Consider the following 57,671-nt stretch of genomic DNA (forward strand, 5'->3'; position numbering starts at 1 on the left):
TGCGCAACATCGCCGACGTGACCACCGCGGTGGCGAACGGCGACTTGTCGAAGAAGATTACCGTGGACGTGCGCGGCGAAATTCTTCAGTTGAAGGACACCATCAACACCATGGTGGATCAACTGCGATCCTTCGCCTCGGAAGTGACCCGTGTGGCGCGCGAAGTGGGTACCGAAGGCCGCCTCGGCGGCCAGGCGAACGTGCCGGGGGCGTCCGGTACGTGGAAGGATTTGACCGACAACGTGAACTTCATGGCCTCGAACCTGACCGGCCAGGTGCGCAACATCGCGGAAGTGACGACGGCGGTGGCGCGCGGCGACCTGTCCAAGAAGATCACGGTGGACGTGAAGGGTGAAATTCTTGAACTGAAGAACACCATCAACGTGATGGTGGACCAGTTGTCGTCGTTTGCCTCGGAAGTAACGCGCGTGGCGCGTGAAGTGGGTACTGAGGGCAAGCTGGGCGGCCAGGCGCAGGTGGAAGGCGCGGCCGGTACGTGGAAGGATTTGACCGACAACGTGAACTTCATGGCGGCGAACCTGACCGCGCAGGTGCGGGGTATCGCGGGCGTGGTGACGGCGGTGGCGAATGGTGACCTCAAGAAGAAATTGACGGTGGCGGCGCGCGGCGAGATCGCGGCGCTGGCCAACACCATCAACGAAATGACCGACACGCTGGCGGTGTTCGCCGACCAGGCGACGACGGTGGCGCGCGAAGTGGGCGTGGAAGGCAAGCTGGGTGGACAGGCCTCGGTGCCGGGCGCGGCGGGTACCTGGAAGGACCTGACCGAGAACCTGAACCAGATGGCGGCGACCCTGACCACGCAGGTGCGCGCGATTGCGGAAGTGGCAACGGCGGTGACGCGCGGCGACCTGTCACGCTCGATCCAGGTGGAAGCGCGCGGCGAAGTGTCCTACCTCAAGGACAACATCAACGAGATGATCCGCAACCTGAAGGAGACGACGCAGAAGAACGCGCAGCAGGACTGGCTCAAGACCAACCTGGCGCGCTTCACCCGCCTGCTGCAGGGTCAGCGCGACCTGGAAGCGGTTTCCGCGCTGATCCTGTCCGAACTGGCCCCGCTGGTCTATGCACACCATGGCGTGTTCTACCGGATGGAAGCCGTGCAGGACGATCCCTGCCTGCGCGCCGTCTCCACCTATGGCTATCGCTCTGCCGAAGAACTGACCCGCACTTTCCGTCCGGGCCAGGGACTCGTGGGACAGTGCGCGCTGGAAAAGCAGCGCGTGTGGCTGACCAACGTGCCGCGCGACTACGTCCCGATCACATCGGGTCTCGGCGCCGCGCCGCCGACCAACATCGTCGTGCTGCCTATCCTGTTCGAACAGCAGGTCATGGCCGTGATCGAGATCGCGTCGCTTGAGCGTTTCACCGAAACCCACCTGTCCTTCCTCGACCAATTGATGGAATCGATTGGCGTGGTGCTCAACACCATCGAAGCCAACAGCCGTACCGAATCGCTGCTGACGCAGTCGCAGTCGCTGGCGCAGGAACTGCAGCAGACCAACCTCGAACTGGCCGAAAAGGCCCGCCTACTGTCCGAGCAGAACATCGAGGTGGAACGCAAGAACCGCGAAGTGGAACAGGCAAAGTTTGCACTGGAAGAAAAGGCGAGCCAGCTCGTCCTGTCCTCCAAGTACAAGTCCGAGTTCCTGGCCAACATGTCGCACGAACTGCGCACCCCGCTGAACAGCCTGCTGATCCTGGCGCAGCAGCTGTCGGACAACCCGGAAGGCAATCTGACGCCATCGCAAGTCGAATTCGCCAAAACGATCTACGGCTCCGGTAGCGACCTGCTGACGCTGATCAACGACATCCTCGACCTGTCGAAGATCGAGTCCGGCACCGTCACGCTGGAGGTCAGCGAGTACCGCTTCGACACCTTGCGCTCCTATGTGGAGCGCACCTTCCGTCACATGGCGGATGCAAGGAAGATCGATTTCACGATTGAACTCGCTGCCAACCTGCCGCCTTCCATGCGTACCGACACCACGCGCCTGCAGCAGATCCTCAAGAACCTGCTCTCCAATGCGTTCAAGTTCACACCCCACGGCCAGGTTGCGCTGCGCATCGGCCGCGCGTTGTCGGGCTGGTCGAACGATCACCCTGTACTGTCCGGTGCGCACGCCGTACTGGCATTCTCCGTCGCGGACACGGGGGTCGGCATTTCGCAGGACAAGCTGCAGCTGATCTTCGAAGCATTCCAGCAGGCGGACGGCAGTACCGCGCGCAAATACGGCGGCACCGGACTCGGCCTGTCCATCAGCCGCGAACTGGCCCGCCTGCTGAATGGTGAAATCAGGGTGGAAAGCGAACTCGGACTCGGCAGCACGTTCACGCTCTACCTCCCCTATCATCAGGACGGCATCGTTGAGTACGACTATCCGCAGATCGAGGAAAAAAGCATTGCCGAGGCCCGCCTCGCACTCCCATACGAGTCCGGGCATTCCGAGCAGCACGCATTGTCGGCCGACGTCCAGGAGGAAGACGAAGATACGCCAACCGACGACCGTGCGACAGTCCACCCCGGCGAACCGGCCGTCCTGATCGTCGATGACGACGAAGCCGATGCCATGGCGCTCCTGGGGCAGGCGCGCGAGCGCAACTTCAAGGGCATTGTCGCGCTGCAGGCCGATTCCGCGTTGGCACTCACCCGCGACTACCGTCCGGCCGCGATCCTGCTCGATATCGACCGTGACGATGCGGAAGGAATGACTGTGCTCGACCGTCTCAAGCGCGATCCCGGCACGCGGCACATTCCGGTGCACGTGATGTCAGACGCCGACGCGCGTGAACGGGCGCTGCGCCATGGCGCCATCTCCTACCTGCAAAAGCCGGTCAGCGTGGCCCGCATGCAGGAAGAGTTGTCGCGTATCCAGCAATTCGTGACCAGCGAAAAGCGGCACCTGCTCGTCGTTGAGGACGATCCGGTCCAGCGTGACGCGATCGTCCGCCTGATCGGGGACGACAGCATGCACATCGATGCAGTTGCGAGCGGGGAGGAAGCCCTGCGCCAGCTCAGGCGCACGCCCTTCGATTGCGTCGTGCTGGACCTTACCTTGCCGGACATCGACGGCCTCGACCTGCTTGAACAGATCGCCGCCGATTATTCGCTGCGCGATGTTCCCATCGTCGTCTATACCGCGGCCGAACTGAAGCCCGAGGAGACGGAAAAGCTGCAGCGCATCGCCAAGACAGTCGTCCTCAAGGACGCACGCTCGCCGGAGCGGCTCGTGGCCGAAACCGCCCTCTTCCTGCATCGTCCGCACGAGAGTCTTCCCGAGACCCAGCGGCGCATGCTGGACGAGGCGCAAGCTGCGGATGTCAGCCTCGCCGGCCGCAAAGTGCTGATCGTCGACGACGACCTGCGCAACATTTTCGCGCTGAGTTCGGTGCTCGAGCGCCAGCACATGAAGGTGCTGTACGCCGAGAACGGTCGCGACGGCATCGAAGTGCTGCAATCGGATCCCTCCATCGACATTGTGCTGATGGACATCATGATGCCCGGCATGGATGGCTACGACACCATGCGCGCGATCCGCAAAAATCCGAAGTTCAAGTCGCTTCCGATCATCACCCTGACGGCAAAGGCGATGAAGGGCGACCGCGACAAATGCATTGCCGCCGGCGCGTCGGATTACATCACCAAGCCGGTGGATGCGGGGCAGTTGCAGTCGCTGATGCGGGTCTGGATAAGCAAGTAGGCGGATGCGTTGCGCGTTCGGCCGGCATCTTGCGCATGGTGATGACGCCGGCCGAAGGGAGTGGATCTTCTAGAAAATATAGAGAAGATTGATGCCGACATGGTTGCCGCTGTAGGCCTCCGCCCCACTGACGTCGGCAGTGAATGCGCCCCGGCTATAGGTATCGGGCTTGTATTTTTCCGATACGTAGCGGACATTCAGCCAGGTGCGCGGAGCAATTGCGTAGCCGGTCTCGAGGACCAGGCCCGTTGCATCCTTGAACCGTACGGACTCGCCTGGCTGTCCGTCAACCCGGGCCTTGTACTCCGCGGAAGTCACCATCCGCACACCGGCGCCGAAACGCCATTGCTTCACGCCGGTGTAGTAAACGAGAGCCTCGATGGGCACCCGATCGAAGTCGATCTTTCCGTTGCGCGCCGCGCTGGTGTCGTCCACGTGATACTTGACGGTTCCCTGGACAGCGATTGGCAACGAGGGCATTTCCCAGATCAGGCCGGCGCCGAACTCGACCAGCCCGCCCGACTTGATGTTCTCACTGCTTCCATTCGTGAATTGCGCGGTGGCGATGGTATCCCCACCGCCAGTCAATCCTGCCGTTGCGACAAACCTCAGCGTCGAGGCCGCTTCCTGTGCCTGGGAGGATGTGGCGCAAAGCAGCAGTGCCGCGGCAGCGGCTGCATGCCAGTTGTACTTCTTCATTTCAGTTTCCTTGCTGGGCGTTGAATAGGAACGTGCGTGCGGCAACGCCTCCAACCGCACGTCGAATTGCTGTTCGAACGTCTTCACCTGGCGCCGCACTCGCCGCTCGGCGCCGCCGTATGGACAAGCGCGAGTCCGACCCGGTTGTATGACACTTCCCGATACGGCAGCGAAAAGCATTTTTCGCTTTCAATGTCGAAATCCAGGAAGTACCGCTCGCCTGCCATCGGAATGAAACTCGAGCGCGCACTGCACGACGCGTTCCCCCCGTAGAAACTGGTTCCGACCGTGATTCGCTCTCCCGCCGGAATGGCGGCGTAGCCCTTTTCATCCGGCTGCAGGACCTTGCGCGCGCCGTCCCGGCAGATCCAGCGTTGCCAGTCCCCTTTGATATTCAGCAATGCGCTGCCCTGGCCTGTTTCGAGCTGCAGTTCGTAAGGCGTTGCGCATCCCGCCAGCAGCGAAGCTGCGGCGGCGAGCATGGTCAAGGTGATCTTCATGTCTTCGGTACCTCTTTCTGCCTGGCTTCCATGTCGAACCTTTCGAGAATTTCGCTTGCGTTCAGCAATCCAGATCCGTCCTTATCAAAAGTCAGGATGTAGACGTGCGCGTTGGGTTTTCCGATGATCGTCGTCGTGACTTTGCGTGCGCTCCGCTTATCCTGGACCGCGTCCGGCAGGTTCTTGTACAAGGCAAAGTATTCCTTGCCCGATTTCTTGGTCAGCTCCGCGCAGCGGCGGAGCAGGAAATCGCTGACCTTGTCCCGCTCGATATAGCTGTTGCCGCTGAATCCCACCTTGATCAGCTCGCCCGGCCCGGGGAGATCCCAGTAACCGCCGGCCATGCCGAGAAAGGGGTTGCGCGCATCCTGATAGGTCGTGGCGCAACCGCCGAGGACTGCTGCCGCTAGCGCAGCGATGAGAACACACTGGTGCATTCGTGACTCCTGAAAATTGAAGTAGTGCGATGGAAACGATGCGTTATCGACGCACGGCGCTCATTCGAACTTCATGGTCACGGAGATCGGTTCCTGCCAGCTCACGCCAAGGTTTGTTGCCGTCAATATGACGTTGCAGGTAAAGGTTCCGGGGGTCGTCGGTGACCCGGTGATCATCCCTGTCCCGCCATGCAACGTCATGCCAGGCATGCAGTCCGGCTGTGAGGACGGCGCATACGCGTATTGATAGCTCGTGAAGTCGAGCGAGACGCCGACTTTCGGATAGATCCTGGGGACAAGCGCCGAGTATGCCCCTACCGCACGGCTGACCGGCTCTTCGTAACGAATGGCGGCAAACGGCGTATCCACGCTGATCGTCAGGTTGATTCCGACGGCGTAATCGCTGCCTGCCACCCGGGCGGTGATGGGAACCGTCAGGGGTGCGGCGAGCGCGGCGGGCCTTCCCGAGATCGTGCCGGTCGCGTTGTCGAGACTAAGGCCCGCCGGCAACGAAACGGAACCGAGTCGGTAGTCGTTGAGCGTCGGCGTCGAGGAGGAACCCGTTGTTCCCCGCACCAGCGGTACGAGATTGACGAAGTGGCCGACATGCGTCGTGGTGTATCCGACTTCGTAATTCGTTGGATACTCGGCGGCAGGCGCACCAATAGTCATGAAAACCGTGGCCGGTTCCCGAGGGGTATAGGATCCTGCTGGTGCGCTGAGCGTGCCGCTCACCTTTGCCGCAAACGTGCCGGCAGCATTGATCACGCCGCTGATGTTTCCGGTTGCGGGATCCAGTGTGAGGCCGGCAGGAAGTGCGCCCTCTACGATGCTGAATGTCCAGCGCCCTGTACCGCTCCCGGTGATCGGCCAGTTGAAAATCGACATGCGCTTGTCGACCGGACTCCCGAGGTTCTTCGCTTCGGTGAAGGCATAGACCAAGGTGGGCGCGTTCACGGTAATCGTACCCGCGGAGTCGATGCTCCCTTTCGCGCCCTCCGCGCCGACTCTTACCGAATACGAGTAGGTTCCGGGCGCGGTTGGCGCACCTGTCACCGAGCAGTCGCTGTTGAGTTGCATTCCGGGTGGAAGGGTTCCGCCGGCGAGGGAGCAGGCAGGGCTGTGTCCCTCGAATCCACTTGTGGTCGGCGTGATTGTGCCGGGCTGGAGAAGTCCAACAGTGGACAGCGGATACACGACGTTGACGTAAAGCGTCTCTGCGTCCCCGCCGACAGCGCCGCCGCCACCGCACCCCGAGGCAACCGTCGACGCAAGCACCAGGCTTGCGACGCGCAGGACTCGACCCGTTGCAACGGATCCTGCCCGTTGCAGCATTTTGTTTTGAAGCATTTTTCCCCATCCCTGAGATTAGCGTTGATCCACCGCAGTAGCCGGTATCGAAATCAAGATGCAGGGAGGGGAATGTTCGGGAGAGTCTCCCGATGTCTCGGTATGTACTTGGTCCGCGCGGCGCGCGAACTGGTCCTTCTGTTACCTGACAGTGCAATGATTAACCGAACGTCGAATACGTACACCTACGAACACTCGGTACTGCAGAATACATGGCGAGTATAGCGAGCCAAGCCCCTTTGCAGTCGCGTTCATCAATATTTCCTGCATGTCCGTTTCTCCCACGCGACAGCCGTTATGAAATGAGCTAATGAATACGACAATGTCGGTGCGAAGATTGAATGCCCGGGCACGCCGGGGCGTAAAAGGCCGCTGCGTTAGAATGCCAGTCGCCCTGAACGACAACCTTCCAGTCCCACGCACCTCCCGGATACGACATGCATGCCTCACCTCCCGCACCGCGCCGCACAGCCGCCGAACAGGCCCGCCTCGAAAACATGTTGCGTGAAATCTTCGAGCAGCATGTACGATTTAACGAGGTTGTCGGCCTGCGCGTCGTTTCCCTAGCGCCGGAGGGACCGCAGATGGCGTTCGACATGCGCCCCGAGCTGATCGGACACTATCTGCATGGTCGCCTGCACGGCGGCGTGATTACCACCACGCTGGACACCACGGCCGGACTGGCGGTGATGGTGGGGATCGCCGAGAAGTTTGGCAGTGAAACAACCGAACAGATCGCTCATCGCTTCGGCCGCATCGGAACGATCGACCTTCGCACGGATTTCCTTCAGCAAGGCATTGGCAAGCGCTTTACCGCCACCGGGCGACTCGTGCGTCTCGGTGGACGCATTGCGACTGTCCAGATGACGCTCGAAAGCGACACCGGCCTGCTGGTCGCAACCGGGACGGCCTCATATGTCGTGAGCTGACAGGACCAGGAAGTGGTCTCGGTCGCAGCGCATTGCCGCTAGCTTGCGGCCGACTCCCGATTCGGGGACCTTCCGCTCGCCGCGCCTCAGTAGCTCTGCCCCCGCGGGGTCCGCGCGGAAAACTCCCGAAGCCTGTTTTCGCGCCACCACGCCAGGAACGGCCCGAACTCCCCGCCGAACTTGTGCTTCTTCAAACGTTCGTAGATCTCGCTGCAACCGGCAGCGACGTCGAGGCTGATCTGCCCATGGGTCGCGGCATATTCGCAGTCCCAATAGGCCTTTTCCATCTCGACACCCGGTGCATCCATCAAGGCGGTCGAGGAGGCAACAAAAATTGTGGCAAGTGCGGATGGCATGGCAGCCTCCGGCGAGAAAGCGGGATTTCAGTGTAGGAGCGCAGAAGCCGATGTCATTGACCGTGCGTCAACGACGCATGATATGGATCAGCTTGCACGCACTCGCCGGCATTGACTGTCGCATCGTCAACAATGCGGAAACAATGTATCAACGGCCAGGCGCTTTATCCGTACGCTGCGAAGGCATACAGTGTGCCTGTGGGGCGCCGCATGCGCAGCCGAATGACGCCGCCCCGTCGACTGATCAAGGAGAAACGCCATGACCCGCCTGCCCACGCTGTTTGTCTCGCACGGATCGCCGATGCTTGCTGTCGAGGACAGCCCGGCACGCCGTTTCCTGCAGGGATTGGGCGCGGACTTGCCCAGGCCGCGCGCCATCCTCGTCGCCTCGGCCCATTGGGAATCCATGCGCGAGCCGGCAGTCAGCCTCGCTTCACAGCCGGAAACCATCCATGATTTCGGCGGCTTTCCGCAGGTGCTGTACGACCTCGACTATCCTGCTCCCGGTGCACCGCAACTTGCGGAAAAGGCGGCGTTGATGCTGGAGCAAGCCGGCCATACCGTGGGACGCAGTCCGCATCGCGGCCTCGACCATGGCGCATGGGTGCCGTTGAAGCTGATGTATCCGGACGCGGACCTTCCCGTCTCGCAGCTGTCGATCCTGCGCGGCGCCTCCCCCGCCAATCACGAACGACTGGGCCATGCTCTTGCCGGCCTGCGCGACGAAGGCGTCCTGGTGATCGGCTCCGGCTCGCTGACACACAACTTGTACGAATTTCGCGGTGGCCCGATTGACGCGCCCGTACCGGATTGGGTAAGCGAGTTCGGCGGATGGATGGTGGACAAGCTGCAAGCGGGCGACCACGAGGCGCTGCGCAGCTATCGCTCGCTGGCGCCGTCGGCGGCGCGCAACCATCCGACGGAAGAACACCTGCTGCCGCTGTTCGTCGCGATGGGAGCCGCCGGAGAAGGCGCCGTCGCCAAGCGCCTGCACACCAGCCATGAATATGGCGTGCTGGCGATGGACGTCTACGCTTTCGGCGAATAGACGTGCTAGGCGCCGGGTTGCGGCCGGTGCGCATCCCCCGGTCCCGACTGCTGCATGTCGCCGGTGTCGAGCGTCGCTGCTTCCAGTGCCGTGGCGGCCGGACCATGCAGCACTTCGCCGTCGATGGCGAATCGCGAACCATGGCAGGGGCAGTCCCAGGACCGCTCGGCGGAGTTCCAGTGCACCACGCAACCGAGGTGGGTGCATTTCGCCGAGACGGCATGCAGCGCCCCCTGCTCGTCTCGGAACACGGCCAGCTTGCGCGCGCCGTCACGCACGATTGCGCCATCGCCAGCGGCGATTTCCTGGGCCGAGTCGACCTCGCCGCCAGTCACCCATTCGCCGAATTTGGACAGCGTGTTCGCCTGCTCCGCGATAAAGTCCGTCATGCCGTGCTTGACCTTGCGTGCCGGGTCGTACACCGATTGCCAGGGATTTTCGCGTCCCATGATCAGGTCGGTCACCAGCATCGCACCGATGGTCGCATGCGTCATTCCGTTGCCGGAATCGCCCGTGATGACATACACGTTGCGGTCGTCCATCGGGTTGCGGCCGAGGTAGGCGGGCCCGTCAGACGGCTCCATGACTTCACCTGACCAGCGGTATTCGACCGCTTGCGCCATCGGGAAGCGCTCCCGCACCCAGCGTTCGATCTCGTCGTACCGATGTTCCGGATGCGTGTCCTGGCCAACCTTGTGGTCGGCGCCACCCACCACCAGGATGTCGTAGTCAGCGGCGGGATCGGGCGTCTCCAGCCGGATGTAGTAGTACGGATCCCCGGTGTCCCAGAGCAGGATGCGCGGCACCGAATTCTTCGGCACGCGCAGGGCGACGACGTAAGTGCGGTAGCCCGCTTGTTTCGTATGCATCACGACGCGGTCATTGAACGGCGTATTGGTCGCGATGACCACGGCCTTGGCGCGCACCTTTCCGTTCGTCGTTGTGATTTCCTGCAGGTCATTGTTGCCTGATACGTCGAGCGCCCGTGTCCCGCCATAAATCCTGCCGCCAGCACGCGTAATGGCCTCGGCGAGTCCGGACAGGTATTTCAACGGATGGAATTGCGCTTGGTTGCGGTAATGGACACAGGGGCCGGTATCGAAGCTCAATCCCGGGACGCGATCAATCAGCTCCACGTCGGCTCCCGCCCGCAATGCCGCGTCGAACTCCTTGTGCACGTCCTTGAAGCCGTTGTCGGGAAGTGCGTACAGGTAGCCGCTCAGCCGCTCGAATTCGCAATCGATTTTCTCCAGCCCGATGATGGATTCAACCTGGGCAATTGCCTGCGAAAAACTGTCCGCGATGCGCTTTGCGGTCTGCTCTCCGAAACCGTCCTCGATGTCGACGTACCATTCGTCGGGAGGAAAGAAATGCGCCGTCGTCCTTCCTGTTTCACCTGCGCCGACGCCCATTGCGTCGATCACCGTCACGCTGCGCCCTTGCCTTGTCAGGAGGTAAGCCGTCGTCAGGCCGGCAATGCCGGCCCCGACGACGCATACATCCGTCTCCACGTCGGCCGCAAGCGGGGGAAATTCGGGAACGGTGGCAGTCGCCATCCAGATTGAAGAAGACACGCCGTTCGTTGATCCGATCATGATTCGCCCTTTCTGTCCGTGTTGTCCAAACTGCGCGCTCGCCCGGGGACGCGCGTTTGCAGGTAGACAGGAAGGGGGTAGATAGGTTTATCCTGGATCGCCGCGTTTATTGCGGCTCATCAAGGGCGGCTGCGTGACGTTGACCACGGAGAAGCCGAAGGCGGATGTCGTGAAGCGCTCCGCGAAAAGGGAGCGCCGGCGCATCAGGCCGGCGCTTTTTCGAGCGTCAGCCGTGCAGGCGCAGCGCGGCTTTCCTGACGTCGCCGATGGGCAGGACCTGGGCGCCGCCCTCCTTCTCCTTGCGCGGGGCCTTGGGCTCATCAATCCGGACGATCTCCGCCGGACGAAGCACGCCCGCCGATGCACTGAGATCGAAGGCCGCCACCGTCTGGCCCAAGGCGGCCGCACGGATTTCCATGGATGCTGCGGCAGCTGCGGCCTGCTCGACCAACGCTGCATTCTGCTGCGTCATCTCATCCATCGTTGAGATCGCCCGGTTGATCTCCTCGATGCCGCGACTCTGTTCCTGGCTCGCTTCGGTGATCTCGTTCATGATGTCGGCCACGTGCTTGACGGCCGCAACGATCTCGTCCATCTGCTTGCCGGCATCATCGACAAGCGCATTGCCGCTCTCGACCTTCTTTACCGAATCGCTGATCAGGTCCTTGATTTCTTTCGCCGCCTGGGCGGAGCGTTGGGCGAGCGTGCGCACCTCGGCAGCGACGACCGCGAAGCCGCGTCCCTGCTCGCCGGCACGCGCGGCTTCCACCGCCGCGTTGAGCGCGAGGATATTGGTCTGGAATGCGATACCGTCGATCACACCGATGATATCCACGATCTTGCGCGAGCTGTCCTTGATCGAACCCATGGTGTCGACCACCTGGCTGACCACCTCGCCGCCCTTCACCGCGGAGTCGGAAGCCGAACGCACCAGGTGATTGGCCTGCTGCGCATTGTCGGCATTGTGCTTGACGGTCGAGGTGAGCTGTTCCATCGAGGATGCCGTCTGCTGCAGCGCGCTGGCCTGCGATTCGGTACGCGCGGACAGGTTGGAATTACCGGCGGAGATTTCATTGGACGCCGTGCCGATCTCATCTGTGCCGGCACGCACCTGGCTGACGATTTTCGACAGGCTCTCGTCCATTTCCTTGAGCGCGCGCAGCAGTTCGCTGGTCTCATCCTTGCCGACCACCTGGATCTCCGCGCCCAGCTTGCCGGCGGCGACACGCTTGGCGACGCCGACGGCATCCTGCAGCGGATGGGTAATGCTGCGCGTCGTGACGAATGACAGGACGCTGCCCGTGACGACGGTAATAAGACCCATCATCAGCAGCAGGGTCGTGAGCCGCTGGCCGGCATCTTCCGACCCGAGGATCAGGCCGTCGACCGCCTTCTGCTGCATGTCGACGAGCTTGTCGATTTCGGCGATGGCCTGCTGGTTGAGCGGTTCGATGCGCGACGAGATCAGCTTGCCGGCCGACTCATTGGCGTATTCCTTGACCTTCTCGATGGCTTCCTTGAAGGGTTCTTCCGTCTTCTTGTTGAGCGCGGCGATATTGGCGACGATGGCCTTCTCTTCGGCGGACAGTCCCAGCGCGAGCATCTTGTCCTGGGCGTCCTGGAAGCGCTTGCGCTGTACGAGCGCCTTGGCTTCTTCCTTCTGCATTTCCGGCGTGCTGTATTGCAGGCCGACGTTGCGCATCGCGATGCCGCCCTCCAGCACGGCGCTGCGCATGGCGCTGGCGACCGCCACCTTGCCGGTCGCCACCTTCAAGCCTTCGTTTTGCACGCGCCGGCTGTTGGCGCTGATGACGACGTCTGCAAGCAGCACGCAGACCACCATGACAAGAATGATGCCGAAGCCGATACCCAGCCGCGTACCAATCCTTACCGTACGTAGATTCATAGCATTGTCTCCCCCGAACGAATTGTGCGGAGCAACGAGAGTCAGCCTGCCGGATTGCATTGCATCCGATCGAATGTTTTAGTGGACTGAGTTCCGCTGCGATACAACGTCAAGCGTGCAGAAAGCACACCCCAGCGGGGCCAGTGTAAAGGAGTGAATCGTGATTTTCCACCTTGCAACCGTGTGGATATTTTCCGACCAGCAGCGAAGTGTCTGCTTATCAGACACTCGCTTGATGGCGCAGGAAAAGTGGAGAAGGAAAAGGGGGTGACGCAAGCCGAAGCGTTGGGTCGAACGTGTTACAAAATCAGAGTTTCCGGGCGGAAAACAGTATTTCCACTAGACGTATGGAAAACAGACACAGTCGCACTGTATGCTTTCCATACACCAAGAGTATGTTGTTACAGGGCAACAACTCGTAGTCAAATTTCCACGCTCAACTTCCCTGCTTCGGCTCGCCGGCGCAGGTTTTCAGGATGCGCTGGCTCTGCTTCATGTCGGTCGGGAGCGCGATGCCATCCTTCCGCGCGGGCAGCAGCCCGGCCCAGTCCTGCGTGCCATAGCCGTACATCGAGACGACGCCATCCAGAAGCTCCTCTTCCTTGATGCCGACGCGAACGAGGTCGGAGCGGCAGACATAGATTTCGGCACCGCGCTCCTTCGCGGTCTTCACCATGCTCCGGATGTCCGGGTCCGATCGCGTTTTCGTCAGCAGGCCGGCGTCGGTGCCGGAAACGACAACCCAGAACGGTTTGTCGGACTTCTTCGGATTGTCCGCAAGCGCCTGGCCGAGGGCTTGTCCCAAGGGGACGCCCTCGCCCGCCACATAGACGCCACCGGCGACGGCAACCGCCGGCGCGGCAATGGCAAGCCCGATCACGATCAGCGCGCGCAGCAAAGGGTGGCGATGCACGGCAAGGCGCTCTGCCCGCGCCTCATGGCGATTGGTGTGAAACAACAGGGACATCGATACTCCGTTTTCTAAATCAGGTGGAACGGTCCGATGCCTGGCGAATGCGTTCCGCAGCCAGGCGAATCGTGACCGGATTGATATTTGCCCCGTCGAGATCCAGCGCAAAGGCAAGCGCCGTATCCATCGTGGACAGATGGAACAGGAACCATTGCGGAAGGAGCTCCGCCGCTTCTCGCCCCAAGGCGATATCGCCGCTCATGACATGCGGCGCAACGTGGTGAAGCGCGCCGAGCACGCGCGCGTGCTGCTCGCGATGTCCCTGCAGGCCCGGATAATCGATCTCTTCCATGAGGGCTTCCTCTTCCTGGAAGTCCTTTTCGACCTTGCCGATCATCTGCATGAAGGCCGGGGCAAATCCCTCGTCGTCCATGGTCAGCAGCGTGGTCAGATCCTCGAAAAACTCCTTGTGCGCCTCGTCCATGTCCTTTACGCCCAGCGACATGTCTGAGGACCATTTGATCGATTGCATCACTGCCTCCTTGGATTGATCAGCGGAAGACCATCACGGGAATGGTCGTACTTGCCAGCACCTTCTGTGTCTCGCTGCCGACGAACAGGCGCTGCAGGCCCTTGCGCCCGTGCGATGCCATGAAGATGGCGTCGCAGCCCATCGTTTCGGCGGTTTTCACGATTTCGTCACTCGGACTGAACGACTGTGCCACCACAGCCTTGCATGGCACGTCCACCACATGCGCCGCCGCTGCCAGTTTCCGTACGTATTCCTGAGCGATATCCTGCGCCCGTTCTTCATACAGGCGGCGCTCGTCGGAATAGGTACTGCCGGACAGCGGGGTGAACGGATAGGGTTCCGCGACAGACAGGCCGACCAGACTTGCGCCCGTCTCTTTCGCAAACTGTACCGCGGCATTGATGGCACGCTCGGACAACGGCGAACCGTCGGTTGGCACGAGTATCGTCTTGAACATGATTGCTTCCTTTCGATATCTCCGCCAGCCTTCATGACCTTTTTGTTCTTGAGGTCATTCTAGAAGAATTTCAAAGCCCTTCAAGCCCGAAACCTTTCATCGACGGTTCAGGTGGAAGGACTCGATTGATCTGGATCAATGAAAGCAGAATCAGGCCAGGAACGTATCCAGCCGAGAACGAAGCTTGTCGGCGGTCATCCCCGTCGTGTCGACCGCGCATACCCGCGGCTCCTCCGTACTGGAGAACGGGTCGTGGCAGGCCAGTTGCCGGTCGAGGATCGCTACACCGGCATCCGATGCGTCCGCCTGCGCGCTTTCGCGCAGCATGAGCCGGCGCCGCATCTCGTTTTCCGTGGCCGTCGCGGAAAGGATGATGAAGCGCACGCCCAACTCCTCGGCCAGCGCGGCAAACGGCGATCGCTGTTCGCGCTGGAGGAAGGTCGCATCGACTACGGCTGTCCATCCTGCGCGCACGATTGATCGTGCAGTCTCAAGCAGGTGACGATAGACACGGCGCGTCATCTCCTCCGCATAAAGCGCCGCTCCTCCGCGCTGCAAGGCCGGTATGCCCGCCAAGCGCTTGCGTTCGATGTCGGCCCGTATCTGGATGGCATCAAGGGCTTCCACTGCCATGCGGGCCAATGTCGTCTTTCCGCTACCGGAGAATCCGTGCATGATCACAAGCGCAGGCGCCGGCCGCTTCACCCGCTGTACGGCGAAGGCCAGGTAATCCGAGGCGTCACGCCGTGCCCGTGCCTCCCCCTGCGCGGCGGCGAGCAATGCGACCTTGCAGCGGATGAGCGCCCGATGGACTTCGTAATACGCGAACACCGGAAGTCCCGCATAGTCGCCGGTATGCTCCAGCCAGGCATTGAGCAGGCGCGACGCACAATGGCTGCTTCCCCGGAAACGCAGGTCCATGCAAGTGAACGCGATGTCGTTCATCACATCGATCCAGCGCAGGGACTCGCTGAATTCGATGCAGTCAAAGGCTTCCACCTTGCCGTCCACTGTGAGGATATTCGCGCAGTGGAGGTCACCGTGGCATTCGCGGATAAACCCACCGGCCTTGCGCGCAAGGAACTGCGCGCGCAGATCGGCCCGCTGCTGCGCTTCCCAGTCCCGCAGCATCCGTGCATCATGCCGTTCGGCCGATTCCGGCAAGTGCGCGGAGAGCAGATCAAGGGTCTCGTCGGCGATCGCCTGCAAGGCGGATGGTGTGCACCAGGGGCTCTCCGCGGGGGCGCGCGCTGCCGCTTCATGGAGGGTCGCAAGGCGTGTCGCCCACGTATCGATGTCGGCAACCGTCAGGCGTCCGTCGGCAATGCGCGCGCTCCAGAGCGCAGCCTGGTCGAATGCGCGCATCTTCACAGCGTAGTCGAGGGGCGGACCATTTCCGCCGAGGACCGGATGGACGCTGTCGCCTGTCACCGCTACGACGCCAAGATACAGTTCAGGTGCATACATCCTGTTCAAGCGCAGCTCTTCCTCGCAGTAGAAGCGTCGCTTGTCGAGCGTGGAAAAATCGAGGAAGTCGAAACGCAGCGCCTTCTTGAACTTCCATGCCAATCCGCCGGCGACCAGTACCACGGAAATATGCGTCTCATGCCTGACGCAGGATGACCCCAGCGAGGCGGCCACCCTGTCGATCAGCGCCCGCTGACGCGACAGCGCATCCGATTCGGGCATGCCAGCCTCCCTTGATTAGTCGAGCGCCGCGTACACGAGACTGCGGAATAGCTGTCGGTAGTGGGTGCGCTGCTCCGGCGCCTGCATCAGGAAAATGGCGAGCAGGTCCTCGGTCGGATCAACCCAGAAGTAGGTGCCGGCAAGTCCGCTCCAGGTGTAATCGCCAATCGATCCCGGGATTACCGCGCCGCCTTCGTGCGTGCGCACCGAGAACCCGAGCCCGAAACCATAGCCGGGCCCCGGCGTGTAATTCAACCCGGTGCGGGCAAGCGGCATGCCGACGAGATGGTCGCTGGCCATGAGGGCGAGCGTCTTGCGCGACAGGATCCGCACACCCTCAAGTTCGCCTCCGTTGGCAAGCATCTGCGCGAAGCGGAAATAGTCGTGCAGCGTCGACATCATCCCACCCCCGCCGCCCAGGAAATTCGGTTTGCGGCGCGGCTGGTTCAGCTTCACGGCTGCCCCGGTCACGGGATCCTTGGCAAAGGCTTCGGCGATCCGGTGATGTTTACCCTCCTCCACCCAAAAACCGGAATCGCGCATGCCGAGCGGCTTCAGGATGCGCTCGGACAGCAGCGCGTCGAGCGGCATTCCGGAGACACGCTCCAGCAGCACGCCCAGCACGTCGGTGGCGTGGCTATACTCCCAGACCGTCCCCGGCTGGTACAGGAGCGGAAGCTGGCCGAGCATGCGGATGAATTCATCGCTCGTCGCGCGCGGATTGCCGATGCCGGCCTTGCGGTACTCTTCCTTGACCAGCGAGTCGCCGAAGATGCCGTAGGTGAAGCCGGCGGTGTGGCGGAGCAGGTCCTGCACGGTTGCCGGCTGCAGGGCATCCTCCAGCTGCAGGATGCGGTTGCCCTGGGGATCGGCCTTTTCGACGCCGACCTTGAGGTTACCCAGCTCGGGCAGGTAGCCGGAGATCGGATCGCTCAACAACAACCTGCCCTGCTCCACCAGCATCATGGCGGCGACGGATACGATCGGCTTGGTCATCGAATAGATGCGGAAGATCGTGTCCAGCGACATCGGCGCGCCGGTGTCGGGGTCCTGCGTGCCCAGCGCCGCTTCGTACACGACCTTGCCGCCGCGCGCGACCAGCATGGCCGCGCCGGGAATGAGCCGTCCGTCGATGTCTGCCTGAATGCGCCGCGTCAGCGCCTGCAGGCGCTCCGCCGAAAAACCGTCTGTGCCGCTTGCTGCGGCAAGGCCTTTGTCCATGTGTCTCATCCTTGTTCATCCACGCCGATCGTAAGCGAACGGTCGTCTGGATTTTATAGGAGGTTGGACAAGCCTGCCTCGCCCTTGCGGCCGTCAGGCCATGATGTGGTAACCGGCGTCGATGTACTCCACATTGCCTGTCAGGGAGCGGGCGCCATCGCTTGCCAGGAATGCGGCGACGTTGCCGACATCCTCGATCGTGGCCAGCATGCGCTCCGGAGAACGCTCCTTGGCGCGCGCAAGCAGCGCGTCGAAATGGCCGATGCCGGACGCCGCGCGTGTCATCAGCGGTCCTGGCGACAGCGCATGCACGCGAATGCCTTTCGTCCCCAGTTCCGACGCGAGGTAACGCACCGAACTTTCGAGCGCCGCCTTCACCGGGCCCATCATGTTGTAGTGCTCCACCACACGTTCCGAGCCGAAGAACGTGACCGTCTGCAGGCACCCGCCTTCCTTCATCAACGGCTCGGCCAGTCGCGCCATGCGGATGAAGGAGTGGCACGATACCTCCATCGCCATGCCGAAGCCCTCCCGCGAACAGTCGACCAGGCGGCCCTGCAAATCATCCTTGGGCGCAAAGGCGATGGAATGCAGCACGAAATCCAGCTTGCCCCATTCCTTGGTGATGCGTTCGAACATCGCTTCCACCTGGCCTTCCTCGCGCACATCGCAAGGCATCAGGATGGTGCTGTCGAGGGATTCGGCAAGCGGGCGCACGTACGGCTCGGCCTTGGCGTTCAGGAAGGTGATGGCCAGTTCCGCTCCAGCGGCGCGGAACGCGCGGGCGCATCCGTAGGCAATGCTGTTGTCATTCGCGATGCCGACAACCAGCCCTTTTTTATTGGCGAGTGTCATTCTCGAGTTGCTCCATGTGCAGCGGACGACCGGAAAACCGGCGTCCCGATCCAGGTCCCGTATCCATTGCGACCGTGCAGCCGGGAACCATAACCGCCGGGCCATGAAGCTCTTTGGATAGCGGACCGTGAATCTCAATCGCATCGATCCTTTGATCTGCGACAAACAAAAAGGCATTTCTCGTGCACTGCAACAATGGCGAAGACGGCGAAAACACGGCATTTGGATGCGGTTGACATGGATCAACAAAATTTCGGACCGATCCCTTTACGGTGTGCGCATCAGCGTTGCAAGAATTGAATCATGCTCGTGTCGATGCCGGAACCCACCGTGCGCCATGCCGTGTTTACCCTTCGCGATGTCGCCAAGACATACACGATGGGCGAGGTCCGCGTGTCCGCGTTGCGAGACGTCAACCTCGAATTGTTCGAGGGCGAATTCGTCGTCCTCCTCGGCGCGTCCGGAAGCGGGAAGTCGACCTTGCTCAACATCCTCGGCGGCCTCGATACGCCGACCACCGGCACGCTGCACTATCTCGATCACGACCTGACCCATGCCAGCGATGCGGCCCTGACGGCGTTCAGGCGCGAACATGTCGGCTTCGTCTTTCAGTTCTACAACCTGATTCCCAGCCTCACCGCACTCGAAAACGTGCAGCTCGTGACCGAGATCAGTCCGCATCCGATGGATCCGAGGGAAGCCCTGCGACTCGTCGGACTGGAGGAACGGATGCATCACTTCCCCGCGCAGCTTTCCGGCGGCGAACAGCAGCGCGTAGCCATCGCCCGCGCCATTGCCAAGCAACCGGACATGCTCCTGTGCGACGAACCGACCGGCGCACTCGACTTCCGCACCGGCAAGCTGGTCCTGGAGGTGCTCGACCGGATCAATCGCGAACTCGGTACAACGACCGCCGTCATTACGCACAATGCAGCCATCGCCGGCATGGCGCATCGGGTGATCCACATCAGTAGCGGATGCATCACCCGGATCGACACCAACACGCACCGGATCTCACCCGGTGAAATCCAGTGGTAACCCTGCGCCTCCACCCCGCCGACATCAAGCTGCTGCGCGACCTGTGGCGCATGCGCGGCCAGGCGCTGGCAATTGCGATGGTGGCGATGTGCGGGATCGCGACGCTGGTCACGATGCGCGGCGGCTATGAGGCGCTGGTCGAGGCGCAGCACACGTATTACGAACGCTACCGGTTCGCCGATGTCTTCGCCCATGTCAAGAACGCGCCGCTCACGCTGCTCGAACGCATACGCGAGGTTCCCGGCGTCAGCGATGCCGATGGGCGCGTGGTGTTCGATGCATCGCTGGACGTACCTGGCCTGGATGAACCGGCGAGCGGGCGGCTCGTATCGCTGCCGGTGACGCCAGGCACGGGACTGAACCGTATCCACCTGCGCAGCGGTCGCCTGCCGGAGGCGGGAAACAGGCTGGAGGTGCTGGTCAGCGAAGCCTTCTCCGCCGCCAATCGTCTGCGTCCGGGCGACAGCCTGTTCGGTATCATCAACGGCCGCAAGGAAAGGCTGCATATCGTCGGCATCGGCATCTCGCCGGAGTATGTCAACGAAATCAAGGGGAACAGTTTTCCCGACAACCGGCGCTTCGGGGTGCTGTGGATGGCACGTGACGCGCTGGCCGCGGCACTCAACATTCGTGACAGTTTCAATGACGTCGCCGTCATGCTCGCGCCGCATGCCAGCGAGCAGCGCGTCATCGAGCAGCTCGACATCCTGCTCGCGCCCTACGGCTCGCTCGGCGCCTACGGGCGCAAGGAGCAGGTTTCACACAGTTTCATCGAGAACGAGCTTTCCTCCAATCGCGTCAGCGGCACGATCATCCCGGCCATCTTCCTCGGTGTGACGGCGTTCCTGATCCACAACGTGCTCCTGCGCATCATCACCTTGCAGCGGGCGCAGATCGCGCTGCTCAAGAGCTTCGGCTACAGCAGTTTTTCGGTGGCCGGGCATTACCTCAAGTTCGCGCTGCTGACGGTCATGGCCGGCGGCATGCTCGGCGTGGCGCTCGGCACCTGGCTCGGGCAGGGACTGGCGAAGCTGTACGCGGACTTCTATCATTTTCCGAGCATGGAATTCCGGCTCTCCGGTTTTTCGATTGCACTTTCGCTGCTGGTCGCCGCCTTCTCCGCGGTCTTCGGGGCATGGCTGGCCGCCGCGCGGGTACTGCGCCTCGCGCCTGCCGAAGCCATGCGCCCGGAAGCGCCCGCCCATTTCCGGCCCGGGCCCCTGGAACGGCTGGGCCTGCAACGCTACATGCCGCTTCCCGTCAGGATGGTCCTGCGCAATATGGAACGCAATGCGGCCAAGTCCTTGCTCTCCATCGTCGGCCTGGCGCTGGCGGTCGCGCTCATGATCACCGGCCAGTACACCTTCGATGCGCTCAACGAGATCATCCGCCTGCAGTTCCGTACCGCCCAGCGCGACGATGTGACGCTGTCGTTCAACGAGGCGCGGGACCTTTCCGTCGTCCACAACCTCGCCGCCCTGCCCGGCGTGTTGCGTGTTGAGCCCTTCCGCAGCCTGCCCGTCAAGATGCGCTTCCGCCACCGGATGAAGAAGACGGCCATCATGGGCATGCCTCCCGCGCGCGAACTGCGCATGATCCTCGACAACAGGGAGCGCCCGGTCGAGTTGCCCCAGGAAGGCATCGTGATGACGAAGAAGCTGGCGGAGATCCTGGCCGTTTCCGCGGGCGACACGTTGACCGTCGAGACGCTGGAGGGCAAGCGCAAGACCGCCGCCGTTCCGGTGACCGCCATCATCGACGAGCCGATCGGCACCTTCGCCTACATGTCCAACACCGCCCTCGCCCGCGCAATGTCGGAACCGGAAACGGCCTCCGGCGCATTCCTTGCCGTCGATCCCGCGCGCCAGGCCGAGCTGTACCGCGCCCTCAAGTCCGTCCCGGCCGTCGGCAGCGTGAACCTGCGGGAAGCGACACTGCAAAGTTTCCTGTCGACGGTGGCGGAGAACATGCGCATCAATACCATGGTGCTGGTCGCTTTTGCCTGCGTGATTGCCGTCGGCGTGGTGTACAACTCGGCGCGTATCGCCCTGTCGGAGCATGCTGTCGAACTGGCCAGCCTGCGCATCCTCGGCTTTACCCGCGGCGAGGTGGGACGGATGCTTCTTGGCGAACAGAGCCTGCTGACCCTCGCCGCGCTGCCGGTCGGCTGCCTGCTCGGCTACGCGCTGTCGGCGCTGCTCTCGGACCTGTTGAGCCAGGAATTGTTCCGCATCCCGCTGGTCGTCAGCGGACGCACCTTTGCGCTGTCCATCGGCGTGGTGCTCCTCTCGGCCGCGATCTCCGGCTACCTTGTCTGGCGCAAGGTGCAAAAGCTCGACCTGATTGAAGTTCTCAAGACACGCGAATGATGAATACCGTCACAGACACCACGCTCGCAACCCGCGCCGCGACCGGCGGCAAGCGTCCACGCCCGAAAACGCTGATGGCGGCTGTGCTTGCCGCCGTCGCTGGCGGTGCCCTGCTCTGGATTCTCTTCTCTCCGGATCCGGTCACGGTGGAGCTGGCCAGGGTCAGCGAAGGCCCGATGCAGGTCACCGTCAACAACCAGGGACAGGTTCGCCTGCACGACAAATACATCGTCGCGGCGCCCGTTGCAGCGGAGCTGCAGCGCATCGAATGGCACGACGGCGACCAGGTCAAGCGTGGCGACGTCGTCGCGATCCTGAGCCCGCTCCCCATGGATGCCCGCCAGCGGCAGGAGGCAGCCGCCCGCCTCGATGCGGCCAAAGCGCTGGCACGCGAAGCAGGACAACGCGCGGACCGTGCGATGACCGACATGGAGCTTGCCGCGAGCGAACGCAGGCGGATCGAGCGCCTCGTAAGCAACGAATACATGTCGCCGCAAGCGGCGGAAAAAGCCATGGCAGCGGAAAAGAACAGCCGCATGGAGTGGGACGCCGCCAGGTCCCGTCAGCAGGCGGCGCAGGCAGACGTACGCGCCGCGGAAGCAGCGCTGCTCGCCAGCGACAGCACGGGCAGGCGCCAGATTACGCTGAACGCCCCGGTCGACAGTTACGTCCTGAAAGTCCATGAACGCAGCGCACGCACTGTCGCCGCCGGCGCACCCCTGGTCACGCTCGGCGACCGTGCGCGCTCGGAGATCGTGGTCGACGTCCTGTCCAGCGACGCGGTCAGGATCAGCCCGGGAAACCTCGTCCTGCTCGAAGGCTGGGGCGGCGGAAAAGTGCTGCGCGCGAAAGTGCGGATGGTCGAGCCGGTTGCCTTTACCAAGGTGTCCGCGCTCGGCGTCGAAGAACAACGCGTCAATGTCATTGCCGATCCCGTCGATGACCTCGGCCCGCTCGGCGATGGCTATCGCATCGAAGCCAGGATTGTCATCTGGTCCGCCGAAAAGGTCACGAAGGTGGCAGGCAGCAGCCTGTTCCGCGTCGGTGACGCGTGGCATGTTTTTACCGTGGAGGATGGGCGCGCCCGCGAGACGACGGTCGGCATCGGACAGCGTAACCAGGACGAGGCGCACGTGCTGTCAGGACTGGCGCCGGGGGCGACGGTGGTTCGCTTCCCGAGCAACGAACTTGCGGATGGCGCCAGGGTCGCTGCCCCCGCGAAGTAGCCCTGTTTGAGCTCACACAACATCCGCGCGCACATTCCCTGCGCTTGGCGAACTTCCCTTCCTCCGCGTCGGTCATCATTGGGCAAAGGCAGGATTGCCGTTACGGCACGACTCAAGACCCGAGGCAGCATGGAATCCGGAAACACCACAATTTCCCTGTACGAAAACGCCGTTCCCTCGTTCGTTGAACCGCAACTCGATGCCTTGTACGGGCATGTCTTCTCGTCGCTGGCGCAGTTTCGCGTGTATGACGGTATCGACGGCAATACGCATACCTACGTGGCGCAGTCGGGCAGCGCGGCCAGCGCGATCCTCCTGTTCAAGGTCAGCGACAAGCATCTGCATGTCCTCAATGAGCAGATCGCCATGGAGCCCGCCGAGATCAACCGGTTTGCCCGTTACGCATTCAGCACCTGGCCGAATGTGGATGTCATCCGCTTCCCGGCCATCCTTGCCGACGGCAGCGCGCTTGCTTTTCCTCACCAGCAGTTCTACCGCACGGAAGATATCGTGCTGACGCTGCCGCCGACGCCGGAGGACTATCTCAATGCACTCGGCAAGGCGACGCGGAAAAACTTCAAGTACCACGGCAACCGGCTCAAGCGCAATTTCCCCACGCTCAAGTTCGACGTCTGGATCGACGGCGCGATTCCCGAATCGCATGTGCGCGACATCATCGAACTCAACCGCGCGCGAATGGCGACCAAGAACAAGGAATCGGAAATCGATGCCGAAGAGACACATCGCCTGACGCGCCTCGTGCAGCAGGCGGGACTGGTAAGCACGATGATCCTTGATGGCCGCGTGGTGGCCGGCACGGTATGCAGCCGCGTCGGTCAGAATTACTTCATGCACATCAATGCCCACGATCCGGCCTACGACGACGCTCGCCTGGGCAAGTTGTGCTGCTACATGACCATCTGCGACTGCATCGAGCGCGGCGGAAAGGAATTCCACTTCATGTGGGGCCGTTTCGAGTACAAATACCTGCTGCTGGGCGTGCAGCGGGACTATGACGAGCTGACGGTCTACCGCTCGCACGCGCGCATGCTGCTGCACGGCGCGTCGGCATTCCGCATCGCGTACAGCGGGTATTCGCGGGAGTGGAAGTTCCGGTTGCTGGATTTGGCGAACAAGCCGGATGAAAGCAGCCTGCTGTTGCGGACGGCGGCGCGGTCACTGAATTTTGTGCGACATCTGAAGCAGTCGGGACTGCGTGGGGCGGTGATGCGGCATTGAAAGGCAGCGGAGCGTGCCTGCGGGCGACTACCACTCTGGCAAGCCACCTCTACCCCCGTCATTCCCGCCCAGGCGGGAATGACGGGGACAGGAATTGCGATAAATTCAGCGAATCCCACCCGCCCACGACCAAATAAAAAAGGACCCAACGGGTCCTTTTTTATCCTTCCTGCGCAACAGACTCAAACCGTCTTGCGCTTTTTCTTGCCCTTTTCGTGCTTGGCCTTGGCAAGCATGAGTCCACCCCTGGACGGCTTGGCTCTGCTGGCAACCGTCCGCTTGGACGGTGCGGCTGCCCTCGCCATGATGAACGGCTCGCCGGTCACCAGTCGCTGGACGTTCTGGGCATCCATCAGGCGCGCCGCGCTTTCCTTCGCGTTCAGCAGCACCATGATGACGTTCTTGCCAGCCGCCTGGAAGCGCATCACCAGGCATTTTCCTGCTTCACGCGTGTAACCCGTCTTGGACAGCAGGATGTCCCAGCCTTCGCGGCCAACCAGGCGGTTGGTGTTGCGGTACTGGACCAGCTGGCCGTTCATGTCGATCAGGTCTTCGGCACCCGTCGACAGGCGGCTGATCTCCGGATACTGCGAAGCGGCACTGACCATTTTGACAAGGTCAGCGGCCGTGGAGCGGTTGTACGGCGACAGGCCGGTCGGCTCGCTGATGCTGGAATGACGCATGTCCAGTGCAACCAGCTTTTCGCGGACGGCCTGCGCAAATGCCGGAAGACCGCCCGGATAGGTGCGCGCCAACGCGTGGGCGGCGCGATTATCCGAGGACATCAGGGCCAGTTCCAGCACGGCGCCGCGCGAGAGGACGGCACCGACGGGTACGCGCGAGGAACTGAACTTCAGCGTGTCGACATCGCTCTCATCGATGACGATCTGCTGGTTCATGTCGAGCTTCGCATCCAGCACCACCATGGCGGTCATCAGCTTGGTGAGCGACGCGATCGGCACGACCTCATTCGCATTCTTTTCGAGCAGTACCGCGCCACTTGCCTCGTCAATGACGACGGCATGCTGGGAGCTCAGTGGTACGGCAAACACGGACGTTGCTGCGCTCAACAGCAACGCCAGTACGGTTTTCTTGAACATTTTCTTGGCGAAATCTAAGTTGCACTACGGCATTAATCATAGCGTGTTAATGCCGCGCAAGGCTTGCTTTCGCTCATTAATTTTGAGAAATTTTTTGGTGTGTTGCGCGCGAGTCCTGCCGTATCGCAAACTTCGCGCATTCCCCTGCCCGGCGCGCTTTTCCCGGTGCCTATAAAATCAGTCGTCAATCGACTGCCACCAGGAAGGAAATCACCGTGCCCGGATCATCGCCAACCCGCATACTCATCATTGGCGCAGGCGCCATCGGCGCGTTCTATGGCGCCGCCTTGCAAGCGGCGGGTGCCGAGGTGTCCGTCGTATGCCGGAGCGAGTTCGAGTCGGTGCGCGAGCACGGCTTTTTCATTGAGAGTCAGCGGTTGGGCAACCGGACGTTGATGCCGGTGCAGACAGTGCGCACACCGCGCGATTACCAGGGCGGCCCGCCGGACTACGCACTCGTGTGCGTCAAGGTGGTGGAAGGAACGGACCGGGCGGCGCTGATCCGGGATGCGGTCGGCCCCGGAACGGCCATCGTGCTGATCGAGAACGGCGTCGAAATCGAGGGTGAAATCGCCGACGCCTTCCCCGGCAATGAACTCATCAGCGCCCTTGCCTTTGTCCAGGTGAGCCGCACGGCACCGGGCAAGGTAAAGCATTTCGCCTTCGGCGATCTCCACTTCGGCAACTATCCGTCGGGCCTGACCGATAGCACACGCCGCTTCGCCGCGCTGCTCGACGCCGGCGGCATCGGGTGCAAGCTGACTGAAGACGTGGTCACCGCCCGTTGGCAGAAATGCCTCTGGAATGCGGTGTTCAACCCGATCTCGGTCATGGGTGGCGTGCTCGACACCGGCCATATCCTTGGAACTCCGGAGGGAGAGGCCCTGGTGCGGCGCGCCATGGCAGAAATAGGCGCGATCGCCGCCGCAACAGGCCACCCGCTCGACGCCTCGCTGGCCGGACAATTCATTGAAGGCACGCGCAAGGCGCCGGCCTACAAGACAAGCATGGCGCTGGATTACGAGAACGGGCGGCCGATGGAGACAGAGGTCATCCTCGGCAACGCCGTCCGGGCCGGACGGCGGGAGAATGTTGCCATTCCTTCACTGGAGGCGCTGTATGCGCTGATGAAGATGGTGGAGCGGAAGACGCGCGCCTGAGCGGTCCCGGTCATGCCACGAGGGGCAACATCGAACCGGTGCTTCGGCAGCGGGTATGCCATGCGAGGGCTTCTTCCAGTACATGCGGCGTATGTCCGCCGCGCTTGTTTGCGGCCGCGACGTATTCACGCAGCATCTGCCGGTACGGCTCGGCCACGCAGTTGCCGATGATGACTTCGGCCCTCTCCCGCGGCGCCAGCCCCCGCAGATCTGCGAGGCCGAGTTCGGTGACGATGATGTCGACATCGTGCTCCGTATGATCGACATGCGACACCATCGGGAGGATGCTCGAAATCTTCCCTCCCTTGGCAACCGATTTGGTCGCGAAGATGGACAAGTAGGCATTTCGTGCAAAATCGCCTGACCCGCCGATGCCGTTCATCATTTGCGTGCCAAGGACATGTGTTGAATTCACATTGCCGTAGATGTCCGCCTCCAGCGCCGTGTTCAGGGCGATGATTCCCAAGCGGCGGATCACTTCCGGATGATTGCTCACCTCCTGCGGACGCAGCACAAGCCGCTCCTTGTAACGGCCGATGTTGCCGAATACTTCTCTTGCGCGCTGGGGAGACAGCGTAATCGACGACCCGGATGCGAAGTCGAGTTTGCCGGCATCGAACAGGTCGAAGGTGGAGTCTTGCAGCACTTCGGAATACATCGTCAGGCCGGAAAACGGGCTGTCGATGAAACCGGACATGACCGCATTGGCAATTGTGCCAATCCCTGCCTGCAGCGGCAGCAGCTGCTCCGTCAGCCTGCCCGCCTTGACCTCGCGTTCGAAAAACCCGACCAGGTGGCGCGCGATCGCTGCCGTTTCATCGTCCGGCGGCTGGATCGGCGACGAGCTGTCGCTCTTTTCCGTGATGACAATGGCGACGATTTTCTCCGGCGGAATGGTGATGGCACTGTGTCCGACGCGGTCGCGGGCGGACACGATCGGAATCGGTTCGCGGTGCGGGCGGCGCCGAGGAATGAAGATGTCGTGCAGTCCTTCCAGGTCCGCCGATTGCGTCAGGTTGATTTCGACGATCACCTTGTCTGCCAGGATGGCAAAACTTGCACTGTTGCCCACCGACGTCGTCGGCACGATCGCGCCGGTTTCCGTGATGGCGACGGCCTCGACAACCGCGACATCGATCGGGGCGATCTGCCGGGTGCGCAGCAGCTCCACCGTCTCCGAGAGATGGTGATCGACATACATCACGTCGCCGCGATTGATCGCGGCACGCAGGGTGGCATCGGCCTGAAACGGAATGCGACGGGCGAGCACGCCGGCTTCCGTCAATGTCTTGTCAATATCGCTTCCCAGGGACGCGCCGGTCATCAGCGTTATCTTCAGCCGCTCGCGGCGCGCACGTTCCGCCAACGCCAGCGGCACCACCTTGGCATCCCCGGCCCGGGTGAACCCGCTCATGCCGACCGTCATGCCGTCGCGAATCCACTCCGCTGCCGCGGCCGCCGTCGTGACCCGCCCCAGGAGAGAATCCAGGCGGATGCGGTTTCGGTAATGTTCAGGCATGGTTCCACTCCAATCGGGTTATGAAAGACAGTAATCGACGGGTGCCAGGGCTGCGGGCACCTCCTGGACGCCGAGCGCCTCCAGCATGTTGATTTCAATCGTCCGGCAGATCGCATCCAGCGGCAGGTCGTTGGGCTCCTTGCCGAAGGGCTCCTCAATCTCGTCCCCAAGGGCATCCAGCCCGAAGAAGGTGTACGCGACGATCCCGACGACGAAAGGCGTCATGAATCCGATCGAATCGACGAGGCCGAAGGGCAGCAGGAAGCAATACAGGTACGCCGTGCGATGGAGCAGCAGCGTGTAGGAAAACGGAATGGGCGTTCCCTTGATGCGCTCGCAAGAGGCGGCCGCGGCGGCCATGGCGGTCAGCGAATCGTCGATGGCCCCTGCCAGGCAAGGATCGATGCGTCCGGTCTGCAAGCATCCCCTGAGGTCCCGCCCCATGGACTGCAACAGGAAATTCGGCCGGTTCTCGACTTGCGCACACTGCTTCCATTCGGACAACAGGAGATGCGGCCGCAACTCCGCGACCGCACCGGCAGGATCAGCGCCGCGCAACAGGTGCTTCAGTGCGCAGGCGAAGGCAATCGTGCGTCGGATCATGCGTACGCGCACGTCCATCATGTTGCGCGGATCCATTTCCTCGTCGGGTCCGTCGATCAGAGTGAGGCATTGGCGTGAGAGGCTGCGGCTGCGATGCACGATCTCGCCCCACAGTTTTCGCCCTTCCCAATAGCGGTCGTAGGCGGCGTTATTGCGAAAGCCCAGAAAAATCGCAAGCGCGAGTCCGATCAGGCTGAATGGAATCGGCGTGAGCGTGATCTTGAGCTTGAACAGGTCGCCGTGGCTGACCGTCACCAGCGCGGCGACAAACATGTTCAGGGCGAGAGACGGCAGGATGCGCGGCAGCACCGAGCCGCGCAGGAGCAGGAACAGCCGCAATCCGGAAGGACGTTCCCTGACGATCATTGGCGGGACTGCCTGAACGGGTTCGACAGCATGTTTTTCGTTAACATGTTAACGATTAAAACACTAATATATTAACGAGTCAAGCCACTATAATGTGATCGACACTCGCCCGGAGGCCCCGTGAAACACCGCATTGCGAACCCCAACCTGCCGCAGCTTCTCCTCAAGGCCAGGGAGCAGTTGATGTCCCATTTCCGCCCGATTCTCAGCCATTTCGGACTCACCGAGCAGCAATGGCGCGTCCTGCGCGTGCTCGACGAGCATGGGCAACTGGAACCGTGGGAGATCTGCGACATGTGCCAGATCCTGAGCCCGAGCATGACCGGGGTGCTGGCGCGCATGGAGGAAAGCGGACTGGTGCTGCGTGCCCGGATGCCGGAAGACCAGCGCCGCCTCATTGTGCGCCTTGCGCCGGAGGGAGAACGCCTGCTCAATCAAATGGCGCCCTATATCGACGAACAGTACCGGTACATCGAGCAGACCTATGGGAAACGCCTGTTCGACGACCTGTTCACGCCGTTGCAAGCGTTTGTGGAAGTCGATTACAAGTCCACGCCGCAGGTAGCGCTTCCGCCGAAGAGCGGCGTACAGCCACGGAGAAACACAAAGAAATAATATGCGCAAGGACATTCTTTATTGAATTCCTTGCGCTGCTCCAAGGAAATCACACTAAAAGCAGGTGTAAGGTAGGACCCTTGCGCTTTCCGGCTTCGATGCCGAAGCGGCGGTATACTGCTGTCGAGGCGCGTTTTCCCTCTTTTCCATCCCAGGAGTATTCATGAAATTGCAATCCATCGCGCTCGCCGGCCTGATCGCCACGCTGGGCTTTCTTCCGCTGACGGAAGCCGCCGCCCAGGCCAAACCGAAGATGTACAAGGTCGAAGAGCTGCACAAGAATCGTGAAGCGCTCGCCGGCAAGACCATCCAGGCCCAGGGCAAGGTCGTCAAGGCCAACAATGGCATCAAGGGTTACAACTTCGTCCACGTCCAGGATGGATCGGGCAAGGCCGATGTCGGCAACCATAACCTGATCGTACGCAGCAAGCAGACGGCCAACGTTGGTGACAACGTGATCGTTTCCGGCACCGTCCTCGTGAACAAGGACATGGGCGCGGGTTATTTCTACCCGCTGCTGATCGACGAAGGCACCGTGGCGCCGAAGAAGTAAGCGAATCACCTCAAGGGGCGCTCCGGCGCCCCTTTCCATTTCCGAAATGCTTTCGGGACGCCGGATCCTGCGAATTCCTACTTCTTGAACTCGCTCAACCTGGCACTCAGCGCCTGCCCTTCAGTACCGGACAACGCATCGAACCGGTCCTTCATCAACCGGTCCAGCATCTCCACCCGCGCCGCAGGCAAGGGATGCGTCTTGAACAGCAGCGTGAAATCGCCATCCCCGCCATTCTGCCGTTGCAGCATCTGCAGGACCGACGGCAGCCCGTAAGCGTCATAGCCCGCCCGCGCGGCGATCACGACGCCAAGCCGGTCCGCCTCGAACTCGTCATCCTTGTCGAGGCCGCTCGCGTACAGCTTCTTGCCGATATTGACCAGCGCATTGCGCGCTTCCGGATTGCCCTTGCCCGTCGCCGACAGCACGTCGCCGACCAGGGCGAAGCCGGCATTCTTCTGCACGGCGCGCAAATGGTGTTTCTTCAGCACATGCCCGATCTCGTGGGCGAGCACGCCGGCCAGTTCGGCCTCGCTCTTCATGCGCGCCACAAGTCCCTTCGTCACGAAGATGTAGCCGCCAGGCGTGGCGAAGGCATTGAAGCCGGGATCGTCCAGCACGCCGAAGGTCCACGGCAGGTCCGGCCGCTCCGTCTGCAGCGCCAGCCAGCGGCCAAGGGTATTGACGTAGCGTTGCAGCGCCGGGTCGTTGACCAGCGGCTTGGCGCCGAGCAGCGTGCCGGCGAATTCCTTGCCAATGCTGATCTCTTCCGGCTCGGTCGTTTCCTTGGTCGCCTTGCCGAGGTTGCTGACGAAGTTGCCGACGCTGTTGAGGTTGATGCCTTTTTCATTACTGCCGCTGCTGCCCTTGCCGAAACCCGGCAGCGAGAAAGGCAGTTGGGCGAGCGCACTGCCGCAGGCGGTCGCAATGACGATCGATACAAGCGTCCGTTTCATGGTCATGGTTCGCATGTCAGCCTCCTTCCGCATTGCGCTGGTTGTTCCCGGCCGGCGCCGCGTCGGGCAGGTACTCGACTTTCACAGGCGTCAGCTTGCCACGCTGCGCGAAGGACTGGGCAGCGTTTTTGTCGACGCTGAACTTCTGCATCTTCTCCACTTCGGCCGGGTTGGCCTGCGCGTTCTGCAGGTCTTCCTCGCTGAGGCCGCGTACGCCGGTGGTGACGGTGCCGGTGTTCGAGGTGCGGCCGGCGGTCAGCAGGTTGCCGAGCGCGCCCGCCGGATTCGAAGACGCCGGCGCGGATTGACCCGAGGCCTCCGGCTTGAGGCTGAGCATGCGCACCCAGCCGGTCTGGCCGGTTGCGGTCTTCACCTGGCTCCAGGCGCCCTTCCTGGCGAGGACTTCGACTTTGGTGTTTTCGGACAGCGTGGTAATCACCGCCGAGTCGGATTGCGGTTGCGCCTGCAGCTCGGTCGACCGGGTGGTCAGCGCGGATTCCGCCCAGGCTGCGCCGGCCAACAGGCCGGCAAGCATGAGTAGCCATTTTTTCATGTTGTTCTCCTCCGTGGTTCGTACAGGTTGACTTCGGCGGTACGGCCCTTCACTGCGAAGGCGCCGTGATGTTCGAATTCGAATTCTTCCGTTCCCTTGCAGGCGTCGACCGTCTCCTGCGTGACGAGCACGCGCGCGACGCCCTTGGTCAGTCCCTCAACGCGGCTGGAAAGGTTGACCGTATCGCCGATCGCCGTGTAATCCAGCTTGCGCTGCGCCCCGATGAACCCGACGACTGCAGGACCGGTGTGTACGCCGATGCCCACATCGAAGTCGCCGACGGCCGAGCCTTCGGCCTGCAACTCCCGTCTGAAGTCTAGCAGGGTCTGCTGCATCTCCAAGGCCGCTGCGACCGCGTGGCGCGCATGCTCGGGATCGTCCACCGGAGCGCCCCAGAAGGCCATGATGCAGTCGCCGATGAACTTGTCGAGCGTGCCGCCATGGCGAAAGACGACCTCGACCTGGCGTTCGAAATAGCGGTTCAGCAGCAGCACTACCTCTTGCGGCGGACGGCTTTCCGACAGCGTGGTAAAGCCGCGGATATCGGAAAACAGGATGGTGATGTCGCGCGTGCGGCCGGACAGGCTTTCCACCGTCTCGCCCTGCTCCACGATCTGCTGCACCACGTTGGGGTTGAGGAAGCGGCGGAACAGGGAGACCGCCTGCTCGCGGGTGCGGCGTTCGCGCAGGTAGCCATCCACGGCAGCCGTCAGGAACCAGGTCCAGGCAAACGCGAGCGGAGTCACGACCGGGACCAGCAGGTTGCGCTCAAGGGCGCGGTCGGCAAAGGCCAGCGCCGCGAGGGAAACCACGATCAGGGCGGTTCCCGTACCGACCGGATTCACCCGCCGGGCAAACGCCTCCGCGATGCCGGCCAGCAGAATGACGCCAAACAGCAGCGGCCAGCCGGGATGGACCGGGGAGATACTGTGCGCGTTCTTCAGGTTGTCAATCGCCTGCGCGAGGATATCCACGCCGGGATAACCCGCGCCCAGCGGCGTCAGGTGATGGTCGAATGAGGAGGATGCGGAGTTGCCGATGACGACGATCTTTCCCCGGAATTTGCTGTCCAGGGTAGCCAGGTCCTGCGCACCGAGCGATGGCCGCTGTTCCGTAAGGATGCGGTAGAGCTCGCCGTAGGGATAGCGCTGGTGCCCCTGTGCCGGCCAGCGCAGGATGAATTCCCTGCCCTGCGGCTGCGCTGCTCCCAGGTCGCTAGCGATGCGTGACGGTAGCGAGGGAAGTTTCCACCCCGCGATCTCGCTGTACAGCCGGTAGCGGCGCAGGACGCCGTCCTTGTCGTCGATGCTGTTGATGAGGCCAAGGCGCCACACGGCAGGGTCGACCGCCGCCGGCAGCAGCAGCGCAGCCTGTGCATCATCGGGCCCTGGCAGCGCAAGGCCGAAGGGCTTGGCGAGCGGCGCCAGCGGCGTCAGGCCTGCCTTGCCGTCAAGCTGTACCGCCGAGAGGTAGACCGCTGGCGTCGCACGGATGGCATCGGACAGCCGGGCGTCGCTTTTGGGCCGCTGCAGATCGCGCTCGGCAAAGGCGATGTCGAAAACGACCGCGCGCGGCTGGAATTCGGCCAGCGCTTCCAGCAGGTCGGCGTGGATTTCCCGCGGCCAGGCCCACAAGCCCGCGATATCCTGCATCGTGGTCATGCTGGCGTCGTCGATGTCGATGACGACGATGTCCGGATCCGGCTTGTAGGCGGCGGCGTGCCTTTGCATGTAGACGTCCGTCAGCCGTGCTTCCGTGGTATCCAGCAGGCGCAGACCCAGCATCTCCCCCGCCATGAGCGCCGCGAACAGCAGTGCGATGGCCCCCCGCCAGGCTGTCAGGGAACGTTTGCGGCGGGGGATGGATTGAAGCAGGGATCGCGGCATGCTGCGGCGTCGAAATTGATGTAAAGCAATAGTAGCCGCAAGCTCGCGCCCCGTGCAAGGCGATCCACCAGCGCCGGGAAACGCATGCCGCCCCGCACTCAATCTGATGCCGTTTGACTCACATCAAATAAATTCCTCAGCACGAACGGTAGCCTGCGCGACAGAGTCATTCAACACTTTGCCAGAGACCTGCAATGCGCAAAATCCTCGTTCCCGTCGATGCATCCGAAAGCGCCCTGCACGCCGCCCGTTATGCGGCGAAGCTTGCCGGCGATAACCCCGCCATCCAGCTTCATGTGCTGAACGTCCAGGAACCGCTTGAAGTGCGGAGCCACGCCTACATCTCGCAGCCGGAGGCCAAAACAATTCAGGCCGCGGACTCGCAGGCCGTCATGCAGCCGGTCATGGAGCTGCTCGACGATGCAGGCATCGCCTACCGCGCGGACTGGCGTGCCGGCGACATCGCGCCGACGATTGCCGCGTACGCAGAGGAAATCGGCTGTGAATCCATCATCATGGGCACACGCGGCCTCGGCCCCGTCGGCAACCTGGTGATGGGCTCGGTCGCCAACAAGGTGGTTCACCTCGTCAACGTCCCCGTCACCCTGGTGAAGTGACGCGCCCGGGCGACTTCACCGCAATGCGTCGCAACACCGCTGCGGAACCGCCCCAGCAGCGCACACACTGGCACCTCCTCCCCGGCCATGACGTCTCCGGTCGGCTCGACGTCGATCCCGCCACCGGCCTGTCGCACAGCGAAGCAAGCGGACGGCTGGAGCGGCACGGGACGAACACGATACGCGAAAAGCCGCCCCGTCCCGCCTGGCGCATGTTTCTCGACCAGTTCCTGGACTTCATGATCCTGGTGCTGGTGGCGTCCGCGATCGTCTCCGGCATCGTGGGCGACATCGAGGACACCGTCGCCATCGTGGTGATTGTGCTGCTCAACGCCATCATCGGATTCGTACAGGAAGTGAGGGCCGAGCGTGCCATGGCAGCCCTCAAGAAAATGGCGGCGACCAGCGCCGTCGTGCTGCGCAACGGGCAGCGCCATGTGGTTCCCGCCGCGGAGATCGTCCCAGGCGACATCGTCTGCCTCGAGGCGGGCAACGTCGTGCCCGCCGACCTGCGCCTGATCGAAGCCATCCAGCTCAAGGCCGACGAAGCGGTCCTGACCGGTGAGGCCGTGACGGTTGAAAAGTCCGTCGATGCCCTGCAGCACGCCGATCTGCCGCTGGGCGACCACCGGAACATGGCATTCAAGGGAACGACGGCCACCTACGGACGGGGTGTCGGCATTGTCGTCGCCACGGGCATGGCGACCGAACTCGGCAAGATCGCGGCGCTGCTCGATGCCGGGGACGAACTCAAGACCCCCCTGCAGAAGCGCCTTGCGGCCTTCGGCCGCCGGCTCGGGACATCCGTGCTTGCCATCTGCGCCATCATCTTTTCCGTCGGCCTGCTGCGCGGAGAAGACCTGGCGCTGATGTTCCTGACTGCTGTCAGCCTGGCGGTCGCGGCCATTCCCGAAGCCCTGCCTGCCATCGTGACCATTTCGCTCGCCCTTGGGGCGCGCAAGATGGTCCGGCAACAGGCGCTGATCCGCCGCCTGCCAGCGGTGGAAACGCTCGGCTCGGTGACCATTATCTGTTCGGACAAGACCGGCACCCTGACCGAGAACAGGATGCGCGTGGCGGCTCTGCATGCCGAAGGCTCGACCTGTACCGAATGCAGCGACGCGCCAAAACAAACACCATGGCCGGAGTTCCTCACGGCCCTTGCGCTCTCCAATGACGCCGCACGGGACAGCGAGGGCCGGATGACAGGCGACCCGACTGAAACCGCCCTCTTTGCGGCTGCATCGGAAGCCGGCTACGACAAGGGCGTGCTTTCAGAGCAAGCGCCACGGGTGTTCGAACTTCCGTTCGACTCCGACCGCAAGCGCATGACCACCTTCCACCGTTCATCCTCCGGTTTGATCGCGTACACCAAGGGCGCCCCCGAAAGCGTCCTGCCGCGTTGCCTGTCGGGACTTGGCGCATGCGCGTTCGACCGCCCCGATGTGATCTCGACCGCCGAGCGCATGGCCGCGCGCGGCCTGCGGGTGCTGGCATTCGCCTGCCGGACCTGGCCCGACCTGCCCGCGGCACCGGACACGGAATCCGTGGAATCCGGGCTGTGCTTCATCGGACTGGTCGGTCTCATCGATCCGCCTCGCGCCGAAGCGAAGGAAGCGGTGCGCCTCTGCAAGTCCGCAGGCATCACGCCCGTCATGATTACCGGCGACCACGCCGCCACCGCCCGCGCAATTGCCTTCCAGCTCGGCATCGCGGAAGAAGACGCGCTGGTCATTACCGGTCCGGAACTGGCTGCAATGAGCGATGAGGCATTCAGGCAACAGGTTGCAAAGGTGCGCGTCTATGCGCGCGTCGATCCCGCGCAGAAGATCCGCATTGTCGAAGCCTTGCAGGCGCAGGGAGAATTTGTCGCCATGACCGGCGACGGCGTGAACGATGCACCGGCCTTGAAGCGGGCCGACATCGGCGTGGCAATGGGCAAGGGAGGAACGGACGTGGCGCGGGAGGCATCGAGCCTGGTCCTGCTGGACGACAATTTCGCGACCATTGTCGGCGCGGTGAGCGAAGGACGACGCATCTTCGACAATATCCGCAAGTTCATCCGCTATGCGATGACCGGCAACTCCGCGGAAATCCTGACCATCTTCCTTGCCCCCTTCCTCGGGATGCCGATTCCGCTGCTGCCCATCCACATCCTCTGGATCAATCTCCTGACCGACGGCCTGCCGGGTCTGGCGCTGGCCGTCGAGCCGGCCGAGAAAGGTGTGATGCAGCGTCCGCCGCGTGCGCCGACGGAAAGCATCTTCGCGCATGGCATGTGGCAGCACATCCTTGCCATTGGCCTGGCGATGGCGGCAGTCTCGCTGTTCGCTCAGGCATGGGCGATCAGGACGGGTTCGGCGCACTGGCAAACGATGGTCTTCACGGTGTTGACGCTGTCGCAGATGGGACACGTCCTGGCAATCCGTTCGGAACGCGAATCCCTCTTTTCGCAGGGGCTGTCGACCAACCTGCCCCTGCTCGGCGCGGTACTGCTGACCTTCCTGTTGCAGATGGCGACGGTCTACGTGCCGTTCCTGAATCCGGTGTTCAATACGGTGCCGCTGACAGTGGACGAACTGGTGTTCTGCCTGGCGCTGTCGTCGGTGGTGTTTTTTGCGGTGGAAGTGGAAAAGATGCTGGTGCGGCGGGGGTGGCTCTACAAGTAGGTCGGAAAAGGCGGGCGCATTTTTTTAATTTTCTGCCTTATTTTCCCCGTCGTTCCCGCGAAGGCGGGGACCCATAGTGAGGTGATCGATGCAAACTCAGCATGGATTCCCGCCTTCGCGGGAATGACGGACTAATTTTTTGCGTGCGTCCCTCACCTCATCCGGCTAAACATACGCCCGCTCACGCAACCACTTCGTCGCAATGTACTTGACGCCCCTCTCTACCGGTTCCCCCGCATGCAGGGTCTTCTGGTCCGGCACGCGATAGGCATCGGTATTGGCAAAGAAGACCGCACTGCCCTTCTTCGGCTGCACCGTCAGTCCAATATTCGGGAAGGACGTTCCGCCGCCCGCCTCCACATCGCTCAAGTACATCACGATCGTCCCCACGCGCTGCCCGCCACGCTCCAGATGCTTGCGCGGCCCGGGGAGCGAGGCGTCGAACCAGTCGTAGTGGGGACGGTATTCGTTGCCCTTTTCGTATTGCAGCATCTGCAAGCCTTCACCGTTCTCGACAGGCCAACGTGTGACTGCGGCAAGTCGTGCTTCGATGCGGCGCACGAGTTCGGTTTCCCCCCGCTGCATCATGGCGCCGCGGCTGGTACGGTGTGCGTGGACCTGGGTCTTGCCATCGGCGTCCGACACCACCGGAGAACGTTCGAGGCGGGTTTGTCCGTATGCGATCAGATCGTTGCATTCTTCATCACTCAGCAAGCCGCCAAGCAGCACCACGCGAGGAGTACGCAGCGAGATCAGGATTTCAACCTCCCGGTCCGGTACGCGCAGGATGTTGGCCGAAGTATCGATTTCCGGCAGGGGCTGCGGTGCAGGTGCGGGCGCGAGGTGGGCGAACCCGGTGCGGCGTGCTTCTTCGATCGCGGCGCGTGCAAGCGTCGCCTCGAACTTCCCGTCGCGGACCATCACCTGTGCCATTTCGGCAGGCGCGCAACCGCGTGCGAGGTTTTCGGTGATCCAGGATTGCCATGCCTGTGGCAGAGACGGCATTACAGAGTTGACCATATGACGGACGGGAGCAGATAACGAATGCACTAAGATGCATCCGCACGGCAAAGGTTCATTTGAGCAAAATCACGCGTTCGCAAGCTTTTCCCATGGCTTGCTCTGCCGCCACGCTGGAATCCACTCCTCCGGCACGGCGAGCGCCAAGGCGCCGACATCCGCCACGAGGCGTCCCAGGGCGGCCGGCAGGATGCGTACCCCGCCAGTCAGAGCCGGAAAACGCGATTCAATCTCGCGCATCACCAGCGGCGTGAGCCAGTCGCCATGGTGCAGCCAGACGCTGCCGCCGATGACGAAAGTCCGCGTATCCAGCGTTGCGACAACGTTGTACAGCCCGCGCCCGAACCAGTTTGCCGCGCGTTCCGCGATCTCCCGCGCCTGCGCATCGCCCTCACGTGCCTTCTGGAACAGTTCGGCGGCGGGCATGTGCGACCGGTTGCCGACGTTGCGGCCGGATACAAGCGCTTCAAGGTCGCCCCGGTTGCCGCAACCGCAAACCGATTCGTCCACCTCGCTCAAGAGCATGTGCCCGGCGTGTCCGGCATTGCCATTCTTGCCGCGCAGGACGCGGCCATCGACGCACAGGCCAAATCCCACTCCCGTGCTCCAGGTGACATAGGCACAATCGGGCTCATCGATCACCGCGCCAAAGGCCCGTTCAGCAACCAGCGCGGATACGCAGTCGTTGTCGATCGCCAGCCGCTCATAGCGTTCGCGCAACACCTTTTCCAGGGGGATGGATTTCCAGTCGTTAGGGAGGTCCGACGCTCCGCTGAGACCTCCGCACAAGTTGGGACTGCAGAGCGCGATTGCTCCCTCCTCACGCACGAAGGGACCGGCGGAAGCGACGCCGAGCGCGCGGACCGCATTCTTCGGCACACCCGCTTTTTCGCATACCGCGTCGATCAATGCCAGCCCCTGCTCGGGAAGCGAACGCGGTGTCCCGCTCTTGATGCTCGGCTGTGAGATGCGCGCAAGCGGGCCTTCGCGCGAGGCCACCATCGCGGCCATTTTCGTGCCACCGATATCGAGCGCGGCGATGTAGTCAGCATTCATTGTGTCACCCCATTCAATGCTGCAAGGAGGCTTCCGCGAGCAGCCAGTTGCGCGACCCGCCGGCATCGAGATGCGCAATCAGGTCATCGAGCAGCCTTTCCATGTCCTGTGCCTGCGGCACGAAGAAGTCCGCCGCGCTGGCCACACTGCGCTCGACGCGAACCGACAGCAGGTCGGCACGCTTGATCCGGAACACGTCTTCGTCCGTGACATCGTCGCCTGCGTAGATCGCGCTGGTCGCGCCGGTCATTTCCATCAGCGCTTCCAGTGCATTGCCCTTGTGCCAGGCGTCCTCTCCGACCAGGCTCACGATGCACTTGCCCGCCACGAGTCGAGGCCTTGGCTCGAGGCCAGCGCACATCTCGTCGACGAAGGCGGCGGCACGTTCCTGATCGGGCGCGGCGCGGTAATGCACCGAGAGCGAATACCGCTTGTCCTCGATCGAAATTCCCTCGGCGTGCGGTGCCGATGCGAGGCAGCGCGCGAGCTGCGTCTTCCATGCGCCGCAATCCCTCTCGTGCCTGGCGGCCCGCGCTTCCCATCCCGGCACGCCTTCCATCCCGTGGTTGCCGACCACGAATGCCGGGGTGAAATCGAGCAGGCCGTGGATGTCGTCGAGTGCCCTGCCGGTAATGATAGCCACCGGTGCAAGGGCGGACAAGCGAAGCAGCCGTTCCCGGACGGGTGCCGGCAGGCGAACCTGCTCGGGACGCTGCATGATGGGCGCCAGCGTGCCGTCGAAATCGAAGGCGCACAGCAAGCGGTCCCGGGCGATCTCTGCCAGGCGTTGCCGCCCGGCTGCGGAAAACAGCGGCTCCATGCTCATACGACGCGCCGCAGGGACTTCCGGCTGTGGGAGCGGATACGAGTGACGATGCGCTCGCGCTGGCGCAGGCGCGCGGCGTCGAGCAGCATGCGGCCGGCCCACCGGTAGATGTTGAAGTCCTTCACCAGCGAACGCATGCTCCGCATCCGGTCGCGTTGCTCGCCCTCCGGCATGGTGACCGCGCGGTACAGGGCTTCGGCACTTTGTTCGATATGGTAGGGATTGACCACCAGCGCCTCGTGCAGCTCGCGCGCGGCGCCCGTGAATTGACTGAGAATGAGCACGCCGCGTTCGTCGTCGCGCGCGGCAATGTATTCCTTCGCAACGAGGTTCATGCCGTCATGCAGGCTGGTCACCAGGCAGACCTGTGCCGCCCGGAAGTAACGGTTCACCTGGTCGGCGTCATGGTGTTCCGCCTTCAGGATGATCGGCAGGTAATTGCCGCTGCCGAAGCGCGCGTTGATCCGCTGCACCAGCGCACGCACCCGCGCCTCGAAGTTCTGGTACTCCTCGAGCGAGGACCGCGACGGCGCGGCGATCTGGATCATGGTGAACTTGCCGATGAGGCTGGGATGCGCCTCCAGCATCCGCTCGACAGCCTGGAAACGCTCCAGGATGCCCTTGGTGTAGTCGAGACGGTCGACGCCGATGCCGATCAGATGGTCAGCCGGCAGGCCGTGTTCCTCACGCACCGACAACCGGCATTCCTCGACGCTGGGCAGATCGCGCTTCTGCTCCGGCCAGGCGATGGAGATCGGATAATGCTCGACCTGCGTGAGCTTGCCTCCGTAGGAAATGGTCGATGCTTCATGCTCGATGCGTGTCTCGAGATAGCGGTCCACGGTTTCCAGGAAATTCTTGCAGTGGAACTGCGTATGGAAGCCGAGGATGGTGCTGCCCAGCAGGCCTTCCAGGATTTCTTCGCGCCACGGGCAGATGCCGAAGGATTCCGGATTAGGCCAGGGGATGTGCCAGAAGGTGATGATCGTCGCCTTGGGAAGCACCTCGCGCACCATGCGTGGCAGCAGCGCAAAGTGGTAGTCCTGCACCAGCACCACCGGATCGTCGGTGCGCGCCTCTTTGACCACCGCATCGGCAAAGCGCTGGTTGACGGCGACGTACTGCTCCCAGTCAGAGGAACGGAATACCGGCCGCACATGGGCGATATGGCACAACGGCCAAAGACCTTCGTTCGCAAATCCGTAGTAATACCCCTTCTCTTCCTCCCGCGACAGCCAGACGCGCCGCAGCGTGTACGAAGGGTTGTTCGGCGGCACGGGAACGCGGTCGTTCCGGTCCACGCTTTCCTTGTCGGCGGTGCCGCTGCCGTGCGCAATCCATGTGCCGGAACAGGCCCGCATCACCGGCTCCACCGCGGTGACAAGTCCGCTTGCGGGACGCTGCACCTCAATGCCCTTGCGCGTGCGCATGTGGAGATACGGCTCCCGGTTGGAGACGACCAGCACCTCGTCGCCGGCCAGTTCCTCATGGAGCAGCACGCGCAGTTTTTCCGGCGTCCACAGGCGCGTCGAATCGTCGTGCGTGCGTCTCTCGATGCTGAGCTCATGGAGCAAGGCGCGCAGGTCGCCCTCCAGCGGATGGGCCTCGGCCTGCGGCGACTGTTCCTGCGGGCGGGCGCCGATTTCCCCGCGCAGAAGGCGCTTGACGGACGAGATCCAGTCGCGCCAGCTCAAATGGGCGATGAAGACCGTGATGAGCGACGTCACGATCGCGATGGCGGCGAACAGCCCGATCACGTATTTCTTGGTATCGGCGCTGCGCCGTTCGATGAAGCTCATGTCGTGCGCCAGCACCAGCTTGCCAAGGTACTGCCCGTCACGCTCCAGCGCGCTTTCGGAAACGTGCAGCGAGCCTTGCGGCATGCTCACCAGCGACTGCAGGACGCCGCTGTGCTGCTGCACGCTGCGACAACCGAGGGAAGACGGATAGGTCGCTGTCTTGTAGAGCAGGTTTCCCGAGGGATCGCAGAAACCGATGGCGTACAGCCGCTCGTCACGCATGGCGCGGTCGAAGAGCTGGCCGATGCGTTTCTCGGCGCGTTGGGGCACATATTCCAGCAAGGGGTCCTGCAAGGCATTGGCGAGTGACTGGGAGCGGGTATCGAGATCGCGCACGAACCATCGCAAGGTCAGTGTATCCACCAGGGGAACAACCGCGTACGCTAACAGGCCGAGTACGAGGGCCAGCGGCAGTACAAAGCGCAAGGTCAGGCGGAAGGATTGAAATCGCATGGATGCATCCGGTGGTTGTCGAAACGGCGGGCCACGCGGTAGAACGCGGAATATTTCCAGCGCCGCAGCACTGACCGCATCGGGCGACTTGGAGAAGTCGTCGATGCCAATCGGCAACGGCGTGGAGGTCCGGGCTTCATGCAGGGAGCAGCGCCCCCTGCCGGCGTTATACCGAAGTGGAGTTTCCGCTACGTAGACAAAAGATCATGAATAACGTCAATAGTTCCGGGTTTTGACGAAGACACTGTCGCATTGCAGCAGGACCTTTCACGCCGAGGCCAAGCCGCTTTCCTGGCGAATACGTTTCCCTAGCCACACATAACTCAAGGCGTCGCGCAGGCACCACGCGAATGCCGCCAGTGAAAGTGCGGTCAACAGCCAGGTCAGGAAGCCATGGTGGACCACGCGGAAACCGGTCGGCAGCGCATGCCATTCCAGCAAGACGGTGACCAGCAGCGCGTTGTATGCGCCGAAATTGACGAGAAGCACGACATGCATCGTCCGCTCGAGTGCGGACAAGGGACGCGTGCGGTCCTCCAGCAAGGTATCCGTGAGGGAAATCGAGAATTCAAGCAAGACGAGCGCAACCAGCGCCCAGACCAGCGCGCCGCCCCATTCCAGCCACGCCAGGCCGCCGAAAATTGCTGCGAACACCAGTTCGCGCGCGCTATGCAGTGCCTGCTCGGGCCGTGCCCAGACTTGCGCGGGCAGACGCTCGCGCCATTCATGATTGAGCAGCACGTCGGCACCACCAATGATGCCGTGGAAAACCAGCAAAGCCAGGACGGGCGTCAGCATGCGTCCTCCGTTGACGCACCGCGCGGCCACCGGCGGTGCAACCTGTTGGACGGCATGTCATGCAGCGTGGTTGCATCGCCGGCAGAGACCTGCGGCCAGCCGATTCAGCGTCCTGTGCCAGTCGTACCGGATGACCCGCTGTCCGAACTGGTGCCGGTCGGTCCCGGCAGGCTGGAACTGCCACCGGAAGACGTTCCGGATCCGCTCGTGCGGCCAGGTTCCGATGTGCCGAGGCTGCCCCTCTGGCGGCGGCGCTCCTCTTCCGTCGAAATGTCGGTTCCCCTGCTGCTCGGTCCTCCCCACGCACTGTTGCCGGTCGTACTGCCGGAGCCGCTCGTGGCGCCCGAGGTAGAGTTGCTTGTTCCGGTCGTACCCGATCCGCTGCTGCCCGCGCCCATCGAACCGCCGGAACCGGTGTCCGACGTGCTGCTTCCGGTGGTTGCATCGCTCGGCGAGCTCGCGCTTCCGCTGGTTGAACCTGACGGGCTGGTGCTTCCCATGCCGGATGAACCTGAGGTCCCCGATGTCGCACCTGTACCGGTGGTCCCGGACGTACCCGACGCATCCGTAGCACCGCTTGCGCTTGTCCCGCCGGTGCCTGACGATCCGCTGGTGCTTCCGGAACCAGTGGTTCCGCTGTTGCCGCCGGTAGCGCCCGACGTGCCCGCGCCGCTACCCGTCGTACCGCCGCTCATGGTGCTGCCGGTGCCGCTGGACGTCCCCGTCGCCGCCGGGCTGTCCGAGCTCATGCTGCCGCCCTGCATGGTCCGGTCGGACGTGGTCGATGATGTGGAACCGCTTTGTGCGAGTGTTGCCGTGCTCACGCCGAGCAATGAAACAAGAACTGCGATCGGTAGCTTCTTCATGCTTCCTCCAGATAACGTAACCAATTGAATTGCTTCAGCAAATTGCAGAAGGTAAGAGGTTAGACCCGACTCTTGCGGTCGGTTCGACCTATTTGCCCCGCCTCGGGTCCGCACCTCGGCGGCCATATTGATCAAACCGGGATGCTGTCCCTGTGCGCGAAACTTTTCCGAGGCGGCGGTTTCGCACCACAACGCCTTCGCCCGTGATTCCCTGATGACGCAGGAACCCCCGCCCTCCGCACCCGGCCAGGCATGGCCCCAACACGATGCCCCCCAACAAGTGCTTGGTGTCCGTGAAGCGGTCGCCATCATCGTCGGGATCGTGATCGGCGCAGGCATCTTCAAGGCGCCAGCCATGGTGGCGGGAATGACCGGCAATGCCGCCTGGATGTTTGCTGCCTGGCTGCTGGGCGGCATCATGTCCCTGGTGGGGGCGCTTTGCTATGCGGAACTGGCCACGGCCTACTCCCATACCGGCGGCGACTACCATTTCCTGCGGCGCGCCTACGGGCATTCGGTTTCCTTCCTGTTCGGCTGGGCGCGGTTCTCGGTCATCACGACCGGTTCGATCGCGCTGCTTGCCTTTGTCTTCGGTGACTACATGCACCAGATCCTGCCGCTGCATGCGCTGGGCAAGACAATGAGCCAGTCGGCCTATGCCGCCGCTGCGGTCGCCTTGCTATCGTGGATCAATCTGCGCGGCACCCGTACCGGAGCCTCCACGCAAGCCTGGCTGACGGCAGTCGAAGTCTCCGGCCTGCTGCTCATCGTGTCGGCTGCCGTCTTCGTTCCCGGACCTGCCGGTCCGGACGGAGCTGCGGCAGCGGATGCCGCTCCCTCTCCCTCCTCACTGGGACTGGCGATGGTATTCGTCCTGCTTACCTATGGCGGCTGGAATGAAGCGGCCTACATCAGCGCGGAACTGAAGGACGTGCGACGCAACATGGTCAGATCGCTGATCTGGTCCATCGCGATCATCACCGTCCTTTACCTGCTGGTCACATGGGCCTACTGGAATGTGCTGGGAATGAAAGGACTGGCCCGCTCCGAGGCGGTTGCTGCGGATATGCTGCAAGTTGCCTTTGGCGACATCGGCGCGCGTCTCGTGTCGGCCATCGTGGCCGTGTCGGCGCTGACCTCGATCAATGCCACGATGATTGTCGGAGCCCGCGCGAGCTATGCGATCGGCCGCGACTGGCACATCCTCTCCGCGCTCGGGGCCTGGGACAAGCGGCGCGGCACGCCGGCCAATGCCTTGCGCATCCAGTGCGCGGCGGCATTGCTGCTGGTTGCCGTGGGCACCTGGACAGGCAGCGGCTTCAAGTCGATGGTCGAGTTCACTGCGCCGGTGTTCTGGCTGTTCTTCCTGCTGTCGGGCATCTCCCTGTTCGTGCTGCGCAAGCGCGAACCGGGAACCGAGAGACCGTTCCGCGTCCCGCTCTACCCGCTGTTGCCGGCGCTCTTCTGCGCCACCTGCGCGTACATGCTGTGGTCCAGCCTGTCCTATGTGTACAGCCAGTCGCTAGGCGGGCTGAACGCCGCATGGATCGGCGTTGCGGTCCTCGCCGCCGGTCTAGTCCTGTTGCTGCTGATGCGCACCCGTTCCGGGCGCCGCCGGCAATCCGCCTTCCGTTCCATTTCCTGAGGAGACGCCCATGAAACACCCCGTCCGCGCCGTTCCTTTGTCCCGCGTGCTTACGCCCGCCTTCACAACCCTGCTGGTCGCCGCCTTGCTCGCCATGGCCGGGACCGCCTTTTCCCAACAGCAGGAACAGCCCGCGCGCAAGCCGGACGTCCCTTATGTGCCGACGCCGCAGCCGGTAGTGGACAAGATGCTGGAGATTGCCAAGGTCGGCAAGAACGATGTGGTGTATGACCTGGGGTGCGGCGATGGGCGCATCGTGATTACGGCCGCCAAGGAACGCGGCGCGCGCGGCGTCGGCATCGACCTGAATCCGCAACGGATCGCGGAGGCCAAGGCGAACGCGGAATCGGCCGGCGTCAATGGCCAGGTGAAATTCATGGTCGGAGACCTGTTCACCGCCGATTTTTCGGAGGCAAGCGTCGTCACGCTTTACCTGCTTCCCGATGTGAACCGCGCATTGCGCCCGCAGCTCTGGAAGCAATTGAAAATCGGCACGCGCGTGGTGTCGCACGACTTCGACATGGGGCCCGAATGGCCGCCGGAAAAAGTGGAGCGCATCGGCGCCAAGACGATTTACTACTGGACCATTACGTCGGCGCACAAGAAGGCGATTGCCTAGGCGGGTTCGAGAAGATGGTTTGACGCAAGTACGCGCTTTACGATTTCGCGGGCGGGTGACTACGGACGATCGTCTTCAAAAATTTCCCCGTCATTCCCGCGAAGGCTGGAATGACGGGGGAAAATTTACGAAAAATCGATCTCGGCCACCCGCCCGCGATGTTGCCAAAACATCCGGGGCATGAGCACGCAACACCGCAAAAAACATCTTGCGCCCCCATTAGGCGGCAAGAAGTGCCGGCGAATGTTCCTGCGTCGCATACTGGAACTCCGGCAATCCGCCGGCCTGCCGGAGCGTGCTCTTCTCGCGAGCCAGCTTGAACACACCTACCGTTCGCGCCAGCTTGTCCGCCTGCTCGTGCAAGCCTTCCGCCGTGGCGGCCAGCTCTTCCACGAGAGCCGCGTTCTGCTGCGTGGTGGTGTCGATCTGGCCGACGGCGACGCGAACCTGCTCTATGCCGTCGTTTTGCTCCTGGCTGGCCGTCGCAATCTCGCCCATGATGCAGGTCACCTGGCGAATGCTGTCGACCACCTCGTCCATGGTCTTGCCGGCCTGTTCCACCAGCTTGCTGCCGGCTTCGACCTTGCCGACGGAATCGCCGATCAGGTCCTTCACTTCCCTGGCTGCGCCGGCGCAGCGTTGGGCCAGGTTGCGCACCTCCGCAGCGACGACTGCGAACCCGCGGCCCTGCTCCCCTGCCCGTGCAGCCTCGACGGCGGCGTTCAGCGCGAGGATATTGGTCTGAAAGGCGATGCCGTCGATCACGCCAATGATGTCGACAATCTTCTGCGACGAGGCGTTGATTTCTCCCATCGTATCGACAACCTGCGCCACGACATTGCCTCCCCGGATCGCAACGTCGGATGCGGATTCCGTCAAGCGGTTTGCTTCCACGGCATTGCCCGCATTTTGACGGACGGTGCTAATCAGCTCTTCCATCGAGGCCGCGGTCTCCTCCAGTGAGCTTGCCTGCGATTCGGTGCGCGACGCCAGGTCCTGGTTGCCATCCGAGATCTGGCGGCAGGCGTTCGCGACGGCGGATGTTGCGCTGCTGACGCTTTCCATGATGCCATGGAGATTGCCGATGAATCGGTTGAGCGAGTCGCCGACGGCGGCGAATTCGCCGGTCAGCGGCGGCAACCGGTAGGTCAGATCCGCCTCGCCCGAGTTCATCGAATCGACCGCGCGCACCACTTGGCCGATGCTGCCGAGGACGCTGCGCCCGATCAGGAGCGACAGGAGGGCGAGGCTGGCAACGGCAATGATCAGCACCGCTGCGATCAGCTGCTGTGCGAAGGTGGCGGCGTCCGCTGCCGCGCCGGCCGCTTCCGTTGTGTTCCTTTCGATCAACTCACTCAGCGCTTCCATCTCTGATTCCATCTGCGCGAACGATGTCATGAACTTGGGCATGCGCTCGTCGAGCTTTGCCGGCTCGTTGAAGGCTGCGGCGACGATGGCCTGGCTTTCGCCGATATAGCTTTCAGCAGCGGGACGCGCCTTTTCAAGTGCCGCGCTGATCTCCGCGGTCAGCGCCAGGGACGCGTTGTCCTTCAGGGCCTTGCGGAAGGTCTCGACATGCTCGGCGAGCTCTTTTTCGATTTCCTGCCGGCGTGCCGCCTGGCCTTTGCTGCTTGCCAGCGCGGCGGCAAGCACGTCGCCGCGCAGCGCGTCGTGCATCATGTCGGCCGCCATGTGGTTGCGCATCGCTTCGGTTCCCGCGGCATTCCGCTTTGCAGTGTCCACCATTTTGCCGACGGTGATGCCGCCGGCCGCTCCAATGGTCACAAGGAAGGCGATACTCACCGCCGCCAGGCCCATGAGGCGTGTTCTGATATTCATTGATTTCCCCTGAAATAGAATTCGCGGCCAGTGCCGCAAGAAGCTGCCAAAGCGCGTGCGACCATCACAGGCGACCTCAGCCTGGTCCTGTACGGTCATTGGGCTCGCGTCTGTCCGCTCGGCCCGCGCTGAAATGGGCGGGCGTCTGGTGCATTGATGGCGGAAATGCCGATTTTGAGGGCAATGGCGAGATGTAACTTTACGTATAGCAATATTTATACCCGCCAATTACACCGTTATACGCCTTGATGCGGCGCGGCAGAACACATTTTTTCCTGCTGTTGGGAACACGGGTATTCCCAAATCTGAGTGATGGGAAATACAGGACGATTAATGAACTGACAACATCCGCCCGGACTGCAGCATCATCTTCAGCTCCTCCACCGGCACGGCACAACTGAACAGATAGCCCTGCATCTCGTCACATCCGTTTTCGCGCAGGAAAGAAAGCTGCTCTTCGCTGGACACACCCTCCGCGACCACCGCCATTCCGAGACTGTGGCCGAGGGAGATGATGGCCCGCGCAATAATGGCATCGTTCGGATCGTTGCCGATATCACGGACGAAGGACTGGTCAATCTTCAGCCGGTCAACCGGGAATCGTTGCAGGTAGCTCAGGCTCGAATAGCCGGTGCCGAAGTCGTCGATGGCGAGGTGTATCCCCATTTCCTTCAAGTCATACAGGACCTTGATCACTTCCTCGGGATTCTGCATGACGAGACTCTCGGTCAGCTCCAGCTCAAGGAGGTTTGCATCGAGGCCGGATGCATCCAGCGCCTCCCTCACCAGCGTGACGACCGCCTGCGGATCGAACTGCCGCGCCGAAATGTTCACCGCCACGCGCAGCGGTTTCAGACCCGCTTCCTGCAATGTCTTGTGGTGCGCGCACGCGGTGTACAGCACCCATTCGCCGATCGGAACGATAAGGCCGGTTTCCTCCGCCAGCGGAATGAAGGTGGACGGTGAAATCAAGGCGTCGCCCTGTCCGGGATTCCATCGAATCAAGGCTTCCGTACCGGAAATCTGCCCGGTTCGCAGGTCGACCTTGGGCTGGTAGTACAGGGCGAATTCATCGTCGGCAAGCGCCTGCCGTAGTTTCGATTCCAGCGACAGCCGCTCGGTCACACGCTGGTTCATCGACGGAGTATAGAACTGGAAATTGTTCCGTCCCCGCTCCTTGGCACGATACATGGCCGCATCAGCGTTTTTGAGCAGCGTGTCCGCGTCATGGCCGTCCTTTGGGTAGATGCTGAGACCGATGCTGCAGCTGACAAAGAACTTGTGCCCGCTGATTTCGAAGGGCCGGTCGATGGTCTTCAGGATGCGGCTCATCAGGCCGGCCACCGCCTTATCATCCTGCTGGCCGAGCAGAACGAACGCAAACTCGTCACCGCCGTAGCGAGCCACCAGATCCTGACCACGCAGGCAGGCAACAAGCCGCCGGGCCACCTGCTTGAGCAGCTCGTCACCCACGTTGTGGCCGAGGCTGTCATTGATGAACTTGAAGTTGTCCAGGTCCATGAAGCCGACCGTGACCGAAGACTCGAAACGCTGCGCGGTAGCAATGCCTTCCCGTATGCGTTCCTTGAGGACATTGCGGCTGGCAAGCTCGGTCAGCGCATCGACATTCACCTGCCGTTCCAGTTCTTTCTCGTAGTGCTTGATCTCGGTAATGTCATTCAGCACGCCGACAAAATGGGTGACGGTGCCATCCGCGCCCCTGACCGGTGCGATATGCACATCGTTCCAGAACAGCACGCCATCCTTGCGGTAGTTGCGGAGCAGCGCCGAGGATTCCTCCCGACGCTGGATAGCAGCACGCAAGGCTGCCACGCCCGGTTGTTCCTTGTCGTCCGCCTGCAGGAAGCGGCAATTGCGGCCAATGGACTCCTGCACCGAATAGCCCGTGATGCGTTCAAAGGCGGGGTTGACGTACTCGATGTTGCCGTCCAGGTCGGTAATGATGATCGCATTGACGCTTGCCTGGATGGCGCGATTGCGCAGGCGGAGCGATTCCTCGTCCAGGCGCCGCTGCGTGATGTCCACGCCCATGCCGGCAACGCACAGCCGGCCGTCGAGCTCGATGCGCACTCCGTTGAAGTAATACGGAATCCGGTTTCCGCTTCGCGTGGTCAGGTCGGCCTCGACAATGGCGCTTCCGTTGCGCAGCGCTTCCTGGAAGCGTTCCGCGACCAGGGACTTGTCTTCATCCGTGGCGAGGAAATCCAGGTAATGCGCCCTCGCCATCTCATCACTGGTGCAGCCCGTCACGGCTTCAAAGTTGCGGTTCCAGCGCAGGATCCGCCCTTCCTGGTCGAACACGTAGACGATGCCCGGCAGGCTGTCGATAATGTCCTGCGACAGGTGCGCTTCACGCGTGCGCCGCTCGAACTCTTCCTTCAGCACTGCATTGGCAATGTTCAAGTCCCGCGTGCGCTCCCTGACGCGCTGCTCGAGGGTGCCGTGGGCGGCACGCAGTGAAGCGGCCGCCTCGTCCCGCTCGACGACCGCCCGCGTCAGCTCCTGCAGGTTCTTGCGCAATTCCAGCTGCGCGACGACCTGCCTGCCCAGTACGCGCAGGGTTGTCATCTGCAGCTCCGAAAGCACGCGCGGCTCGCGGTCAAGCACCGCCAGGCTTCCAAGCGGGGCGCCATTCTGGGCAATCAACGGCGCGCCGGCGTAAAAGCGGATATGCGGCGGTCCGGTCACCAGCGGATTGTCGGCAAACACCGGATCGGCATGCGCATCCTGCACGACGAATACATTGTCATGCTGAATGGTGTGATGGCAGAACGCAATGTCCCTGGGCGTCTCCGACACATCCAGCCCGATCCTGGCCTTGAACCACTGGCGCTTCTCGTCCAGCAGCGAAATGACGGCCATTGGCGTATCGCAGACTTGCGACACAAGCTGCACAATGTCATCAAAGCGCGACTCCGGCGCGGTATCCATGATGTGATACCGCTCCAATGTCTCCAGCCGAAAACCATCACCGGAAAGACGGTTCCAGCGCATGTCCTGCTGCATGTCCTCCATATTGCACGCCTGTTTCAACGAGACCTGAACCGGTTCGACGCAGCCCCTTCCCAAACGTTCGCGGCCCTGCCCCGCGCTTCTTGAAAGCAACCAAACCTTGATCCCGGTATACGCGGCAGCGATTTATGCGTGTAAGCTGTTTAGCAAGCAATGCCTATCCGGCATCTCGTTTTCAGAACCAGAAAGACACGCATCTCATGAAACCCGAAGTCGTCGACACCCTGATTTCCCCGGAAGGCCGTCTCGATATCCTGTCCAAGGCAGAAGTCGCCAAGCTGCTCGATACCAGCCAGGGTGGCCTGTACAACCTGTTCCGCAATTGTTCCCTTGCCGTCCTGAACTGCGGCAACGCCCTCGATGACGGCAAGGAACTTCTTGAGCGCTACCAATCCTTCGACATCAGCATCATCCAGCGCGAACGCGGCATCAAGCTCGACATCAAGGGCGCGCCGGCCAATGCCTTCGTCGACGGCAAGATGATCAAGGGCATCCACGAGCACCTGTTTGCCGTACTGCGCGACGTGATTTATGTCAATGACGAGATCAACGGCAATCCCAAGTTCGACCTCGCCTCCATGGAAGGCGTGACCGACTCGGTCTTCCATATCCTCCGCAATGCCGGCATTCTGCGCGCCATCACCAACCCCAACCTGGTGGTGTGCTGGGGCGGGCATTCCATCTCCCGGCAGGAATACGATTACTCGAAGAAGGTCGGCTACGAGCTGGGCCTGCGCGGCCTCGACATCTGTACCGGCTGCGGCCCCGGCGCCATGAAAGGGCCGATGAAAGGCGCGGCCGTGGCGCATTCCAAGCAACGCATCTCGAATGGCCGTTACCTGGGAATCACGGAACCCGGCATCATCGCCGCCGAGTCGCCGAACCCGATCGTCAACGACCTGGTGATCATGCCGGATATCGAGAAACGCCTCGAAGCCTTCGTGCGCGTCGGGCACGGCATCGTCGTCTTCCCGGGCGGCGCCGGCACCGCGGAAGAAATCCTGTATGTCCTGGGCATCCTGCTCCACCCCGACAATGCGTCACAACCCTTCCCGCTGATCTTTACCGGACCGGAGAGCGCGAAGGACTACTTCACGCAGATCGACAACTTCATCGGCCAAACCCTCGGGCCTGAAGCACAATCGCGCTACAAGATCATCGTCAACGATCCGCAGCTGGTCGCGCAGGAAATGCATGCGGGGATCAAGGCAGTGCGTGAGTTCCGCAAGGAGCGCAGCGACGCCTACTACTTCAACTGGCTGCTGAAGATCGACCACGAATTCCAGATGCCCTTCGCGCCGACGCACGAGAACATGCGCAACCTGCACCTGCACAAGGACCAGGAGCGGCATCTGCTGGCAGCCAACTTGCGCCGCGCATTTTCGGGCGTGGTGGCGGGCAATGTGAAAGACCAGGGCATTCGCGCGATCGAGCAGCACGGCCGCTTCCAGATCCACGGGGACAAGAACATCATGGAACCGATGGACGCACTGCTGGCCTCCTTCGTCGCCCAGCACCGGATGAAGCTGCCGGGCAAGAAGTACCACCCCTGCTACGAGATCATCAAGTAACGAAGACGTGCCCCGGAAACGGGGCACGTTCGGTTTACGCGGCGCTGGAGATCGAACCGGCGCCGAACAGCAGCGATTCCACGGCCCGTTCGAAGACGGGTGCGTACTCCACCGGGATGATGGATTCATCGCGCAAGGCTTCAAGCAGCGCCGCCGGGGAATAGGCCGCCAGCGTCGGCTTGCCTTCCTGCTTGAAAAGATAAAGCGAGCGATGGGTGCTGATCCAGACCAGCTGGCCGGGAATGTTTGTCCCGTCGGCGGCGCGGAAGGCCACGCGCGTGCCCAGTAGGTAGGTCTGCGCCAGGAATTCGCGGTCGGGCGCCGTCGATGACAAGGTATTCAGGCCGAGGTTGAGGTCCGCATTGGCGCCGTGCCGCGCAAAGATTTCCATGATGATGTCTTCACGCGGCGCCGGTGGCTCGGGCATTTCCCACGTCGCACGCTCCCAGCTGAATGCCAGCCGCGCGAATTCCCTGCGCAGGTCATCCAGCGACGCCGGCTCCGGTGCGCCGGGCATGGGCGGGTTGCGCAGTACCTGGGTGTGCATTTCGACGAGGTTGTCGAGAATCTGCTTCGAATCGTCCTCCGGCATCTGGAAGATCTCCAGCGCCTTGCGCAGCCGCTTGACAAGGTCGGGAAGCAGGCGGATGAGCACGGTACGCTGCTGCGGTGACTTCTCCTGCAGGCTCCAGACCAGTTCGGGCAGCGCGGAATGGAACTGGCGATACACGCTGTTCGGATCGTCCTGGCCGATGTTGCGCAGCCGGTCCTCCCACGCCGCATGCACGAGCACATGCGGCCATACCAGGATGATGACGTCGGAAACGCGCTTGTCCACGTTCAACGGTACCAGCACGTCGCACAGCGTCTTGGTGACATTCGTCAGGAGCACGCTGAAGCGCTCGGCGTCCTCGACCGCTTGGATGGCGCATGCGGCCTGATTGTCTTCCTTGCGCAGGAAGCCGGCAAGGAAAGCTTCGAATTCGTTCGCGCAGGTCGCGAACACCGCGGTGTCGGTATTGAATTCGGCCAGCACCTTGTCGACGACGCGCTCGATTTCCGCAGCCAGCGTCTTCCCCGCAGTGGTGGCTGGATTGGCGGAAACCGCCGCCGTGCTCAGACGGTTGAGCAGCAGGCGCGCGGGGTGGGTATCGTCCTGCATCAGGTTCTGGTCGAGCAACGCGGCCTTCAGGATCGGCACCTGGAGACGGCTGATATGGCGGCGCATCTCGGCCGGCACATGTTCATCCTCGAGGATGAACTCGAACAGCATCGATACGACGTCGACCGTCATCCGCTCCATGAGGGATGCATTGTCGAGTCCCATTTGCGCGCGCAGTGCGGGCAAGGCATTCTTGCCGGATTCGACCTGGTCGACGATCGGCTCGTTCCGGGCCGCCTTGTGCTGGAACTGATGCAGCTTGGACACCAGCGGATTGGACGGGGTCTCGTTCGCGCGCGACTTCAGGAAATCACCGCTCATGCCGAACGCGACAGCCTTCGAGGGCGCAAACATCTGGCGGATGAAATCCTGTACCGACTCGGCCTGGCCGGCGTTCGCCGTGGCAGGGCCGGCGCCTGCAGGGACGCCCTGCAGGTTTTCAAGCATGCGCTGCAGGCCCGGCATGACGCGTGCGCTCAGGTTCGGATCCATCGCCGGCGCACCGAAATAACGCTGGTTGTGCGCCGCACGTGACTTCTGTGCCTGGAAGCGGCCGGTAACGCCCGATGACTCGAACACTTCCCGGATGGAGTCGTAATAGCCCGGCAGGTGCTGCGCCAGGGCATTGGACAGGTGCTCGAACAGGACCTTCGCCTTGGCATCGTCCGGCACCGTTTCCTTGATCGCCTCATAGAGCGCACGGGCAAGGATGTAGGGACGGAACGGATTCTCGCGCTCCTTGGCCTCGCGCTGGCCGTGCAGCTGCGCGATGATCACATTCAGGCGTCCAATGTTTTCTTCATTGGCATCACGCATGCGCTGCGTCAGGCGGCCGACTTCGATCTGGTGCGTGACGACATCGTCGTCGATGAGGCTCAGTTCATCCGCCGTCTTCTTGCGCAAGCCCGGACGCAGGTCGACGTACATGGTCTGCATCGCGCGGTCGAGGCTGTTCTTGTACAGATCGTCCATGCGGCGCAGAAAGACGTTCCCGTCTTGCCGGAGAAAGTGCCGTACGGAGGTGAGCGCGGATTGGTCGAGTCCGGACTTGGCGCCGGCCAGGAGTTCGACGATGTTCTTGTCGGTATCCTGCATGGCGCGCTGCACAACAGAGAGTAACCCCAACAGCGCGCGTTCCTTCGCCGCCTGTAAAAGACGCTTGTATTCAGTATCTGCCATGCATTCGACGAGGGGATTTTGCGATGGGATATATATTATTCCCAAATGTCGCCTGTGTAGCTTCCCGGAAACTGGAACCCCGTTCAATTCATTGACGCACGTCACCACGCTACCAAAAAGCCACAGTCCTGCCCCTGCGATGCTGTCATTCAGACATCAACAGCGCGAGTTCGTCGTCATCGAGAAAGCACCACTCTCCTTCTTCCAGCCCGAGGTGCTCGAGCGTCAACTTGCCGATGGCGGTTCGCTGCAACGCAGCACAATGGTTGCCCGCAGCGGCGAGCATACGCTTCACCTGGTGGTACTTCCCCTGCTCGAGGATGATCTCCATCTGGTGGTCGCCGACGCGCTGGCAGGATCGCGCAGCGATCGGTGCCGGCTCGTCATGCAATTGCACACCGGCCAGCAGGAGGCCGACCAGTTCGTCCGTGACCGGCTCGGCCGTCGTGGCCAGATACAGTTTCGGCACGTGCCGCTTTGGTGAGGACTGCGCATGGATGAAGGCGCCGTCATCCGACAACAGCAGAAGGCCGGTCGTGTCATGATCCAGCCGTCCGACCGGTTGCACGTCGCGCCAGGCGAATTGCTCGGGCAGCAGTGTGAGAACGCCGGGGTGATGGCTGGGCTTGCGCGAACATTCGTAATTGGAGGGCTTGTTCAGCGCGAGGTACACCCGCTCGCGATACGCCCACTCCTCGTCGAAAATCGTGAAGGCCAGTCCTTCCGTTTCAAAGCTTGCCCGATAGTCGTCGACCACCGTTCCGCCGATCGTTACCTCGCCGTCCGAAATCAGTTCGCGGCACCATTTTCTGCTGCCGAATCCCTGCGATTGCAGGATGCGGTCCAATGTTTGTTTAGTCATCCCGGCACTCTACCAGAACCCTTCCTGCCGCATTTTCCCGGCAATGCAAACCGGCGGATTCGAAGGTATGATCTGTCGGATAAAACATGACAAAACATCCACCCCTATGACCGTGACCAATGAACCTGTCCTGGACGCCGCGCACGCCGCATTTTTCCAGATTGGCGTTAGCATGGGGATCGCCGCATGCACACGTGACGCCGTGCCGGTCCATGTACGCGCAATTGGCTGCCGCATTTCTCCCGACAGGCGGCAAGTGACGATGTTCGTGCCAGTGGGGCAAGCGGAGCCGGTGCTGCAGTGCATCCGCGAGAACGGCGCGGTGGCCGCGGTGTTTACCGAGCCGACGACGCATCGCACCGTACAGGTCAAGGGACGCGACGCGGTGCAGGTCCCGCTCGAGGCGGGGGATCTCGATCTGGTCGTGGCATACCGCGAGGCATTCGCACAGGAACTGGGGCGGATCGGATTTCAGCACGCGATGATCGGCACATTACTGGCGTTCCCGGCGGCCGAGATTGCCGGCATCCGTTTCACCCCGGCGGAAGCCTACTCCCAGACACCCGGGCCGAAGGCGGGTGCACCACTGGCGAGGACAGCATGACGATTCGGCTGGAAGCGATACGTGAGTGCTTCGAAGGCGTCGTCCCGGCAACGATGTCGACCGCGTCGCCGGACGGCACCCCCAATCTCGCCTACTTGTCGCAAGTGCAATTTGTCGATGGCGACCATGTCGCGCTGTCTTATCAGTTCTTCAACAAGACGCGTCAGAACATCATGGCCAATCCCCGGGCCTCGTTGATCCTGACGCATCCTGTCACCGTCGCGCAGTACCGGCTGACGCTGCAGTACCTGCATACCGAAACGTCCGGACCGCTGTTCGAGGTGATGCGGGCGAAGCTTGCAGGCATTGCATCCCACACCGGAATGGGCGGCGTCTTCCGGCTCCTTGGTTCGGACGTGTACAAGGTGCTTGCTGTGGAGCGACTGGCCGGCGAATCGCTTCCGGCGCCTGTGCCACCCTGCAACCTCTTGTCGGCACTGCGTACCACGACTGCCCGCCTGGCAGCCTGCACGGATCTCGAACGCCTCATGGCGGAACTGTTGTCCTGCCTGAGGCAGCAATTCAATATCCATCACGCGATGCTTCTCCTGCTCGATGAGCCGGGATCGCGCCTCTACACGGTCGCGAGCATGGGGTACGAGGAATCGGGCGCTGGTTCTGAAATTCCGCTCGGCCAAGGCGTGATCGGCGTCGCCGCGCGTGAACGCACCCCGATCCGCATCGGGCACATGACGTCCGAGTACGCCTACAGCCGTGCCGTGCGCGAAAGCGCCGAGAACAGCGAATGGGCATGCGCCCTGGAAACGGCGATCCCGCTGCCCGGACTTCCGTCGCCGCGAAGCCAGCTCGCGGTACCGTTCACTGCCGCACAGCGCCTGCTCGGCGTGCTTTATGTCGAAAGTCCGCTGGATCTCCGCTTTGCCTACGACGACGAGGATGTGCTTGTCAGCGTCGCCGTCCAGTTCGGCATGGCGATGCAAATCCTGCAGGCAGCCGCGGCCGACGCGGGCGAAGACGCGGCGGCGCCGCCTCCTGCACCGCCGCGCCAGGAAGGTGCGCCGCTCGTGGTACGCCATTTCGCGGAAAACGACAGCGTGTTCCTCGGCGACGATTACCTGATCAAGGGTGTCGCCGGTTCCATCCTGTGGACGCTGTTGCGCGATTTCTTCGACAAGGGCCGTTCGGAATTCACCAACCGAGAACTGCGCCTCGACGCGCGCGTACGCCTGCCCGACGTCAGCGACAACCTCGAAGCGCGCCTCATCCTGCTCGGAAAACGTCTGGTGGACCGCAGCGCGCCGATCCGCATCGAGAAGACCGGTCGTGGACGTTTTCGTCTCTGCGTCGAACGCCCGCTGACCTTGCACGCCGCTTGAGCGACTGAAATTTCCCCCGTCAACGACTTGTCCCCAACACGGCGGCAGGCGTAATATTTCTCCACGGCAGCGCCCGGATGGATAGGCGTTGCGAAAAACATATTCAGAGACCGCAGTTTTCCGGCCAAGGAGCCTCCATGCCTGCAGAAGACCAGAAATACCGCCTTGTGACGCGCAGCGATTTTGATGGACTGGTTTGCGCAGTGCTGCTCAAGCACCTCGACATGATCGACGACATCAAGTTCGTCCATCCCAAGGACATGCAGGACGGGAAGATCGAGATTACCGATCGCGACATCACCACCAACCTGCCCTACGTGCCGG

Annotated in this window: 47 protein-coding genes (1 of these 47 running past the window's edge); 19 read left to right on the forward strand and 28 right to left on the reverse strand. The window is 62.4% G+C overall.

Going from position 1 to position 57,671, the window contains the following annotated elements; genetic code table 11:
* Positions 1 to 3,725 (forward strand): response regulator (locus ACNOHI_RS11970; protein WP_420474896.1); only part of this gene is annotated, 3,725 nt, incomplete at its 5' end.
* Positions 3,726 to 3,794: 69 nt separating this feature from the next.
* Here ACNOHI_RS11970 and ACNOHI_RS11975 read toward each other — a convergent pair.
* The 4 genes from ACNOHI_RS11975 to ACNOHI_RS11990 all read right to left on the reverse strand — a co-directional run bounded on the left by ACNOHI_RS11975 (position 3,795) and on the right by ACNOHI_RS11990 (position 6,711).
* Positions 3,795 to 4,424: an outer membrane beta-barrel protein gene (locus tag ACNOHI_RS11975; RefSeq protein ID WP_420474897.1), complete on the reverse strand. Its 630-nt coding sequence runs from the start codon at positions 4,422 to 4,424 to the stop codon at positions 3,795 to 3,797.
* Positions 4,425 to 4,507: 83 nt separating this feature from the next.
* Complete coding sequence (locus tag ACNOHI_RS11980) at positions 4,508 to 4,924, reverse strand: hypothetical protein (protein WP_420474898.1); 417 nt, start codon at positions 4,922 to 4,924, stop codon at positions 4,508 to 4,510.
* The gene (locus tag ACNOHI_RS11985; RefSeq protein WP_420474899.1) at positions 4,921 to 5,361 is read right to left on the reverse strand and encodes a CC0125/CC1285 family lipoprotein; all 441 of its coding nucleotides are present in this window, start codon (positions 5,359 to 5,361) and stop codon (positions 4,921 to 4,923) included. The genes ACNOHI_RS11980 and ACNOHI_RS11985 overlap by 4 nt, the downstream gene beginning before the upstream one ends.
* Positions 5,362 to 5,421: 60 nt before the next feature.
* Entirely contained in the window at positions 5,422 to 6,711 is a 1,290-nt protein-coding gene (locus tag ACNOHI_RS11990) for a putative Ig domain-containing protein (protein WP_420474900.1), read from the reverse strand.
* 437 nt (positions 6,712 to 7,148) lie between these two features.
* Between ACNOHI_RS11990 and ACNOHI_RS11995 the strand changes: the two genes are divergently transcribed.
* On the forward strand, positions 7,149 to 7,640 hold the full coding sequence (locus tag ACNOHI_RS11995) for a thioesterase family protein (protein WP_420474901.1): 492 nt from the start codon (positions 7,149 to 7,151) through the stop codon (positions 7,638 to 7,640).
* 86 nt (positions 7,641 to 7,726) lie between these two features.
* Here the strand turns inward: ACNOHI_RS11995 and ACNOHI_RS12000 are convergent, their stop codons facing one another.
* Positions 7,727 to 7,996 carry a hypothetical protein gene (locus ACNOHI_RS12000; RefSeq protein WP_420474902.1) on the reverse strand — a complete coding sequence of 90 codons (270 nt, stop codon included), beginning with the start codon at positions 7,994 to 7,996 and terminating at the stop codon, positions 7,727 to 7,729.
* A 259-nt stretch (positions 7,997 to 8,255) separates the two neighbouring features.
* Between ACNOHI_RS12000 and ACNOHI_RS12005 the strand changes: the two genes are divergently transcribed.
* A complete protein-coding gene (locus ACNOHI_RS12005; RefSeq protein WP_420474903.1) occupies positions 8,256 to 9,044 on the forward strand; it encodes a dioxygenase in 789 nt (262 codons plus the stop codon).
* 5 nt (positions 9,045 to 9,049) lie between these two features.
* Here the strand turns inward: ACNOHI_RS12005 and ACNOHI_RS12010 are convergent, their stop codons facing one another.
* The 8 genes from ACNOHI_RS12010 to fabI all read right to left on the reverse strand — a co-directional run bounded on the left by ACNOHI_RS12010 (position 9,050) and on the right by fabI (position 18,209).
* Positions 9,050 to 10,639 (reverse strand): FAD-dependent oxidoreductase, encoded by a 1,590-nt coding sequence (locus ACNOHI_RS12010; protein WP_420474904.1) that lies wholly within the window; start codon positions 10,637 to 10,639, stop codon positions 9,050 to 9,052.
* 226 nt (positions 10,640 to 10,865) lie between these two features.
* On the reverse strand, positions 10,866 to 12,545 hold the full coding sequence (locus ACNOHI_RS12015) for a methyl-accepting chemotaxis protein (RefSeq protein WP_420474905.1): 1,680 nt from the start codon (positions 12,543 to 12,545) through the stop codon (positions 10,866 to 10,868).
* A gap of 436 nt (positions 12,546 to 12,981) precedes the next feature.
* A complete protein-coding gene (locus ACNOHI_RS12020) occupies positions 12,982 to 13,512 on the reverse strand; it encodes a hypothetical protein (RefSeq protein WP_420474906.1) in 531 nt (176 codons plus the stop codon).
* Between the two features lie 19 nt (positions 13,513 to 13,531).
* Positions 13,532 to 13,987 (reverse strand): bacteriohemerythrin, encoded by a 456-nt coding sequence (locus tag ACNOHI_RS12025; protein ID WP_420474907.1) that lies wholly within the window; start codon positions 13,985 to 13,987, stop codon positions 13,532 to 13,534.
* Between the two features lie 19 nt (positions 13,988 to 14,006).
* Positions 14,007 to 14,444, reverse strand: a complete 438-nt coding sequence (locus ACNOHI_RS12030; RefSeq protein WP_420474908.1) for a universal stress protein — start codon at positions 14,442 to 14,444, stop codon at positions 14,007 to 14,009.
* Between the two features lie 150 nt (positions 14,445 to 14,594).
* A complete protein-coding gene (locus ACNOHI_RS12035; RefSeq protein WP_420474909.1) occupies positions 14,595 to 16,133 on the reverse strand; it encodes an AAA family ATPase in 1,539 nt (512 codons plus the stop codon).
* Positions 16,134 to 16,148: 15 nt separating this feature from the next.
* Positions 16,149 to 17,354, reverse strand: coding sequence for a serine hydrolase domain-containing protein (locus tag ACNOHI_RS12040; protein WP_420474910.1), 1,206 nt, complete (start codon positions 17,352 to 17,354; stop codon positions 16,149 to 16,151).
* Between the two features lie 93 nt (positions 17,355 to 17,447).
* Positions 17,448 to 18,209 carry an enoyl-ACP reductase FabI gene (fabI, locus tag ACNOHI_RS12045; protein WP_420474911.1) on the reverse strand — a complete coding sequence of 254 codons (762 nt, stop codon included), beginning with the start codon at positions 18,207 to 18,209 and terminating at the stop codon, positions 17,448 to 17,450.
* A gap of 303 nt (positions 18,210 to 18,512) precedes the next feature.
* Between fabI and ACNOHI_RS12050 the strand changes: the two genes are divergently transcribed.
* The 4 genes from ACNOHI_RS12050 to ACNOHI_RS12065 all read left to right on the forward strand — a co-directional run bounded on the left by ACNOHI_RS12050 (position 18,513) and on the right by ACNOHI_RS12065 (position 24,081).
* On the forward strand, positions 18,513 to 19,247 hold the full coding sequence (locus ACNOHI_RS12050; RefSeq protein WP_420474912.1) for an ABC transporter ATP-binding protein: 735 nt from the start codon (positions 18,513 to 18,515) through the stop codon (positions 19,245 to 19,247).
* Positions 19,241 to 21,616: an ABC transporter permease gene (locus tag ACNOHI_RS12055; RefSeq protein ID WP_420474913.1), complete on the forward strand. Its 2,376-nt coding sequence runs from the start codon at positions 19,241 to 19,243 to the stop codon at positions 21,614 to 21,616. The genes ACNOHI_RS12050 and ACNOHI_RS12055 overlap by 7 nt, the downstream gene beginning before the upstream one ends.
* Entirely contained in the window at positions 21,613 to 22,842 is a 1,230-nt protein-coding gene (locus ACNOHI_RS12060; protein WP_420474914.1) for an efflux RND transporter periplasmic adaptor subunit, read from the forward strand. The genes ACNOHI_RS12055 and ACNOHI_RS12060 overlap by 4 nt, the downstream gene beginning before the upstream one ends.
* A gap of 129 nt (positions 22,843 to 22,971) precedes the next feature.
* Positions 22,972 to 24,081 carry a GNAT family N-acetyltransferase gene (locus ACNOHI_RS12065; RefSeq protein WP_420474915.1) on the forward strand — a complete coding sequence of 370 codons (1,110 nt, stop codon included), beginning with the start codon at positions 22,972 to 22,974 and terminating at the stop codon, positions 24,079 to 24,081.
* 182 nt (positions 24,082 to 24,263) lie between these two features.
* Here the strand turns inward: ACNOHI_RS12065 and ACNOHI_RS12070 are convergent, their stop codons facing one another.
* Positions 24,264 to 25,181, reverse strand: coding sequence for a serine hydrolase (locus ACNOHI_RS12070; protein ID WP_420474916.1), 918 nt, complete (start codon positions 25,179 to 25,181; stop codon positions 24,264 to 24,266).
* 215 nt (positions 25,182 to 25,396) lie between these two features.
* Here ACNOHI_RS12070 and ACNOHI_RS12075 point away from each other — a divergent pair, with 215 nt between their 5' ends.
* Positions 25,397 to 26,341: a ketopantoate reductase family protein gene (locus ACNOHI_RS12075; protein ID WP_420474917.1), complete on the forward strand. Its 945-nt coding sequence runs from the start codon at positions 25,397 to 25,399 to the stop codon at positions 26,339 to 26,341.
* Between the two features lie 10 nt (positions 26,342 to 26,351).
* On the opposite strand, the gene ACNOHI_RS12080 is transcribed toward ACNOHI_RS12075, so the two are convergent.
* Positions 26,352 to 27,860 (reverse strand): acetyl-CoA hydrolase/transferase family protein, encoded by a 1,509-nt coding sequence (locus ACNOHI_RS12080; RefSeq protein WP_420474918.1) that lies wholly within the window; start codon positions 27,858 to 27,860, stop codon positions 26,352 to 26,354.
* Between the two features lie 18 nt (positions 27,861 to 27,878).
* Entirely contained in the window at positions 27,879 to 28,829 is a 951-nt protein-coding gene (locus ACNOHI_RS12085) for a bestrophin family protein (RefSeq protein ID WP_420474919.1), read from the reverse strand.
* A gap of 120 nt (positions 28,830 to 28,949) precedes the next feature.
* On the opposite strand from ACNOHI_RS12085, the gene hpaR reads away from it, so the two are divergent.
* Both hpaR and ACNOHI_RS12095 read left to right on the forward strand, forming a co-directional pair.
* Positions 28,950 to 29,444, forward strand: coding sequence for a homoprotocatechuate degradation operon regulator HpaR (gene hpaR, locus ACNOHI_RS12090; RefSeq protein ID WP_420474920.1), 495 nt, complete (start codon positions 28,950 to 28,952; stop codon positions 29,442 to 29,444).
* A gap of 163 nt (positions 29,445 to 29,607) precedes the next feature.
* A complete protein-coding gene (locus tag ACNOHI_RS12095) occupies positions 29,608 to 29,997 on the forward strand; it encodes a hypothetical protein (protein WP_420474921.1) in 390 nt (129 codons plus the stop codon).
* Between the two features lie 77 nt (positions 29,998 to 30,074).
* Here ACNOHI_RS12095 and ACNOHI_RS12100 read toward each other — a convergent pair whose 3' ends face one another.
* From ACNOHI_RS12100 to ACNOHI_RS12110, 3 genes are read right to left on the reverse strand one after another with little or no spacing between them, the layout of a single operon-like run.
* Positions 30,075 to 30,968: a M48 family metallopeptidase gene (locus ACNOHI_RS12100; protein WP_420474922.1), complete on the reverse strand. Its 894-nt coding sequence runs from the start codon at positions 30,966 to 30,968 to the stop codon at positions 30,075 to 30,077.
* 1 nt (position 30,969) lies between these two features.
* Entirely contained in the window at positions 30,970 to 31,506 is a 537-nt protein-coding gene (locus ACNOHI_RS12105) for an SH3 domain-containing protein (RefSeq protein ID WP_420474923.1), read from the reverse strand.
* Positions 31,503 to 33,392 (reverse strand): CHASE2 domain-containing protein, encoded by a 1,890-nt coding sequence (locus ACNOHI_RS12110; protein WP_420474924.1) that lies wholly within the window; start codon positions 33,390 to 33,392, stop codon positions 31,503 to 31,505. Before ACNOHI_RS12110 ends, ACNOHI_RS12105 begins: the two co-directional genes overlap by 4 nt.
* 194 nt (positions 33,393 to 33,586) lie before the next feature.
* On the opposite strand from ACNOHI_RS12110, the gene ACNOHI_RS12115 reads away from it, so the two are divergent.
* Both ACNOHI_RS12115 and ACNOHI_RS12120 read left to right on the forward strand, forming a co-directional pair.
* Positions 33,587 to 34,009: a universal stress protein gene (locus tag ACNOHI_RS12115; protein WP_420474925.1), complete on the forward strand. Its 423-nt coding sequence runs from the start codon at positions 33,587 to 33,589 to the stop codon at positions 34,007 to 34,009.
* A gap of 23 nt (positions 34,010 to 34,032) precedes the next feature.
* Positions 34,033 to 36,678, forward strand: a complete 2,646-nt coding sequence (locus ACNOHI_RS12120) for a cation-translocating P-type ATPase (RefSeq protein ID WP_420474926.1) — start codon at positions 34,033 to 34,035, stop codon at positions 36,676 to 36,678.
* 165 nt (positions 36,679 to 36,843) lie between these two features.
* On the opposite strand, the gene ACNOHI_RS12125 is transcribed toward ACNOHI_RS12120, so the two are convergent.
* The 5 genes from ACNOHI_RS12125 to ACNOHI_RS12145 form a co-directional block, all read right to left on the reverse strand.
* Entirely contained in the window at positions 36,844 to 37,683 is an 840-nt protein-coding gene (locus ACNOHI_RS12125) for a 2OG-Fe(II) oxygenase (protein WP_420474927.1), read from the reverse strand.
* Positions 37,684 to 37,767: 84 nt separating this feature from the next.
* Positions 37,768 to 38,754 (reverse strand): ROK family protein, encoded by a 987-nt coding sequence (locus tag ACNOHI_RS12130; RefSeq protein WP_420474928.1) that lies wholly within the window; start codon positions 38,752 to 38,754, stop codon positions 37,768 to 37,770.
* A 13-nt stretch (positions 38,755 to 38,767) separates the two neighbouring features.
* The gene (gene otsB, locus ACNOHI_RS12135) at positions 38,768 to 39,580 is read right to left on the reverse strand and encodes a trehalose-phosphatase (RefSeq protein ID WP_420474929.1); all 813 of its coding nucleotides are present in this window, start codon (positions 39,578 to 39,580) and stop codon (positions 38,768 to 38,770) included.
* Entirely contained in the window at positions 39,577 to 41,832 is a 2,256-nt protein-coding gene (locus tag ACNOHI_RS12140; protein ID WP_420474930.1) for an alpha,alpha-trehalose-phosphate synthase (UDP-forming), read from the reverse strand. Before ACNOHI_RS12140 ends, otsB begins: the two co-directional genes overlap by 4 nt.
* Before the next feature lie 267 nt (positions 41,833 to 42,099).
* Positions 42,100 to 42,630: a hypothetical protein gene (locus ACNOHI_RS12145; RefSeq protein WP_420474931.1), complete on the reverse strand. Its 531-nt coding sequence runs from the start codon at positions 42,628 to 42,630 to the stop codon at positions 42,100 to 42,102.
* Between ACNOHI_RS12145 and ACNOHI_RS12150 the strand changes: the two genes are divergently transcribed.
* From ACNOHI_RS12150 to ACNOHI_RS12160, 3 genes are all read left to right on the forward strand, one after another.
* Positions 42,595 to 43,524 (forward strand): hypothetical protein, encoded by a 930-nt coding sequence (locus tag ACNOHI_RS12150; protein ID WP_420474932.1) that lies wholly within the window; start codon positions 42,595 to 42,597, stop codon positions 43,522 to 43,524. The two genes, ACNOHI_RS12145 and ACNOHI_RS12150, sit on opposite strands and share 36 nt — an antisense overlap.
* 186 nt (positions 43,525 to 43,710) lie before the next feature.
* Positions 43,711 to 45,141 carry an APC family permease gene (locus ACNOHI_RS12155; RefSeq protein ID WP_420474933.1) on the forward strand — a complete coding sequence of 477 codons (1,431 nt, stop codon included), beginning with the start codon at positions 43,711 to 43,713 and terminating at the stop codon, positions 45,139 to 45,141.
* A gap of 10 nt (positions 45,142 to 45,151) precedes the next feature.
* Complete coding sequence (locus tag ACNOHI_RS12160) at positions 45,152 to 45,760, forward strand: class I SAM-dependent methyltransferase (protein ID WP_420474934.1); 609 nt, start codon at positions 45,152 to 45,154, stop codon at positions 45,758 to 45,760.
* A gap of 219 nt (positions 45,761 to 45,979) precedes the next feature.
* Here ACNOHI_RS12160 and ACNOHI_RS12165 read toward each other — a convergent pair whose 3' ends face one another.
* On the reverse strand, positions 45,980 to 47,599 hold the full coding sequence (locus ACNOHI_RS12165; protein WP_420474935.1) for a methyl-accepting chemotaxis protein: 1,620 nt from the start codon (positions 47,597 to 47,599) through the stop codon (positions 45,980 to 45,982).
* 330 nt (positions 47,600 to 47,929) lie between these two features.
* Positions 47,930 to 50,626 (reverse strand): EAL domain-containing protein, encoded by a 2,697-nt coding sequence (locus ACNOHI_RS12170; RefSeq protein ID WP_420474936.1) that lies wholly within the window; start codon positions 50,624 to 50,626, stop codon positions 47,930 to 47,932.
* A gap of 206 nt (positions 50,627 to 50,832) precedes the next feature.
* Between ACNOHI_RS12170 and ppnN the strand changes: the two genes are divergently transcribed.
* On the forward strand, positions 50,833 to 52,203 hold the full coding sequence (ppnN, locus tag ACNOHI_RS12175) for a nucleotide 5'-monophosphate nucleosidase PpnN (RefSeq protein WP_420474937.1): 1,371 nt from the start codon (positions 50,833 to 50,835) through the stop codon (positions 52,201 to 52,203).
* Positions 52,204 to 52,237: 34 nt separating this feature from the next.
* On the opposite strand, the gene ACNOHI_RS12180 is transcribed toward ppnN, so the two are convergent.
* Both ACNOHI_RS12180 and ACNOHI_RS12185 read right to left on the reverse strand, forming a co-directional pair.
* A complete protein-coding gene (locus ACNOHI_RS12180) occupies positions 52,238 to 54,544 on the reverse strand; it encodes a DUF1631 family protein (protein ID WP_420474938.1) in 2,307 nt (768 codons plus the stop codon).
* A gap of 145 nt (positions 54,545 to 54,689) precedes the next feature.
* Complete coding sequence (locus tag ACNOHI_RS12185) at positions 54,690 to 55,406, reverse strand: pseudouridine synthase (RefSeq protein WP_420474939.1); 717 nt, start codon at positions 55,404 to 55,406, stop codon at positions 54,690 to 54,692.
* 106 nt (positions 55,407 to 55,512) lie between these two features.
* On the opposite strand from ACNOHI_RS12185, the gene ACNOHI_RS12190 reads away from it, so the two are divergent.
* The 3 genes from ACNOHI_RS12190 to ACNOHI_RS12200 form a co-directional block, all read left to right on the forward strand.
* A complete protein-coding gene (locus ACNOHI_RS12190; RefSeq protein ID WP_420474940.1) occupies positions 55,513 to 56,010 on the forward strand; it encodes a hypothetical protein in 498 nt (165 codons plus the stop codon).
* Complete coding sequence (locus ACNOHI_RS12195; RefSeq protein ID WP_420474941.1) at positions 56,007 to 57,347, forward strand: GAF domain-containing protein; 1,341 nt, start codon at positions 56,007 to 56,009, stop codon at positions 57,345 to 57,347. Before ACNOHI_RS12190 ends, ACNOHI_RS12195 begins: the two co-directional genes overlap by 4 nt.
* 137 nt (positions 57,348 to 57,484) lie before the next feature.
* Positions 57,485 to 57,671 carry the beginning of an exopolyphosphatase gene (locus ACNOHI_RS12200; protein WP_420474942.1) on the forward strand. The gene runs 752 nt beyond the window's last position, so only the first 187 of its 939 coding nucleotides appear in the window; its start codon is at positions 57,485 to 57,487; the stop codon falls past the right edge of the window.

The sequence above is a fragment of the Noviherbaspirillum sp. ST9 genome (genome assembly GCF_048799745.1).
In the GTDB taxonomy this organism is placed as follows: domain Bacteria; phylum Pseudomonadota; class Gammaproteobacteria; order Burkholderiales; family Burkholderiaceae_D; genus Noviherbaspirillum.

What these genes read in the sequence shown, in the direction of transcription:
- ACNOHI_RS12160 (WP_420474934.1), top strand. Translation starts at nt 45,152, where the DNA reads ATGAAACACCCCGTCCGCGCCGTTCCTTTGTCCCGCGTGCTTACGCCC.
- ACNOHI_RS12020 (WP_420474906.1), bottom strand. Translation starts at nt 13,512, where the DNA reads ATGTCCCTGTTGTTTCACACCAATCGCCATGAGGCGCGGGCAGAGCGC.
- ACNOHI_RS12015 (WP_420474905.1), bottom strand. Translation starts at nt 12,545, where the DNA reads ATGAATCTACGTACGGTAAGGATTGGTACGCGGCTGGGTATCGGCTTC.
- ACNOHI_RS12105 (WP_420474923.1), bottom strand. Translation starts at nt 31,506, where the DNA reads ATGAAAAAATGGCTACTCATGCTTGCCGGCCTGTTGGCCGGCGCAGCC.
- ACNOHI_RS11990 (WP_420474900.1), bottom strand. Translation starts at nt 6,711, where the DNA reads ATGCTTCAAAACAAAATGCTGCAACGGGCAGGATCCGTTGCAACGGGT.
- ACNOHI_RS12050 (WP_420474912.1), top strand. Translation starts at nt 18,513, where the DNA reads ATGCTCGTGTCGATGCCGGAACCCACCGTGCGCCATGCCGTGTTTACC.
- ACNOHI_RS12115 (WP_420474925.1), top strand. Translation starts at nt 33,587, where the DNA reads ATGCGCAAAATCCTCGTTCCCGTCGATGCATCCGAAAGCGCCCTGCAC.
- ACNOHI_RS12110 (WP_420474924.1), bottom strand. Translation starts at nt 33,392, where the DNA reads ATGCCGCGATCCCTGCTTCAATCCATCCCCCGCCGCAAACGTTCCCTG.
- ACNOHI_RS12140 (WP_420474930.1), bottom strand. Translation starts at nt 41,832, where the DNA reads ATGCGATTTCAATCCTTCCGCCTGACCTTGCGCTTTGTACTGCCGCTG.
- ACNOHI_RS12155 (WP_420474933.1), top strand. Translation starts at nt 43,711, where the DNA reads ATGACGCAGGAACCCCCGCCCTCCGCACCCGGCCAGGCATGGCCCCAA.
- ACNOHI_RS12010 (WP_420474904.1), bottom strand. Translation starts at nt 10,639, where the DNA reads ATGATCGGATCAACGAACGGCGTGTCTTCTTCAATCTGGATGGCGACT.
- ACNOHI_RS12065 (WP_420474915.1), top strand. Translation starts at nt 22,972, where the DNA reads ATGGAATCCGGAAACACCACAATTTCCCTGTACGAAAACGCCGTTCCC.
- ACNOHI_RS12195 (WP_420474941.1), top strand. Translation starts at nt 56,007, where the DNA reads ATGACGATTCGGCTGGAAGCGATACGTGAGTGCTTCGAAGGCGTCGTC.
- ACNOHI_RS12085 (WP_420474919.1), bottom strand. Translation starts at nt 28,829, where the DNA reads ATGATCGTCAGGGAACGTCCTTCCGGATTGCGGCTGTTCCTGCTCCTG.
- ACNOHI_RS12145 (WP_420474931.1), bottom strand. Translation starts at nt 42,630, where the DNA reads ATGCTGACGCCCGTCCTGGCTTTGCTGGTTTTCCACGGCATCATTGGT.
- ACNOHI_RS11980 (WP_420474898.1), bottom strand. Translation starts at nt 4,924, where the DNA reads ATGAAGATCACCTTGACCATGCTCGCCGCCGCAGCTTCGCTGCTGGCG.
- ACNOHI_RS12040 (WP_420474910.1), bottom strand. Translation starts at nt 17,354, where the DNA reads ATGGACAAAGGCCTTGCCGCAGCAAGCGGCACAGACGGTTTTTCGGCG.
- ACNOHI_RS12125 (WP_420474927.1), bottom strand. Translation starts at nt 37,683, where the DNA reads ATGCCGTCTCTGCCACAGGCATGGCAATCCTGGATCACCGAAAACCTC.
- ACNOHI_RS12130 (WP_420474928.1), bottom strand. Translation starts at nt 38,754, where the DNA reads ATGAATGCTGACTACATCGCCGCGCTCGATATCGGTGGCACGAAAATG.
- ACNOHI_RS12120 (WP_420474926.1), top strand. Translation starts at nt 34,033, where the DNA reads ATGCGTCGCAACACCGCTGCGGAACCGCCCCAGCAGCGCACACACTGG.
- ACNOHI_RS12000 (WP_420474902.1), bottom strand. Translation starts at nt 7,996, where the DNA reads ATGCCATCCGCACTTGCCACAATTTTTGTTGCCTCCTCGACCGCCTTG.
- ACNOHI_RS12035 (WP_420474909.1), bottom strand. Translation starts at nt 16,133, where the DNA reads ATGCCCGAATCGGATGCGCTGTCGCGTCAGCGGGCGCTGATCGACAGG.
- ACNOHI_RS12070 (WP_420474916.1), bottom strand. Translation starts at nt 25,181, where the DNA reads ATGTTCAAGAAAACCGTACTGGCGTTGCTGTTGAGCGCAGCAACGTCC.
- ACNOHI_RS12005 (WP_420474903.1), top strand. Translation starts at nt 8,256, where the DNA reads ATGACCCGCCTGCCCACGCTGTTTGTCTCGCACGGATCGCCGATGCTT.
- ppnN (WP_420474937.1), top strand. Translation starts at nt 50,833, where the DNA reads ATGAAACCCGAAGTCGTCGACACCCTGATTTCCCCGGAAGGCCGTCTC.
- ACNOHI_RS12180 (WP_420474938.1), bottom strand. Translation starts at nt 54,544, where the DNA reads ATGGCAGATACTGAATACAAGCGTCTTTTACAGGCGGCGAAGGAACGC.
- otsB (WP_420474929.1), bottom strand. Translation starts at nt 39,580, where the DNA reads ATGAGCATGGAGCCGCTGTTTTCCGCAGCCGGGCGGCAACGCCTGGCA.
- ACNOHI_RS12060 (WP_420474914.1), top strand. Translation starts at nt 21,613, where the DNA reads ATGATGAATACCGTCACAGACACCACGCTCGCAACCCGCGCCGCGACC.
- ACNOHI_RS12030 (WP_420474908.1), bottom strand. Translation starts at nt 14,444, where the DNA reads ATGTTCAAGACGATACTCGTGCCAACCGACGGTTCGCCGTTGTCCGAG.
- ACNOHI_RS12170 (WP_420474936.1), bottom strand. Translation starts at nt 50,626, where the DNA reads ATGCAGCAGGACATGCGCTGGAACCGTCTTTCCGGTGATGGTTTTCGG.
- ACNOHI_RS12185 (WP_420474939.1), bottom strand. Translation starts at nt 55,406, where the DNA reads ATGACTAAACAAACATTGGACCGCATCCTGCAATCGCAGGGATTCGGC.
- ACNOHI_RS12025 (WP_420474907.1), bottom strand. Translation starts at nt 13,987, where the DNA reads ATGCAATCGATCAAATGGTCCTCAGACATGTCGCTGGGCGTAAAGGAC.
- ACNOHI_RS12095 (WP_420474921.1), top strand. Translation starts at nt 29,608, where the DNA reads ATGAAATTGCAATCCATCGCGCTCGCCGGCCTGATCGCCACGCTGGGC.
- ACNOHI_RS12080 (WP_420474918.1), bottom strand. Translation starts at nt 27,860, where the DNA reads ATGCCTGAACATTACCGAAACCGCATCCGCCTGGATTCTCTCCTGGGG.
- ACNOHI_RS11975 (WP_420474897.1), bottom strand. Translation starts at nt 4,424, where the DNA reads ATGAAGAAGTACAACTGGCATGCAGCCGCTGCCGCGGCACTGCTGCTT.
- ACNOHI_RS12100 (WP_420474922.1), bottom strand. Translation starts at nt 30,968, where the DNA reads ATGCGAACCATGACCATGAAACGGACGCTTGTATCGATCGTCATTGCG.
- ACNOHI_RS12165 (WP_420474935.1), bottom strand. Translation starts at nt 47,599, where the DNA reads ATGAATATCAGAACACGCCTCATGGGCCTGGCGGCGGTGAGTATCGCC.
- fabI (WP_420474911.1), bottom strand. Translation starts at nt 18,209, where the DNA reads ATGACACTCGCCAATAAAAAAGGGCTGGTTGTCGGCATCGCGAATGAC.
- ACNOHI_RS12190 (WP_420474940.1), top strand. Translation starts at nt 55,513, where the DNA reads ATGACCGTGACCAATGAACCTGTCCTGGACGCCGCGCACGCCGCATTT.
- ACNOHI_RS11995 (WP_420474901.1), top strand. Translation starts at nt 7,149, where the DNA reads ATGCATGCCTCACCTCCCGCACCGCGCCGCACAGCCGCCGAACAGGCC.
- ACNOHI_RS11985 (WP_420474899.1), bottom strand. Translation starts at nt 5,361, where the DNA reads ATGCACCAGTGTGTTCTCATCGCTGCGCTAGCGGCAGCAGTCCTCGGC.